Raw genomic sequence first — 53,356 nt, 5'->3', positions numbered from 1 at the left:
CCTGACCAGGGAACACAAACACCGAACGGCCGGGCGTTTCGGCGTCCTTCCCCCACACCACACCGGGGAGTTTGGCGCCCTCGGCCACCGCCTCCAGGCGCTCGAGGAGTTCATCACGGCCGGTTCCGGTCACCACGGCGCGCTGCTCGAACGCGTACCTGGTCGTGGCCAGCGAGAGCGCCACATCGGCGGCGCCCAGCTCCGTACGCTCGGCCACGAACTCCCGCAGCCGCGCGGCCTGCTGCCGAAGCGCGGCGTCGGTCTTGCCCGACACCACCCACGCCACCGGGCCCGCGATACCCGCGACAGCACCGTCAGCGGGCTCCCCGGCCTCAGCCTCGGCCGCCTCGGCCTCCGGGGCCTGCTCCAGGATCACATGCGCGTTCGTCCCGCTCACCCCGAAAGAGGACACACCGGCCCTGCGCGGCTCGCCTGTCTCCGGCCACGGCCTGGCCTCGGTCAGCAGCTCGACCTCGCCCTCGGACCAGTCCACATGGCTCGACGGGGCGTCCACGTGCAGCGTCTTCGGCAGCACGCCCTGCCGCATCGCCATGACCATCTTGATGACGCCCGCGACACCGGCGGCGGCCTGGGTGTGACCGAGGTTGGACTTGAGCGAGCCCAGCCACAGCGGCCGCCCCTCCGGCCGTTCCTTGCCGTAGGTGGCCAGCAGCGCCTGCGCCTCGATCGGGTCACCCAGCGTGGTGCCGGTACCGTGCGCCTCGATCGCGTCGATCTGGCTGGAGGTCAACTCGGAGTTCTCCAGCGCCTGTCGGATGACACGGCGCTGTGACGGGCCGTTGGGGGCCGTCAGACCGTTGCTCGCGCCGTCCTGGTTCACGGCGGAGCCGCGTACCACCGCAAGGATCTGGTGCCCGTTGCGGCGCGCGTCGGACAGCCGCTCCACCAGCAGCACACCGATGCCCTCGGACCAGGTGGTGCCGTCGGCTCCGTCGGCGAACGCCTTGCAGCGGCCGTCGACGGCCAGTCCGCGCTGGCGGCTGAAGGTGACGAAGCCCTTGGGGCTCACCATGACCGTCGCACCGCCGACCAGCGCCATGGAGCACTCGCCCTGACGCAGCGCCTGCGCGGCCAGGTGCAGGGCGACCAGCGCCGAGGAGCAGGCGGTGTCCACGGTCAGCGCGGGGCCTTCGAAGCCGAAGGTGTAGGAGACCCGGCCCGAGGCGATGCTGGTGGTGGCGCCGTTGTGGAGGTACGGCTCGATCTCGTCGGGGATCTGCGCGGCCTCGGACGCGTAGGTGGTGTGCATGGCACCGGTGAAGACGCCCGTCTGGCTGCCGCGCAGCGACGCGGGGTCGATACCCGCCCGCTCCATGACCTCCCACGACGTCTCCAGCAGCAGCCGCTGCTGCGGGTCCATGGCCAGGGCCTCACGCGGCGAGATCCCGAAGAAGCCGGAGTCGAATTGGTCCGCGTCGTGGAGGAAGCCGCCTTCGCGAACGTAACTGGTACCCGGATGTTCCGGATCCGGATTGTAGATCCCCTCCACGTCCCAGCCGCGGTTTGTCGGGAAGGGGGAGATGGCGTCCGCTCCATCGGCGACCAGGCGCCACAGCGCCTCGGGTGAATTCACTCCACCCGGAAATCGGCAGGCCATACCGATGATGGCAATGGGTTCGGTGGCAGAGCTGATCAGCTGGCGGTTCTGACGCCTGAGCCGCTCGATTTCCTTGAACGACTTGCGCAGCGCTTCAACGGCCTTGTTCTGGTTGGATGCATCAGGCATCAGAAACTCCACACTTAACGCGTCGTTCGCTGGAAGAGCGCAACGGCTCTGAAAGTCATGAGAACACGCATTGCCAGACGGACACCGGCCACACTAGCTCCAGTCCCGTAAGGGAAACCCTAGAAACCCACCCGGGCATGGTTGACAACCCCGGACAGTGTTCCGAGGGATTTGGTTTCAGTAGCGTTTCACCGGCCGTGTGATCCTCGCCACGGTCGCGTTCTCCGCCGCGATTTGTGCCCCCCGGAATATCGTGCGCTGTTTTCACGCCCCAGGTTCTTCTTCGAGGCGGATCGCACCGGTTGGGCAACGGGATACGACCTCGCGCAGAACGTCCAGCCGTCCGGTGTCGGGCTGTGCCTCAAGAAGAACGACGGAGCCGTCGTCGTCGCTCTGGTCGAACAGGTCAGGCGCGATCAGCGCGCACTGGCCCGCCGCACAGCACACCTCACGGTCGGCGGTGATCCTCATCGGGTCTCAGTCCTACCTCGTTGTCCGGGATGGCCCGCATATCCATGTCGTGCGGGCCCTGTTGCGTGACGGTGACGGACGGTGGGTAAACCCCCACCGTCCGTCGCATTCACCGCTTGTCACATCTCGGTCATTCGTCCCAGGTGACGGGGAGCGCCCCGGGGCCGTAGTGGACGAAGTCGTCGCGCATCCGGATCTCCTCGCTCGGCACTGCCAGCCGCAGGGTGGGGAACCTGTCGAACAGCGCCTCGTAGCCGACGCGCAGGATCGTGCGGGCGAGGTGCTGGCCGAGACACTGGTGGACACCGTGGCCGAGCCCCAGGTGTCCGTGGTCCGTACGGCCGATGTCCAGCTGATCGGGGTGCTCGTAGCGCTCGGGGTCGCGGTTGACGGCGGGGAGGGCGACGGTGACCACCTCGCCCTTCTTGATGGTCTGGCCGGCGAACTCCACGTCTTCGAGGGCCCACCGGCTGGCCCCGAGGTGGGAGATGGTGAGGAAGCGGAGCAGCTCCTCGACGGCGGCCCCCATGAGCTCCGGATCCTCCTGGAGCCTGGCCAGCTGATCGGGGTGCTCGAGCAGGGTGTAGACGCCCATGGCGAGCATGTTGCCCGTGGTGTCGAAGGCCCCGGTGATCAACGTGGCGGTGATGCCCATGAGTTCTTGCTCGGTGAGCTGCCCGCCGCGGATCAGGTCTCCGAGGATGTCGTCCCGGGGGTCGTCCATCCGGGTGGGGACGAAGCGGGCCAGGAACCCGCTCATCCCGGACACGGCGGCCAGCGCCTCGGGGACGGTGGAGGAGAGCCGACCGAGTGTCTCCACATGGCGCTGCAGGCTCTTGCGCTCCGATTCGGGGACGCCGATCATCTCGCACATCACCCGGGAGGGAACGGACTCGGTGAAGACCTCCACCAGATCGGCGCCCGGTCCGGCCTTTTCCAGATCGTCGAGTTGTTCATGCACGATTCGCTCGATCATGGGGGCGAGTTGACGCGTGCGCCGCACCGTGAAAAAGCCGGTGACCAGCTTGCGATACTTGCTGTGAACCGGGTCGTCCGTTTTCGCGAAGGCGCCCGGATCGGCCGGGCCGTCATACGCCAGCTCCGTGGGGACGGGAGAGATTATCCCTTCCTGGCGCGCGCTGAAGCTCTTATGGGTGAGCAGTTCCTTCGCCTCGGCATGGCGGGTGATGAGCCACCCGGGCGTGCCGCCCGGATAACTCATCCGCGTTATCCGGTCCTGCTCGCGCAGGGGGGTGTAGCCATCCGGAGGATCGAAGGGGCAGCTCCGCTTGGTGGGCAATGACACAGGGGGGTGCGGGGCGTCGGCCAAGACTCCTCCATCGATTCACAATCCATGCAGCGAGGTCGTCGGCGGCTACACCGGCTGGCTCGAAACTCGATGCTAGCTTCGCCGTCGGCCCGAAAGCGCATCAAAAGGCCCCCGCAGGCAAGTTCTGCAAATTTCCTTAGTCAAAGGGGGGAGCAGTTGACCCCGTGTGCGCGGGTGCACTCACCGCGCCGGCCGCGACGTCTGAACGCGTGGCGGCTCCAACGCTCCCCTACCCCGGGTAAGCCGTCTTCAATCACACCTGTTGTGAGCGGGTCTCACCGAACGCCAGCTGCGGCGACCACGCTCCGTAGAGTCGTCCTTCAGCGGGTACTCCACAGGACTTGGGGCATTAGACGGCGGGGACCACCGGCGACAGATGGGCGTCGCGCCGCACCAGTGTGGCGTAGCGTCCGTCCTTGGCCAACAGCTCTTCGTGGGTGCCCCGCTCGGCGATCCGGCCGCCGTCGAGGACGACGATCTGGTCGGCGTCGCGCACGGTGGAGAGTCGGTGGGCGATGGTGATCGTGGTGCGGCCGGCCGAGAGGGAGTCGATGGCCTCCTGGACGGCCTGCTCGGTACGGGTGTCCAGGGCGCTGGTGGCCTCGTCGAGGATGAGAACGGGTGGGTCGCGCAGAATTGTGCGGGCTATGGCCAGGCGCTGCTTCTCCCCGCCGGAGAAGCGATAGCCGCGCTCTCCCACGAGGGTGTCATAGCCGTCCGGGAGGGAGGCGATGTGATCGTGGATCTGGGCGGCCTCGGCCGCGGCCACAAGCTCCCCATCGGTCGCGTCGGGCTTGGCGAAGCGCAGATTCTCGGCGACGGAGGCGTGGAAGAGGTAGGTCTCCTGGGAGACGACGCCGACGGCCCGGGCGAGGGAGTCGAAGTCGAGGTCGCGCACATCCACACCGTCGATCAGCACCCGACCGCCGGTCACATCGTAGAGCCGGGGCACCAGATAGCTGAGGGTCGTCTTGCCGGAGCCGGTCGATCCGACGACCGCCAGGCTGCCGCCTGCGGGAACGGTCAGATCGACGCCGCGCAGGGTGCCCTTCGATGCGCCCTTTGACAGGGCGGCCTTCGCGGGGCCGGGCGGCGCGCTGTCGTAGTCGAAGTCGACGGCGTCGAAGCGGACTTCGCCGTGCACCTTCTCCAGGCGCACCGGGGCGGCGGGCTCGGTGATGTCGATCGGCAGGTCGAGGTATTCGAAGATGCGGGCGAAGAGGGCGAGGGAGGTCTGCACCTGCACACCGGTGGACAGCAGGCTCACCGTGGGCCGGAGCAACCCTTGCTGGAGGGAGACGAAGGCGACGAGCGTGCCGATGGAGACGGCGGGGCCACCGGCCTGGAGGGCGATGCCCGCGGCCCAGTAGATCAGCGCGGGCATGGCGGCCATGACGATGCCGATGGTGGACATCCGCCAGCGGCCCGCCATGCTGGCGCGGACTTCCAGGCCCACCAGATGCTCGGACTCCTGGGCGAACTGCTGGGTGAGCGACTCGGACCGGCCCATGCTGCGGCCGAGCAGGATGCCGCTCACCGACAGGGATTCGGTGACCATCGCGGACATGGCCGCCATCTGCTTCTGTCGCTGCGAGGTGATCCTCTTGCGCTCGGCGCCGACGCGACGGCTGATCCAGACGAACACGGGCAGCAGGAGCAGGGAGACGACGGTCAGCCGCCAGTCGAGCGCGAGCATCGCGACGACGGTGGCGACCACACTGGTGAGGTTGGAGACCAGGGAGGTCGCGGTGGAGGTGACGGTGGCCTGCATACCGCCGATGTCGTTGGCGATACGGGACTGCACCTCGCCGGTGCGGGTGCGGGTGAAGAAGGCGAGCGGCATGCGCTGCAGCCGGTCGTAGACGGCGGTGCGCAGATCGTGCATGACGCGCTGGCCGACGGTGGTGGAGATCAGGGTCTGCAGAACGCCGAAGACGCTGTTGACGACGGCCGCGGCGATCATGCCGAGGGCGAGCAGGGTGAGCAGTCCGGTGCGGCCGTCGGGGATGGCGGTGTCGAGGATCTCGCGGAGGAGGAACGGCGAGGCGACCGAGACCAGCGCGGAGGCGGCGACCAGCAGGCCGACCACGGCGAGGCGGCCGCGATAGGGATGGAAGAGCCGGAGGATGCGGCGCACCTGGGCGGGCTGCTCGGACTCCTGGGCGGACGGTGTCCATGACGGTGGCGTGTCGGGGCGCATGGGCTCCTTCTGGAGACAGGGAGGCCGGCGCGGAGGATGACGGCGTGGTCGGGCCGTGGCCGCGTCGGCGCGGACTTTGAGAGCATAGCTCATTGTTACCTATACTCACAATGAACCCGGTCCTGATAGACTGCGATCATGCCCACGCCCGAGACATCCGGCCTCCTCGCGGAGCAGCTGCTGCGCCTGACCCGCAGACTGCAGCGCGCCCAGAAGCGCCATATGGAGCCGCTGGGTATCACACCCGCCCAGTCCCGGCTGCTGCGCACCGTCGCCCATGACGACCAGCCGCCGCGGATGGCGGACCTGGCCCAGCGCCTGGAGGTGGTCCCGCGCGCCGTGACGACGCTGGTGGACGCCCTGGAGGCGCATGGCTCCGTGCGCCGCGTACCGGATCCGACCAACCGTCGGGTGGTGCGCGTCGAGCTCACCGACACCGGGCGCGCCACGCTGCGCGCGCTGCGCGAGGCGCGCCGGGCCGCCGCGGAGGACATCCTGGCGCCGCTCAGCGATCAGCAGCGCGAGGCGCTGGGCGAGCTGCTGGACACCCTGTCCGGCACCCCGGGCCACCGCTGCTGAGGGCTCAGGCGGCCAGATGCGCCCTGTCGCCCATGACCACCACCGGGTGCAGCTTGGGGTCGAGGTGCTTCAGCAGGTACTCCATGCCGGACTTGGCAAGGCTGACACAGGCCGAGGTGCCGCTGCCGTGGTCCATGTGCAGCCAGATGCTGCCGCCCTTGCTCTGCCCTTCGGGCCGGGTCTGGTCCAGCGGCGAGGCGCCCTTGACGCGGTTGTAGTCAATGGCGATGACGTAGTTGAAGTCCGTCCAGTGGGACTTGGGCCAGTAGTGGGGCGCCGCGAAGGAGCCGGATGATGTGTACGGCAGCCGGGCGCCGGGGTCGGGCAGCACACCACCAGCGTCGCTGAGCGTGAAGACCCCGACCGGGCTGCGCTTGTCGCCCTCGTGATGGCTCGTCGTCCAGCCGCGCTTGCCGTTGTGCGCGGTCCAACTGCGCGTCCGCTCCCATGCCTTGCCCTGCTTGGTGTAGAGGACCACGGTCGCGTCGCCGGAGTTCACCCCTTTGCCGTAGACCGCCACGACCTGGCGGGACTGGTCAGGAATCCGGGACTGGAGCTTGTCCCCCACATCCGGGATGCGGGTGGGATCCGGCGTGGGCGCCCCGCTGCGCAGCGCTTGCTTGCCCTGGTTCGCGCCCTTGTCACCGCCGCTGTCACCGCCGTCGTCGCCGCAGGCCGTGAGGAGGACGAGAGCCGCGGCGGCCGCGGCCGCCGCACGCATGGACATCATGCCGGAAGTTCGCATGTCCCCATGGTCCCACCCCCATAGGACAGTGCGACATGCGGGATTGGCGTGTTTCGGCCGGTCCCGGGAAAACCAGTTGAATTCCGCACCGTGAGAACGTCAGCCTTGCACGTCTCCTGCCCTCCCCTCCCTCCGCCGCCCGCCGACCTTGGGACGTCATGCACATTCGCGATCTTCCGTACCCCGATCCCGGCCGACCCGACGTGCGGTCAGGTCCGAGGTTCCTCTTCTGGCTGGGCAGGAATCAGCTGGGCGGGCAGGTGAAGGCGGCGCTCTGGGGCCTGGTGCACATGGCCGCGCTGGTGTCCTTCCCGCTCGCCATCGGCTTCGGTGTGCAGGCGGTGGTGGACCGCTCCGGCTCCCGGCTGGCGATGGCCGGGGCGCTGATGGTGGGGCTCACCGTGCTCACCGCGCTGGGGGACGCCATGCTGCACCGCGCGGCGGTCACCAACTGGATCACGGCGGCGGCCCGGGTACAGCAGCTGCTGGCCCGCAAGGCGGTGGAGCTGGGGTCCGCGCTCACCCGGAAGGTGGCGGCCGGTGAGGTCGTCGCCGTCTCCACGGGCGATGTCGAGAAGATCGGCTGGTTTGTGGAGGCCCTGTCCCGCTTCACCGCGGCCGCGATCACCACCGTCGCGCTCTGTGTGGCACTGGTGCTCTACCAGCCGACGCTGGGAGTGGTGGTGGCCGTCGGGGTGCCCGCGCTGGCGCTGGCCGTGCTGCCGCTGCTGCCGCGCGCGGCGCGCCGGGCCGACGAGCAGCGGGAGAAGGCGGGCCGGGCCACCGAGCTGGCCTCGGACACCGTGGCCGGGCTGCGGGTGCTGCGCGGCATCGGCGGCGAGGAGCTGTTCCTGGGCCGCTACCGGAACGCCTCCCAGGAGGTGCGGGCCGCGGCGGTGCGCAGCGCGCGGATGTGGGCGCTGATCGCGGCCGTGCAGGTGGCACTGCCGGGGCTGCTGCTGATCGGTGTGGTCTGGTACGGGGTGTCGCTGGCCCGCGAGGGGCGGATCGAGGTGGGCGAGCTGGTCACCGTCTACAGCGCGGTCACCTTTCTACTCTTCCCGCTGCGGCACTTCGAGGAGATCGCCATGGCCTACTCCTTCTCCCGGCCCTCCGCGCGGCGCGCGGCCCGGGTGCTGGCGCTGCGGCGCTCCTCCGCGGACGGCGAGGGCGCGGACACAACAGACACCGCAGACACCGCGGACACTGGAGATACCGCGGCCACCGCAGCGTCCGTGGACGGGGGCGGGCGCGCGGAAGCGCGGCGGGCCACTAGACCGCTCGGCGGGGATCTGTACGACCCGGTGACCGGGACGCTGGCGCCGAGCGGGGTGCTGACCGCGGTGGTGTGCGGCGACCCGGACGCGGCCGGGCGGCTGGCGGACCGGCTCGGCGGACATCCCGCGCACGGCGGCCCGGGCGACGGGGACCACGGTGGGGCGCCGTCGGTGCTGCTGGGCGGCGTCGCCCTGGACGAGGTGGCGCTGGCCTCGGCGCGCACGGCGGTGCTGGTGCAGGACAAGGACCCGGTGCTGCTGTCGGGCACGCTCGCCGAGCTCCTGGACGTGCCGAGGTCAGGGGAGGTCCCGGCGGAGAAGGCGCTCGAGGCGGCCCAGTGCGGCGATGTGCTGGAGGCGCTGGCGCAGGCGTCGGCGGCGGCCGACGAGGGCGATGCCGACCCCATGCGCACCCGGATCACCGAGCGCGGTCGCTCGCTGTCGGGTGGCCAGCGGCAGCGGCTGGCACTGGCCCGCTCGCTGGTGACCGATCCGGAGGTGCTGGTGCTGGATGAGCCGACCTCCGCGGTGGACTCGCACACCGAGGCCCGGATCGCCGACGGGGTGCGGCGGCTGCGGACGGGCCGGACCACCGTCGTGTTCACCTCCAGCCCGCTGGTCCTGGACCGGGCGGACCGGGTGGTGTTCGTGGCCGACGGCGGGGCGGCGGCAGTGGGCACCCACCGTGAGCTGCTGGGCACGGCCCCCGCGTATCGCGCGGTCGTCACCCGCGAGACGGACGGCGAGGCCGCCGTGCGGAGGCCCGGTCCTCCCGCCGGCGCGACCGGCCACGTCCTGGAGGACATCGCGCGGAACGACATCGCGCCGGAAGGCATCGGGCGGGAAGAGCTCGGGCGGATCGAGGAACAGATCGAGGAGTCGGCATGATCGGCGTGGCACCGCCCGCCTATGACCCGGCCGCACCGGAGTCGGCGACGACACTGCCGGTCGGCACGCCCACCACCGTGCGGGCCTATGTGCGTGAGCTGCTGCGGCGGCACCGGGGCGCGTTCACCGTGCTGATGGTCGTGAACGCGACCGCGGTGCTCGCCTCCATGGTCGGCCCGCAGCTGCTGGGTGGCGTGGTCGAGGATCTCTCCCAGGGCGAGAAGGACCTCCATCTCGGGCGCACGGTGGCGCTGTTCGCGGTGGCCCTGGTGGTGCAGACCGTGTTCGTCCGGCTGGTGCGGCTGCGCGGGGCGGTACTGGGCGAGCAGATGCTGGCGGATCTGCGGGAGGACTTCCTCGTACGGTCGGTGGGTCTGCCCCCGGGGGTGCTGGAGCGGGCCGGGACCGGGGACCTGTTGTCCAGGATCACCACCGATGTCGACCGGCTGGCGGAGGCGATGCGGGAGGCCGTGCCCCAGCTCGCCATCGGTGTGCTGTGGACCGGACTGCTGCTCGGCGCGCTGACCCTGACCGCTCCCCCACTGGGCCTCGCGGTGCTGGTGGCGCTTCCGGTGCTGGTGATCGGCTGTCGGTGGTACTTCCGCCGCGCGCCGAGCGCCTACCGCTCGGAGGCGGCGGGATACGCGGCGGTGTCCGCGTGCCTCACCGAGAGCGTGGACGCCGGGCGGACCATCGAGGCCCACCGGCTGGGCGACCGGCGGATCGCCCAGTCCGAGCTGCGCATCCGGCGGTGGACGGCGTGGGAGCGCTACACCCTCTGGCTGCGCTCGGTGCTCTTCCCGGTGATCAATGTAAGCTACACGCTGATCACCGGTTCGGTGCTGATGATCGGCGGCCTGTGTGTGATGCGGGGCTGGATGTCGATCGGCGAGCTGACCACCGGGGCGCTGCTGTCGCAGATGCTGGTCGAGCCGATCGGACTGATCCTGCGCTGGTACGACGAGCTGCAGGTCGCCCAGGTGTCGCTGGCCCGGCTGGTGGGGGTGCGCGAGATCGGGGAGGGCCCCGCCGACGAGGGCGTGGTTCCCGGTGGCCGGGAGGTGCGGGCGGACGAGGTGCGGTTCGGCTACCACGAGGGCAGCGATGTGCTGCACGAGGTGTCCATGAAGGTGGCGCCGGGGACACGGCTGGCGCTGGTGGGCCCGTCCGGGGCGGGGAAGTCCACCCTGGGGCGGCTGCTGGCCGGGATCTACTCCCCGCGCACCGGCCGGGTGACCCTGGGCGGTGCGGAGCTGTCGCGGATGCCGGCCGAGCGGGCCCGGGAGCATGTGGCCCTGGTCAACCAGGAGCACCATGTCTTCGTGGGCTCGCTGCGGGACAATCTGCTGCTGGCCCGCGCCGGCGCCGGGGACGCCGAGCTGTGGGCGGCACTGGGCGCGGTCGACGCCGACGGCTGGGCCCGCGCGCTGGACGGGGGCCTGGACACCGAGGTCGGTTCGGGCGGTCTCGCGCTCACCCCCGCACAGGCGCAGCAGATCGCGCTGGCCCGGCTGGTACTGGCCGATCCCCATACGCTGGTGCTGGACGAGGCCACGTCGCTGCTGGACCCGCGGGCGGCGCGCCATCTGGAGCGGTCGCTGGGCCGGGTGCTGGAGGGCAGGACCGTGGTCGCGATCGCCCACCGGCTGCACACGGCGCATGACGCGGATGTGATCGCCGTGGTGGAGAGCGGCCGGATCACCGAGCTGGGCAGCCATGATGAACTCGTCGCGGCGGACGGGGCGTACGCCGCGCTGTGGCGGTCCTGGCATCAGTAGCGGGAGGGGTGGCCACGCCCGGGCATGGCCACCCCGGTCCCGTCCGGGGGTCAGATCACGCCGAGGGCGGCCAGTCCGCCCATGCCGCCGAGCAGCATGAAGACCGGCATCAGCACCTTCAATTCGACCCAGCTGCCGGCCCGGAACCGCATGCCCTTCGGCGGACCGACCGGGTACCAGCGCTTGCGGCCGATCGGTATGGGCCACAGGATCGGGCAGCCGGAGACGGTGAGCGCGTCCCCGATGTCGTGGATCAGGGCGCCGAGCACGATCGGCAGGCCCAGCCAGAGGTACTCCTGGCCCGGTGCGCTGAAGAGCCAGTCCGAGCCGTTCCCGGGCTTGTCCAGCACATCGGCGAGGATCCAGGCGCTGGCCGCCCCGAGCAGCCACACCAGGACATCGCTGGAGACCCGCGCCGCCCGCCACAGCAGCCCCTCGACGGCCAGCACCATATGGACGAAGAGGATGCCCAGCACCGCCCAGCGACCGCCGATCATCGCGAGCGCCGAGGATCCGGCGCCGATCAGCACCGCCCATACCCAGGTGTGGGTCAGGGTGCGGTGGCCGCCGGAGCGGCGCGGGTCGCCCGCCTTCCTGGTCGACTTGTAGACGGAGTACGAGATCTTGTCGATCACCTCGCACAGCGTCCGTGAGATGGGCCCGAAGGCGCGCGATATGGTCGCCGCCTTGTGGTCGAGGTCGGGGGCGAGCGCCGCTCCCGCGCAGATCAGCGCGCCAGCGACCAGCACCGGCCAGGGCATCGCGTGGCCGGCCGCCGCGGCCGCCGCCCCCACCCCCAGCCAGGCCGCCGCCCCGGACAGCGAATGCGCCGGTCCCATCATGGTCGTACCCCGCCCCTGTTCTTTCCCGCTTCTGAGCGGGAGTTGACTGCTTCGGCCCGGCACAGCCTAGCGGCGGACGATCTTCTCGCGTACAGCCGGTTCCCGTCCCGGCGGGGAAACCAGGCAGTATGGGTGCGTGACTCTTATCGATCAGCTGCCGAGCGACGCCGACCCCGACGCACTTTTCGAGGCGTTCTCCACCTGGGTCGAGGAGCGGGGAATCTCGCTGTACCCCGCCCAGGAGGAAGCGCTGATCGAGGTGGTGTCCGGGGCGAATGTGATCCTCTCCACCCCCACCGGCTCGGGCAAGAGCCTGGTGGCGGCGGGCGCCCACTTCGCCGCGCTCGCCCGGGACGAGGTCACCTTCTACACCGCGCCGATCAAGGCCCTGGTCTCGGAGAAGTTCTTCGAGCTGTGCAAGCTCTTCGGCACCGAGAACGTCGGAATGCTCACCGGCGACGCGTCGGTCAACGCGGACGCGCCGGTCATCTGCTGTACGGCCGAGGTGCTGGCGTCCATCGCCCTGCGGGACGGCAAGGACGCCGATATCGGCCAGGTGGTGATGGACGAGTTCCACTTCTACGCGGAGCCCGACCGGGGCTGGGCGTGGCAGATCCCGCTGCTGGAGCTGGAGCGGGCGCAGTTCATCCTGATGTCGGCGACGCTCGGTGATGTGAGCCGGTTCGAGGACGATCTGTCCCGGCGCACCGGGCGGCCCACCGCGGTCGTGCGGTCCGCGACCCGGCCGGTGCCGCTGAGCTACGAGTACCGGACGACGCCGCTGACCGAGACGCTGACCGAGCTGCTGGAGACCCAGCAGGCGCCCGTCTACATCGTGCACTTCACCCAGGCGGCGGCGGTCGAGCGGGCCCAGGCGCTGATGAGCATCAATATGTGCTCGCGCGCCGAGAAGGACGAGATCGCCTCGCTGATCGGCAATTTCAGGTTCACCACCAAGTTCGGCCGCAACCTGTCCCGTTACGTCCGGCACGGGATCGGGGTGCACCATGCGGGCATGCTGCCCAAGTACCGGCGGCTGGTGGAGAAGCTGGCGCAGGCCGGGCTGCTCAAGGTCATCTGTGGTACGGACACCCTGGGCGTGGGGGTCAATGTGCCGATCCGGACCGTCCTGTTCACCGCGCTGACCAAGTACGACGGCCAGCGGGTGCGGACGCTGCGGGCCCGGGAGTTCCACCAGATCGCGGGCCGGGCCGGGCGGGCCGGTTTCGACACCGCGGGCTTTGTGGTGGCCCAGGCGCCCGAGCACGTCATCGAGAACGAGAAGGCGCTCGCGAAGGCCGGGGACGATCCCAAGAAGCGCCGCAAGGTGGTCCGCAAGAAGGCGCCGGAGGGCTTCGTCAACTGGGGCCAGAACACCTTCGAAAAGCTCATCGCCTCCGAGCCCGAGCCGCTCACCTCCCGGTTCCGGGTCACCCACGCGATGCTGCTGTCGGTCATCGCCCGTCCCGGCAACGCCTTCGAGGGGATGCGCCACCTGCTGGAGGACAACCATGAGCCGCGCAAGAACCAGCTGCGGCACATCCGCCGGGCGATCGCGATCTACCGCTCGCTGCTGGACGGCGGGGTGGTCGAGCAGGTGAAGCCCGGGGACGGCGAGGACGAGGGTGCCCCGATCGTCCGGCTGACGGTGGATCTGCAGCAGGACTTCGCGCTCAACCAGCCGCTGTCCACCTTCGCGCTGGCCGCCTTCGAGCTGCTGGACCCCGAATCGCCCTCCTACGCCCTGGACATGGTCTCGGTCGTGGAGTCGACGCTGGACGACCCCCGGCAGATCCTGGCGGCACAGCAGAACAAGGCGCGCGGCGAGGCGGTGGCCGCGATGAAGGCGGACGGCGTCGAGTACGAGGAGCGCATGGAACGGCTCCAGGACATCTCCTACCCCAAGCCGCTGGAGGAGCTGCTGTTCCATGCGTACGGGCTCTACCGCAAGAGCCATCCATGGGTCGGCGACCATCCGCTCTCGCCCAAGTCGGTGATCCGCGACATGTACGAGCGGGCGATGACCTTCACCGAGTTCACCGCGTTCTACGACCTGGCGCGGACCGAGGGCATTGTGCTGCGCTACCTGGCCAGCGCCTTCAAGGCCCTGGACCACACCGTGCCGGACGATCTGAAGTCCGATGACTTCCAGGACATCATCGCCTGGCTCGGCGAGATGGTGCGGCAGGTCGACTCCAGCCTCCTGGACGAGTGGGAGCAGCTGGCCAATCCTGAGGAGGAGTCGGCGGAGGAGGCCCAGGAGCGCGCCGACCAGGTCAGGCCGGTGACCGCCAACGCCCGCGCCTTCCGCGTGCTGGTGCGCAACGCCATGTTCCGCCGGGTGGAGCTGGCCGCGCTGGACAAGGTCGCCGAGCTCGGGGAGATGGACGCCGACTCCGGCTGGGACGAGGACGCCTGGGCCGAGGCGCTGGACGGGTACTGGGAGGAGTACGAGGAGCTCGGCACCGGAGCGCAGGCCCGCGGGCCGAAGCTGCTGCGGATCGAGGAGGAGCCCGAGCACGGCCTGTGGCGGGTGCGGCAGACCTTCGACGACCCGAACGGCGACCACGACTGGGGCATCTCGGCGGAGGTCGACCTCGCCGCCTCCGATGAGGAGGGCCGGGCGGTGGTCCGGGTCACCGACGTGGGCCAACTGTAGCCACCTGGACACGGCCCACGCCGGGGAGCGGCCCGGCCCCCTCAGCGAAGGAGCACCAGCGATGACCAATCCCGCCGAGCGCCTGGTCGACCTGCTCGACCTGGAGCGGATCGAGCTGGACATCTTCCGTGGCCGCAGCCCCGATGAGTCGCTGCAGCGGGTGTTCGGCGGGCAGGTGGCGGGCCAGGCGCTGGTGGCCGCCGGGCGGACCACCGACGGGCAGCGTCCGGTGCACTCGCTGCACGCGTACTTCCTGCGGCCGGGGCGGCCGGGGGTGCCCATCGTGTACCAGGTGGAGCGGGTCCGGGACGGGCGCTCCTTCACCACCCGCCGGGTCGTCGCCATCCAGCAGGGTCGCACGATCTTCAATTTGACGGCCTCCTTCCATTCTTCCGAGCCGGGCATCGAACAGCAGCTGCCGATGCCGGATGTGCCGGGGCCGGAGGGTCTGCCGACCCTCGCCGATGAGGTCCGCGCCCATCTGGGCACGCTCCCCGAGGCGTTCGCCCGTATGGAGCGCCGACAGCCCTTCGACATCCGCTATGTGGAGCGGCTGCGCTGGACGGACGAGGAGCTCAAGGGCGCGGAACCGCGCAGCGCCGTGTGGATGCGCGCGGTGGGGCCGCTCGGGGACGACCCGCTGGTGCACACCTGTGCGCTCACCTATGCGAGCGACATGATGCTGCTGGACGCGGTGCGGGTGCCGGTGGAGCCGCTGTGGGGCCCACGGGGCTTTGATATGGCCTCGCTGGATCACGCCATGTGGTTCCACCGGCCGTTCCGCACCGATGAGTGGTTTCTCTACGAGCAGGAGTCGCCCGTGGCCACGGGCGGCCGGGGGCTGGCGCGCGGCCAGATCTACGACCGCGCGGGTCGGCTGCTGGTGTCCGTGGTGCAAGAGGGGCTTTTTCGTCCGCTGCCGCCCGCCGAGGGCGCCGCGGACGGCGGCTGAGCCCCGCCGTGGTGTCCCCCACCGGGACGTGCCGCAGGTGACTCACCGCCTGCCGATCAGCTTCTGCCACAGGCTCCGCGGGCGGCCCGGAACCGGAGGGCGGTCATCGAGCGCCGACTCCGGCCCGGCGTCCGGGCGCGGCGCGGGCCGGGCCCGACGGGCGTCGTCCAACGACGAGGCGAGGGCGGCCCGATAGCGCCGGATCTCCCGTGGGTCGTCCGCCGTGACCAGCGCGTCGATGACATCTCGGATCGCGCCCGCCTCGGGACGCATCCGGACGAGTGCGGGACGGAGCTCCCGCAGATGGGCCCGCTCATACGGATCGGCCACGGCCGAGGCCAGCTCGACGGAGCCGAGCACCGAGGCCGGCACCGCGGCCCGCTCCCAGGGGTCCTCCGTCTGGGCGAGCAGCTGGCCGATCCTTCGGCCGCGCCATGTGGCGGCCCGCCAGTCCTCCCCCGCGGCCAAGGCGGCGCTCAGCCCCGGCGGGGTGCGACCGCTCAGCAACTCCGGCTGCCTGACGGCGAGCTCGGTCAGGTCCGAGGCCAGATAGAGCCATACGACGGCCCGATAGCGATTGACATAGAACCGGACGGGAGCGAAGAAACCCCCGCGCGCGAGGCGGGTCAGCCGCCCCTGCGTGATACCCAGCAACTCCGCGCCCTCCGCGGTGCCCACCTCACGGAGACGGGCGATGAGCGCTTCCGGGAAGCCCTCGGCGGCGGTCACCCGCCTCAGCTCCTCGCACGCCACCCGCCGACCGAGACCGGTGGTGACGGTGCGCACTTCCCCCAGCTGAACCGCCAGCTCGAACTCCCGCGTATTGAGCCCCAGCGCCCGGGCCGCCGCGCCGAACGCGACGCTCTCGCCCGCTCCTCCCGGCGATCCGACCGGCCCCGCCGACCCGCCGTGGTCTCCCGGCCCGCTCGCCCATCCCGGTGCGCTCGGCTCGCCGAGCCATTCCGGGCTCCACGGCTCCTGGCTCTTCCGCAGCTCCTGATCCACCCGCACTGCCATCGCGACGTCCTCCCCCGCACTGCCTCAATCACTGACAGTGACGACGATAGCCGCGAAGCAAGAAGCTCGGTCAGGCCTGTGGATAACTTCCGCGCGGCATCAGCTGGGTGCGCCGCTCTCCTGTCTGGCCTCGACTCCCAGATGCTCCCCCACCCGGTTGACCAGCAGCGCCATCTCGTACGCGGCCTGTCCCACATCCGCGTCCGGCCCGGTGAGCACGCACAGACAGCTGCCGTCCCCCGCCGCCGTGACGAAGAGGACGCCCTCGTCGAACTCGACCATCGTCTGCCGCACCCGGCCGGTCCGGAAGTGGTGCCCGGACCCCTTGGCGAGGCTGTGCAGCCCGGAGGCCACCGCGGCCAGGTGCTCGGCGTCCTTGCGCACCAGCGTGGAGCTCGCCCCCGTCACCAGCCCGTCGTTGGACAGCACCAGCGCGTGCCGTATCTCCGCGATCCGCTCGGTCAGGTCGTCCAGTAACCAGTCGAGCCCCTTGCCCACTGCCATATCCGACTCCTCCCCGATTCCCCTTCAGCTGCGTGCCAGCCTTTCTCACTGCCGCCGTCTGGGCAACCCGCCCCGCTCGGCACCCCACGCTTGTGCGCTGATTGACGCAGGATGGGGACATGGCACAGAACATGACCAAGGATCAGTGGCAGAAGTTCGTCTCGGAGGGCACCCGTACGGCGAAGCTGGCGACCGTGCGGGCCGACGGAAGTCCGCACCTCGCCCCCGTGTGGTTCCTGCTCGACGGTGACGACCTCGTCTTCAACACAGGTCAGGAGACGGTCAAGGGACGCAACTTGGCCCGGGACGACCGGCTCACCATCTGTGTGGACGACGACAGACCGCCGTTCGCGTTCGTCACCCTGCGGGGGCGCGCCGAGCTCATCGACGACCTGGGGCAGGTCCGCGACTGGGCCACCCGGATCGCCGCCCGTTACATGGGCGAGGGCAGGGCCGAGGAGTACGGCGCCCGCAACGGCGTGCCGGGCGAGCTGCTGGTCAGGGCGCGCATCGACAAGGTGCTCGCGCTCTCCGGGGTCGCCGAGTAGCGAGATCCGACCGAAATCCACCCCTTCATGACGCACCCCCGCCCATCCGACGTTTACGGGCGCATGAGGACCTTTATCGCGCCGTCCTCCTTGTGCTGGAACATCTCATAGGCGCGGGGTGCCTCCTCCAGCGGCACGCGATGGGTGGCGAACCCGTCGACGCCCAGCGGGTCGTCGTCGGTCAGCAGGGGGAAGATGTCGTCGGCCCAGCGCCGCACGTTCGCCTGGCCCATCCGCAGCTCGAGCTGCTTGTCGAACATGGTCATCAGCGGCAGCGGATCGGCCATTCCACCGTAGATCCCGCTGAGGGAGATCGTTCCGCCGCGCCGCACCAGCGCGATGGCCAGCCGCAGCGCCGCCAGCCGGTCGACCCCGGCCTTCTCCGTGAGCTTGGCGGCCCAGTCCCGTGGCAGCAGGCCCGTGGCCCGCTGGGCGGTCCGGCCCAGCGGGCTGCCGTGGGCCTCCGTCCCGACCGCGTCGATGACCGCGTCCGGTCCGCGGCCGCCGGTGGTCGAGAGGATGGCCTCGACCAGTTCCTCCTGGCCGGAGTAGTCATTGAGGTCATGGACCTCGACGCCGTCGGCGCGCGCCCGGCGCAGCCGTTCGGGGACGAGGTCCACGCCGATCACCCGGTCGGCCAGCCCCTGGACCTTCGCCACCCGGCAGGCCATGATCCCGATGGGGCCCAGCCCCAGGACGGCGAGCGTGCCGCCGCGCGGCACCTCCGCGTACTCGACCGCCTGCCATGCCGTGGGCAGTACGTCGGACAGATAGACGTAGCGGTCGTCGTGGACCCCTTCGGGCACCTTGATCGGGCCGTACTGGGCCTGCGGCACCCTCAGGTACTCCGCCTGGCCGCCGGCCACCGCGCCGTAGAGCTTGGTGTAGCCGAAGAGCTCCGCCCCCGTGCCGTGCTCGGCGACCTGAGTGGTCTCGCACTGCGTCGGCAGACCGGTGCGGCACATCCAGCAGTGTCCGCAGGCGATCTGGAACGGGACCACCACGCGGTCGCCGGGCTTGATCTGCGTCACCTCCGGGCCGGTCTCCTCCACGATGCCCATGGGTTCGTGGCCGAGGATGTCGCCGGGGGTCATGAAGGGGGTGAGCACTTCGTACAGATGCAGATCGGAACCGCACAGCCCCGTGGTGGTGATCCGGATGATCGCGTCCGTCGGCTCCTTGATGATGGGGTCGGGCACCGTCTCGACCCGCACATCATGTCGGCCCTGCCAGGTCACCGCTCGCATCACCGCATCCCTTCGCCGTAGTCGTCGGCACGATTCCTCGAGGGCCGTTGCGAGTACCCCGGCGCATCCGGCCGAACCGCCGGCGGGACCATGGGCCGCGCCGCCGGTCCACCAGGTCCACGAGCCGGGTGGTCTCCTCGGCGAGCACGCCGGGCTCGGCGCCCGCGGTGCCCAGCACGGCCAGGCACGCGCCGTCGGCCAGCGCCGCGACGAAGAGGGTGCCCGCCGCCATCTCGATCATCGTCCGCCGGGACGGGCCGCCGCGCCCCCGGCGCCCGGCGTTCGCGGCGATGCCGTGGAATCCGGAGGCGACGGCGGCCAGGTGCTCGGCCTCATGGCGGGAGAGCCCAGCGGACGCGCTGACGGTCGCCCCGTCCCGGGAGAGCACCACGGCATGGCGTACGCCTCCGGCCCCGGTCACCAGATCGTCCAGGATCCGGTCGAGATCGACCATGGAGCGGGCGGCGGTGCTGCGCGGCTTGGTCATGGGCGGTCTCCCTCGGTCGGGATGCGCCGCGCCGGGCGGCGCTCCAGGTGTCCCCCTGAGCCAGGGACGCTAGACCCGGCGGGGGCGCGCGTTGAGGGCGCATTACGGAACCTGTTGAAAATTGACAGAGTCAGATGCCAGACCGATCGATGAACGTCCGAATCTGCACTCGAAGCGGGCGTAGGCTGCTTGCTCAGCGCAGTGCTTCACCGCCGTAGCCGCGGCGCTTCACCGTCGTAGCCGTAGTGCTTCACCGCCGTAGCCGCGGCCCTTCGCGCTGTCGCAGCCGTGGCGCTTCGCCGCCGTACCCCAGGTGCCCCGAGGAGTTCCCGTGCCCCATGAGCAGTCCCATGGAAACAGTGCGGCCGCCGTACGGGAGTTCTTCACCCCCCGGGCGGCCGAGTGGGATCGCCGCTTCCCGGACGACGGCCCCGCCTACGCCGCCGCCGTCGCGGACCTCGGGCTCCGCCCCGGGGACGCGGTGCTCGACGCGGGGTGCGGAACGGGGCGTGCGCTGTCCGCGCTGCGCGCCGCGGTCGGCCCCCAGGGGACCGTCCTCGGAATGGATCTCACGCCCGCCATGCTGGACGCCGCCCTGCGCGAGGGCCGGGACGGCTCCGCCGGCCTCGCCCTCGCCGATGTGGCACGGCTGCCGCTGCGCGACGGCCGCCTCGACGCGGTGTTCGCCGCCGGGCTGATCTCCCATCTCTCCGACCCCCGCGAGAACCTGCGCGAACTGGCCCGGGTGGTGCGCCCCGGCGGGCGGCTCGCGCTGTTCCATCCGGTGGGGCGGGCCGCGCTCGCCGCCCGCCACGGCCGTGCGCTCACCCCCGACGATCTGCGGGCGGAGCCCCGGCTGCGGCCGTTGCTGGCGGACGCCGGCTGGCGCCTGGACTCGTACACCGACGAGGACACCCGCTTCCTGGCGCTCTCCGTGCGCGACGTCGGCTGAGGGACCGGAAGGGCGGGTCCGAGCGGAACGCTCAGGGCTGGCCCGCTACCGCCGCCGCGAAGCCGGGGGCGTTGTCGAACATCACGTTGTGCCCCGCTCCGGGCACGGTGCGGACCGTCACCCCGGCCGCCGTCAGCTCCTCGCGCCCGCCGAGCTCCTCGCCGTGCCCGCCGACCAGGAAGGTGCGGGGGATCCCCAGGCCGAGGAGCATCCTCCGCATGGTCGGCCGGGTGCCGCGGACCAGCGCGCACGCGCTGCGGTGCAGGGCGGTCGGGTCGGTGAGCCGCACCGTCGCCCGCCACACCGGCCCGATCCGCCGCAGGGTCTCCTCGAATCCGCCGCCGCGTACGAACGCGTCCTCCGTGTACGCCGCGATCCTGCTGCTGCCCGCCGTCAGCGGCGGATCGGGATCCAGATTGGCCTCGGTGAGCACCAGCCGGGACACCAGTTCCGGGCGGCGCACCGCCAGCACGATGGCGACCGATCCGCCCATGCTGTGCCCAATGAGCTCGGCACCCCGCACCTTGGCGGCGTCGAGGGCCACGGCCAGCGCGGCGGCGTGGTCCTCCAGCGTGTAGCCGAAGTCCGCGGGGCGGTCGCTGATCCCGTGGCCTGGCAGGTCCACGAAGAGCGACCGGCGGTCCGCGAGGGCCGGGACGGCGGCTATATGGGCGTGATAGACGGCCGATGTCGCGCCGAGCCCATGGACATACGCCCGCGGTGGGCCGCCGTCCCCGGCCCCGGCCGTGCCGGTCCATCGGATGTGGGCCCCCTCGGGGCCGAACGGTGCGTGCTCCATGGCCTTCCTCCCGCCGTTCCCGCCTTAAGGATCGCGTCGGACCCGACGATACATCGACAACGATGTATTGCACTTACGAGGTACCGCGGCCATGCGGCACAATGCGGCCATGCTCGAACTCGCCATCCTGGGCTTCCTCCATGACGCCCCGCTGCACGGCTATGAGTTGCGCAAACGCATCGCCGCGCTGACCGGCCATGTGAAACCCGTGGCCGAGTCCACCCTCTACCCGGCGATCAAGCGGCTGGAGAAGGCCGGGCTGCTGGCCCGCCGGACCCAGCCGGGCGCGGGGGCCGCGCCCCGGCACATGCTCACGCTGACCGCCGAGGGGCAGGCGGAGCTGCGCCGCCGTCTGGCGCATCCGGCGGACGCCGACATCACCGACGAGAACCGCTGGTTCACCGTGCTGGCGTTCCTGCGCCACCTCGAAGAACCGTCGGCCCAGGCGGAGGTGCTGGAGCGCCGGATGGCCTTTCTGCGGCAGCCGTCGAGCTTCTTCTACGAGGGCGACCGCCCGTTGCGCGCCGAAGAGGTCGACGATCCCTTCCGGCGCGGCATTCTCACCGTCGCCCGGGCCACCAGCCAGGCCGAACTGTCCTGGCTGCGGCGCACACTCGACACGCTCCGGGCGGCGACCGACGGCTGAGAGCCGACCGCCTTCCGATGTCTCGACTCCGTGGCTACTGGGTGGTTAAGGTGCGCGACGACGGATCGCCCATCGGATCCGCATGCGCAAGAGGAGGCTGTCGTGCCCGCCACGGAGGAGTCACGCGACGAGGCGCTGTATGTGCTGACCGCGGTGCTGCTGACACCCGCTCAATTCCCGAGCGTGCTCGGCGACGACTATCCCGAGGCATGTGCCGCGCTCGGGCTGGAGCCGTACGAGAGCGGCTACGGACTGGTGCTGGGACAGGACGCGGACGGCGCCCGCTGGACGGTGGTCACCGACGATGTGGCGCTCGTGGCCATCGCCATCGCGACCTGGGACTGCGGTATGGAATACGCCCTGGCCATCGAGGACCGTACGGTGGTCGCCTCGCTTCCCGGCTGGCCGCTCGCGGTGGCCGTGGCCGCCCCGGGCGTACCGGCTCCCCATGATCCCGCGTCCGACCCCGGGCTGGGGGAGGCCGTCTCCCGGGCACCGCTGTCGCCGCCGGACTCCGAGCGGTGGGGCCCGGCCCAGCGGCGGCTCGGCGCCGATGAGATCGCGCTCCAGTGGGCGATCTGGCGTGAACAGGTCGACAGTGATGTGACGTTCGTGTCCCCGGGCGAGAAGCCGCACGGGGGTGTGCGGCGGGTGCTCGAAGAGGCGCGCGGCTATCTGGACTCACCCCCGCCGCTGGGGCGGATCCGCTCGGCGTTCGCCTCCGGCGACGCGCGGACGCTCCGGGCCGACGGGCCGGGCTGGAGCATGGTGGCCCGGACCGACGACATCGCGTTCGTGCTGCTGGACGACGCACCGGGCGAGGTGCTGCCGGTCGGCCGCGGCCCCGAGCTGCCCGGGCTGCTGACGGCCCTGGACAAGCTCGCCGTACGGCCGCACTGAGCCCCCGAGGCCCCGCCTTCTCCCGCACGGCGTCAGCGAGAGGCGTCCCCAGGTGCCGGTCAACGAGGCCATAGGGGCCGGTCGGGCACGCCGACGCGCGGGCCCCGTCGGCGCCCCCGTACGGTCCCAGCGGCCGTTTCCGTCCGGACCCGGATGTCACTCCGGGCCTGAGCGGGCCCCGAGGGGCATGGCCGCCGGCCAGGCGGCCGGGTCCGGAACGGGGTCGCGGGCGGTCCGCGATCGGTACTGCGCGGTCACTCCCGGGTGCGCTCCGCCCGTGACCCCTGGCCCGGCTGGTCGCCTCGCCCGGCCGGGCTCGACGACCGGCCGCTTCAGCGGCCCAGCTGCTTACGGGTGGCCCTGCTCAGCCTGCGGCGCTGGGAGGGATCCAGCAGCAGATAGGCCGCCGCCGGCACTCCCACGATCACCAGCAGCGCAGCCCAGAAGGGCAACACCCAGAGCAGGATCACACCCGCCACCACACCACCGGTGGCGACCTTCGCACGTGTGGACATCTCGCCCGCCTCCTTCACGGCCCATAGCCGCACTCACTCCACACAACGGACACCGGCGGCGCCCGGTTCCTCACCGCGCCGCGATCCTGTACCCTCGGGCGGCCCGGGCTTGACTAGTCAAATTTGAGGAACGCACAGCACTGTGACACCACCCTCCGCGGCCACACCCTCCGACATCGCCGAACTCTCCCGCTGCACCGCGGTCTTCCTTCCCGGTGACCCGGCACGCACCGGCCGGGTCGCCTTCTGGCGGCCGGACGGCGCACCTCCCTCCGGCCCCGTCACCGGCTCCGCCGAGGAGCTGACGGTCGTCGTGCCGGTGGACGGCACCGATGGCGGTCCCACCGGCCCCGACCCCATCGTCCCCACCGGCCTCGATGTAGAGACGCGTACCGTAAGGGCGCTTGTGCTGCCCCTGGCCGAGGCGCTGCCGGTGCTCACCCGGGCCCGGGCGCGGGCCGTGCAGGCCGGTCCCGGGGAGTGTGACACCGCCACGGCCTTCTGGGGCGCCGCCGCCGTCCTCGCCCTCCAGCTCGCGGCCCGCGGAAGGCTGCTGCCCGGGCTGAGCTCCACCGACCACGACGCCTGGCGGGTCGGTCCGCTCACCCCCGACGATCTGACGCGGGTGCGTGAGCTGGCCGCCGCCATGCCGCCTACGGCCCACGCGACGCCGCTGCCCGTCTCCGGCCCGGTGCTGCTGCCCGAGCCCGAGCGGCATCTGCGGGCGTTCCTGGACGCGGTGGCGGACGGGCTGCCGCGTTCGCCCGCGGCGGCGTCGGCCGCGGGCGGCCCCGCCTACGCCGCCCCGGCACCACGGCGGCTGCCCGAACAGCGCGCCTGGGCCGCCGATGTGGCTGCCGGGCACGACGCGGGGGTGCGGCTCTCGATCCGTATCGAGCTGCTGTACGGCGTCGGTGGGAACGGTAAGGCGGACGCGCCGCGCTTCCGTGCCGTACTCCAGCTGCACAGCCTCGCCGATCCGGCGCTGGTCGCGGACGCCGCCGACGTCTGGGCTGGGACGTCGCCCATCACCTCGGCCCTCGGTCCGCGCGCCCGTATGGACGCCCTGCTGACCCTGCGGCGCGCGGCCCGCGCCTGGGCGCCGCTCGCCCCGCTGCTGTCCGCCGCCGTGCCCGACGCCCTCGACCTCGCCGACGAGGAGGTCACCGAACTGCTCGGCCCGGCAGCCGGGGCGCTGGACGCCGCCGGGGTCCAGGTGCACTGGCCCAGGGAGCTGGCCCGCGGGCTCACCGCCCGTGCCGTCATCGGCCCGGACGGCGACGACGAGGCCCAGGAAGACGCCGGGCCCCGGCTCCCCGGCTTCCTCTCCGCGGACGCGCTGCTGCGCTTCAGCTGGCGGTTCGCCGTGGGTGACCAGGAGCTCACCCGTGCCGAGCTCGACCGGCTCGCCGAGGCCAGTCGGCCGGTGGTGCGGCTGCGCGACCAGTGGGTCCTCCTCGACCCCGAGGCGGTGCGCCGGGTACGGGACCGGCAGGACCGCAAGCTCACCCCCGCCGACGCCCTCGGCGCCGTCCTTACCGGTCGCACGGAGGCCGACGGCACCGATGTGGAGGTGCGGCCCACCGGCTGGCTGGAGGCCCTGCGGGACCACCTCGCCGACCCCGAGGGGACCGCGGGCACCCAGCGGGCGCCGGTGTCCCAGCCCGCCGCGCTGGCCGCCACACTCCGCGACTACCAGCTGCGCGGCCTGGACTGGCTGGTCCGGATGACCTCGATCGGCCTCGGCGGCTGTCTCGCCGACGACATGGGCCTCGGCAAGACCATCACCGTGATCGCCCTCCATCTCCACCGTATGGACATCTCTGAAGCCTCCGGGCCCACTCTGGTGGTCTGCCCCACCTCGCTGATGGGCAACTGGCAGCGCGAGATCGAGCGGTTCGCGCCGGGCACCCCGGTGCGCCGCTACCACGGCTCCGCGCGCAGTCTGGACGACCTTGACGACGGCGAGTTCGTCCTCACCACCTATGGCACGATGCGGCTGGACGCCCAGCGGCTGGCCGGGGCCGGGCCGTGGGGCATGGTGGTCGCGGACGAGGCGCAGCACGTGAAGAACCCGTTCTCGGCGACGGCGCGACAGCTGCGCACCATCGGCGCGAAGGCCCGCGTGGCGCTCTCCGGAACCCCCATCGAGAACAACCTCTCCGAGCTCTGGGCGATCCTCGACTGGACCACGCCCGGGGTGCTGGGCACCCATGGGGCGTTCCGCAGGCGCTACGCCCAGCCCGTGGAGAGCGGAAGCGACCCCGAGGCCGCCGCGCGGCTGGCGAAACTGGTCCGCCCCTTCCTGCTCAGGCGCCGCAAGTCCGACCCCGGTATCGCCCCGGAGCTGCCGCCCAAGACGGAGACGGACCGGGCCGTCGCGCTCACCAAGGAGCAGGCCGGGCTGTACGAAGCGGTGGTGCGCGAGATCCTGGCCGAGATCTCCGGCACCGACGGCCTCGTCCGGCGCGGACTCATCGTGAAGCTCCTCACGGGGCTGAAGCAGATCTGCAATCACCCGGCGCAGTACCTGAAGGAGGACCGGCCGGTGGTCCCCGGACGCTCCGGCAAGCTGGAGCTGCTTGACGAGCTGCTGGACACGATCCTGGCCGAGGGCGGGAGCGTCCTGGTCTTCACCCAGTACGTCCAGATGGCGCGCATCCTCGAGGGCCATCTGGCCGCGCGCGGGGTGCCGGCCCAGCTGCTGCACGGCGGTACGCCGGTGGCGCGGCGCGAGGAGATGGTGCGGAGCTTCCAGGACGGCGAGGTCCCGGTGTTCCTGCTGTCGCTGAAGGCGGCGGGCACCGGGCTCAACCTCACCCGGGCCGGGCATGTCGTGCACTACGACCGCTGGTGGAACCCGGCCGTCGAGGCACAGGCCACCGACCGCGCGTACCGCATCGGCCAGACCCAGCCGGTGCAGGTCCACCGCATCGTCGCGGAGGGCACCGTGGAGGACCGCATCGCCGCGATGCTGGCGCGCAAGCGGGAGCTGGCGGACGCCGTGCTCGGCTCCGGCGAGGGCGCACTGACCGAACTGACCGACGCCGAGCTGGCGGAGCTCGTGGAGCTGAGGGGGACCGAACGATGAGCCGTACCGAGTCCGAGCGCACCTTCGCCGCACTGCCGCCCGCCCGTGGCCGCGGCTTCGCCCGCACCTGGTGGGGACAGGCGTGGCTGAAGGCCCTGGAGGACACGGCGCTGGACGGCGAGCAGCTGAAGCGGGGCCGCAAGCAGGCGCGCGAGGGTGCGGTGGGCGCGGTGTGCGTACGCCCCGGGCGGGTCACCGCCGTGGTGCGGGACCGCGACCGCACGCCTTACCGGTCCGATGTACTGCTGCGGGAGTTCACCGACACGGAGTGGGACCGGCTGCTGGAGGTGGTCGTGGACCGCTCCGGCCATATCGCCGCCCTGCTGGACCGTGACATGCCCCCGCAGCTGGCCGAGGACGCGGCCGTCGTGGGTGTCGAACTGCTGCCGGGGATAGGCGACCTGGAGCCGGAGTGCGGCTGCGAGGCGTGGGACCACTGCCCGCACACGGCGGCGCTGTGCTACCAGCTCGCCCGGCTGCTGGACGAGGATCCGTATGTGCTGCTCCTGATGCGCGGACGCGGGGAGCGGGAGCTGTTGGACGAGCTCCAGGTGCGCAGCGCGGCGCGGGCCGCCCGGGACCTTCCGCGGGCAGCGGAGGAGGCCGCTCCCCCGGCTCCGGAGGGCGTACCGGCCCGGGAGGCGTTCGGCGCGCCCGGGCCGCTCCCGCTGCCCGGACCGCCGCCCGCGGTCGCCGCGCCCGGCCGTCCACCGTCGCTGGCGGGCGGTACCGACCCGGCCGGGGGGCTGGACGTGGCCGCGCTGGAGTTCCTGGCGGCGGACGCGGCCGTACGGGCCCAGCGGCTGCTGGCCGACGCGCTCGCACCCGGTCACGCCACCGCCCCGGTCCCGGCCCCGCTGACGGTGTGGCAGGACACGGTGCGGCTGACCGCCGCAGGTCCCCCGGCCCCGGTCGCCGCCCGGCTCGCGACGGGCTGCGGGCGCGACCGCACCGATCTGGCGCGGGCCGCACGCGCCTGGGAGCACGGCGGGGCCGCGGCGCTCACCGTGCTGGAGGAGGAGTGGACGCCGGACGCGGAAGCCCTCGCGCGGGCCCGCGCCCAGCTGGCCGCCGCCTGGGAGGGGGACGAGCTGGCCCCCCGGCTGCGCGCCACGGCGAACCGCTGGACCGTGGTGGGCGCCGATCTCCAGGTGCGCTACGGCCACGACGGACGCTGGTGGCCGTACCGCAGGGAACGCGGCCGCTGGTGGCCCGCGGGCCCGGCCGGACCCGACCCGGCGGCGGCGCTGGCGCTGGCGGGCTCCGAGGGCTGACGCGCGCACGGGCGGTGGCGGGCCCGGGGTCCCGAGCGGGTCGGCGGCGGGGGTCCCGAGCCGGTGAGGGCCCCGGCCGCCGGTCCAGTCGAGGGCGGGACCGGCGGCCGGATCCGGTCAGCCGCGCGAGGGCAGCCGGACCCGAGCGACCGAGCAGGGCCAGCCGGGCCCGGTCAGCCGGACGCGGCCGACCGGCACCGTCAGCCGCGCGCGGTCAACCGGACGGGGTCAGCCGCGCGCGGCCAGCAGATGGTCCATGGCCAGCTGGTCGAGGCGTTCGAAGGCCATACCGCGCCCGGCGGCGGCCTCGACGTCGAAGTCCTCGAAGGCGGTGCGGTCCGCGAGCAGCGCCGCCGGGGTCTCGCCCTCGTCGAGGGTCGGCTGGCCCAGCTGGTCCAGGCGCGAGGCGCGCAGCGCCTCCTGGACCTCGGGGTCGGCGCGGAAGGAGGCCGCGCGCTCCTTAAGGATGAGGTAATTGCGCATGCAGCCCGCCGCCGAGGCCCAGACGCCCGAGATGTCCTCGGTGCGCGGGGGCTTGAAGTCGAAGTGGCGCGGGCCCTCGTAGCCACCGGTCTCCAACAGGTCGACCAGCCAGAAGGCGGCCCGCAGATCGCCCGCGCCGAACCGCAGGTCCTGGTCGTACTTGATGCCGCTCTGGCCGTTGAGGTCGATGTGGAAGAGCTTGCCCGCCCACAGCGCCTGGGCGATGCCGTGCGGGAAGTTCAGCCCGGCCATCTGCTCGTGGCCGACCTCCGGATTGACCCCGTACAGCTCGGGCCGCTCCAGCCGCTCGATGAAGGCAAGGGCGTGGCCGACGGTCGGCAGCAGGATGTCGCCGCGCGGCTCGTTGGGCTTGGGCTCGATGGCGAAGCGCAGATCGTAGCCCTGCTCGGTGACATACGCGCCGAGCAGGTCGAACGCCTCCTTCATCCGGTCGAGCGCGGCGCGCACGTCCTTGGCGCCGCCGGACTCGGCGCCCTCGCGACCGCCCCAGGCCACATAGGTCCTGGCACCCAGCTCGACGGCGAGGTCGATGTTGCGCATGGTCTTGCGCAGCGCGTAGCGGCGCACATCGCGGTCGTTGGCGGTGAAGCCGCCGTCCTTGAAGACCGGATGGGTGAAGAGGTTGGTGGTGGCCATGGGCACGCGCATACCGGTGGCGTCCAGGGCCTGGCGGAAGCGCTTGATATGCGATTCGCGCTCGGTCTCGGAGGCCCCGAAGGGGATGAGGTCGTCGTCGTGGAAGGTGACGCCGTACGCGCCGAGCTCGGCGAGCCGGGTCACGGACTCCACGGGGTCGAGCGCCGGGCGGGTGGCGTCCCCGAACGGATCCCGGCCCTGCCAGCCGACCGTCCACAGTCCGAAGGTGAACCTGTCCTCGGGGGTGGGGTTGTAGCTCATCGCGGCTCCCTCGCCTATTTCGTCATGGCGCTTTACAAATTAGTATGCGCGAGCATTCCGGGGAAGCCCCGTACAACCCGCACACCGCACGCCCCATGAACGCAAGGGAGAGCGCGAGATGGCAGCAGCAGCCGTGCCCGTGCCGCAAGGACCGCTCGTCGTCGGCGTGGACAGCTCCACGCAGTCGACCAAGGCGCTCGTCGTCGACTCCGCGACCGGTGCGGTCGTGGCCCGAGGGCAGGCCCCGCACACCGTGGGCGGCGGCAGCGACGGCACCGGTAAGGAGTCCGTCCCCGAGCAGTGGTGGAAGGCGCTCACCGAGGCGCTGCGCCAGTGCGGGACCCCGGCCCGGGAGGCGGCCGCGGTCTCGGTGGGCGGCCAGCAGCACGGCCTGGTCACGCTGGACGCCTCCGGCCGTTCGGTGCGTCCCGCCCTGCTGTGGAACGACGTGCGCTCCGCGCCGCAGCGCGACCGGCTCATCGAGGAGTTGGGCGGACCCAAGGCGTGGGCGGAGCGGGTCGGCAGTGTGCCCGCGCCCGCCTTCACCGTCACCAAGTGGGCCTGGCTCGTGGAGAACGAACCGGAGGCGGCCCGCGCCACCGCGGCCGTCCGGCTCCCCCACGACTACCTCACTGAGCGGCTGACCGGCTACGGCACCACCGACCGGGGCGACGCCTCGGGCACCGGCTGGTGGGCCTCGGGCACCGAGTCCTACGACGAGGAGATCCTGGACCGGGTCGGGCTCTCCCCCGAGCTGCTGCCGCGCGTGCTGCGCCACGGCGAGGCCGCCGGGACGGTACGGGAGCTGCCCGATCTGCCGCTGCCCACCGGCGCCCTGGTGGCCACCGGCACGGGCGACAACATGGCGGCCGCCCTGGGGCTCGGTCTGCGCCCGGGGCAGCCGGTGCTGAGCCTGGGCACCTCCGGCACCGTCTACGCGGTCTCGGCCCACCGGCCCACCGACCCCACCGGGGTGGTCGCGGGGTTCGCCGACACGCGTGACGCCTGGCTGCCGCTGGCGTGCACGCTCAACTGCACGCTCGCGGTCGACCGGATCGCGGCGTTGCTGGGCCGCGACCGGGAGGCGGTGGAACCGGGCGGCTCGGCCGTACTGCTGCCGTTCCTCGACGGCGAGCGCACCCCCCATCTGCCGCACGCCTCGGGGCTGCTGCACGGTCTGCGCCATGACACCACGCCCGGGCAGGTGCTCCAGGCCGCCTACGACGGGGCCGTCTTCGCCCTGCTCACCGCGCTGGACCAGGTGCTGGACGCGGACACGGCGCCCGACGCCCCGCTGCTGCTCATCGGCGGCGGCGCCAAGGGCGCCGCATGGCGGGAGACGGTCCGGCGGCTGAGCGGACGCCCGGTGCGGGTGCCCCGGGCCGAGGAGCTGGTCGCCCTCGGGGCCGCGGCACAGGCCGCGGGGCTGCTGCTGGGCGAGGACCCGGCGGCGGTGGCACGGCGCTGGTCGACCGCCGAGGGGCCGTCCTATGGGCCGGTGCCCCGCGACGAGGCGGCGCTTGAACGGCTCTCCCAGGTGCTGGCGAACGCGGACGGACTGCTGCGCCAGGCGTGAGCGCGCCGCACCAGGCACAAGCGCACCACGCCACGCGTGAACGCCGTACGGACGCCACGCCGCGCGTGAACGCCGTACGGCGGCGGCCGGGACGCCCCGGTCCGGCCGGGAAGCCCCGGTGTCGTACCGGCCCGGCACAATGACCGGATCGGCCGAGAGGAGACGGTTCAGGTGGCAGCGCCACTGCCCAACACCCAGCAGGCGATGCGCCGGCGCAATCTCTCCCTCGTGCTGCACGCCGTGGCCGCCCACGGCCCGCTGTCCCGTGCCGCGGTGGCGGCGCGGGTGGGGCTGACCCGGGCCGCCGTCTCCACGCTCGTCGACGAGCTGATCCGGGACGGGCTGCTGGTCGAGCTGGGCCCCTCCCGGCCCGGCACCGTCGGCCGCCCCGGCAGCGCCCTGCAGCTCAACGAGCGCGGTCCGGCCGGTCTTGGCGCGGAGATCGGCGTGGACCACCTCGCGGTGTGCGCGGTGGACCTCGCCGGGCGGATACGGGCCCGTACGGAGCTCGCGTCGGCGAACCGCGACCGCCCACCGGCCCCGGTGCTCACCCAGCTCGCCGGTCTGGTCCGGCAGGTCGCGGCGGAGGCGGAGCTGAGCGGGCTGCGGCCGGTGGGGCTCACGGTGGCGGTGCCCGGTCTGGTGGCGCGGGACTCATCGCTGGTCGTCCGCGCCCCCAACCTGGGCTGGGAGGGCGTGGACACCGGCCCCGAGCTGCGCGCGGCGCTGCCCGGTCTGCCGGTGACCGTGGACAACGAGGCGAATCTGGGCGCGCTCGCCGAGCTGTGGCGGGGCGGCCATGACCCGGCGCCCCGGGACTTCGTCCATGTCTCGGCCGAGATCGGCATCGGCGCCGCGGTGGTGCTCGATGGTCAACTGCTGCGCGGCACCCATGGTTTCGCGGGCGAGCTGGGCCATGTGCCGGTGCGCCCCGAGGGGCCCGAGTGCGCCTGCGGGGGGCGCGGCTGTCTGGAGCAGTACGCGGGCGAGGAGGCGGTGCTGCGGGCGAGCGGCCTGTCCCCGGAGGAGGCCGCGGCCCGGCACCCGGGCCCTGGTGGCCGTATCGCCGTGCTGGCCGTGCGGGCGGCCAGCGGCGACCAGCGGGCGCGGCGTGCGCTGCGCGGCGCGGGCTCGGCGCTCGGGATCGCCCTCGCGGGCGCGGTGAACCTCCTGGATCCGGAGAAGGTGGTGCTCGGCGGGGCGCTGACGCCGCTGGCGCCCTGGCTGCTGCCCGCCCTGGAGCGGGAGTTGGGCAGGCGGCTCACCGACCCGGCCCGGCCCGGCAGCGGAGCGGTGACGGTCTCCCGGCTGGGCCCGGACGGTCCACTGCTGGGCGCGGCCAGCTCGGTGGTGCAGGCGGTCCTCGACGACCCGGCGGGGTTCAGGGACCCCGACGGGGCCGGTGAGCCGGCCGGGATCAGAGGAAGCGATGCATGATGTGCAGCCCCACATATCCCTTCGTGGGGTGGGCGAACGCCTCGGGGACGGTGCCGATGACCTCGAAGCCGAGTGACCGCCACAGCGCGACCGCCCCGGTGTTGCTCTCCACCACGGCGTTGAACTGCATCGCCTGGTAGCCCTCGGCGCGCGCCCAGTCCAGGACGTGCTCGCCCAGGGCGCGGCCCACACCGCGTCCGCCGTGCTCGGGGGCCACCATGAAGCTGGCCCCCGCGACATGCGCGCCGGGCCCCATCTGGTTGGGGTTCATCTTGGCCGAGCCGAGGACCGTGCCCTCGGGGTCGGTGGCGACGGCGGTACGGCTCGGGGGCCTCAGCATCCAGATCTCGCGGGCCCGGTCCTCGTCCAGGTCGCGGGGGTAGGTGTAGGTCTCCCCCGCGGCGACGATGCGGCGCAGGAAGGCCCAGATGGCGGGCCAGTCCTCGGCGGTGGCGGTCCTGATGAGCATGAGGGCCAGCATGGCCGTGCGGGCGGCGGCGCGCGAGCGGTTTTCTCCCCGGCCGCCGCCCCGAGAGGCGTCAGCGGCGGCCAGAGACACCGCGCCACACGGCGTCAGCGAGGGCCGGGGACGCCGCGGGAACGCCACCCCACAAGACGTCAGCGGGCCGCGCGCAGGAACGCCTCCAGGCCCGCCAGGTCGTCGGTGTTGAGGTAGTCCACGCCGGCGGCAAGAAGCTCGCGCCACAGGGCGTCGCGCTCCGGACCCGCCACGTCCGGAGTGGCCCAGAAGCGCACGGTCTGCCGGGCGCCGTGCGCGGAGGCGACGAGGCGGCGCAGCGTCTCGCGCTCGGCCGCCGGTATCGGGCCGGTCCCCGTCCAGCTGAAGGTCGTGGTCCAGTCGGCGCTGATCAGCGGGATGAAGGAGGCGGGCACGCCCGAGCCCAGGTCCTCCAGCCGTCCGTCGTAGAAGGCGTGGCGCACCTTCTCGGCCTCCATAGGGGCCCGTGCGCCGCGGTCGCCGGAGATGACGGCGGTCACCGCGCCGCGGCGCACCCGGCCGCCGACCCCGCCGTGGGCGGCGCTGAACAGATGGCCGTAACGGCGCAGCCGCTTGGCCAGCTCCAAATAGGTGGGCTCCCCGGCGGTCTTGATGTCGACCAGCAGCTGCAGCGACAGGTCGTAACCGCGGTAGACCCGGCCGCCGTTGGCCCTCACCCGCCGGGCCAGCGGGTCGAGGTAGAGCGACTCCAGGGTGCGGGTGGGGTCGAGGTCCGTGGCGTCGTGCGCGACCAGCAGCTGGCCGTCGACCAGCCAGATGTCGGCCTCGACGCTGCCGAAGCCGTGGGAGAGCGCGTCGAGGAGCGGGCGCGGGTGTTCGTAGTCGTTGTGGGCGTGGGCTCTGGCCAGCGGCCGCTTGCCCTTGGCGCGGTCCCTCGAGCCGTCTTCGGAGTTGTCGTTCGCGTTGTCCTTCGCGACGGCGGTGTCGCTCAGCGAGGCGGATGTGTCCGCGAAGGCGGGCGCTGCCGCGCCGCCCGCCAGCGCGGCTCCGAGGGTGACGACAAAGGCACGGCGTGTACGGCGGTCCATGGGGCCTCCCGGCTCTCGTCCCGGCGGGGTGCCGGATACGCAGGATCGACGCCAGTGAGTATCAGGCGGGCGTACGCCCAAAGGGCAGTACCGTGCGAAGAGTTCCACGGGTGGTCCCCGGCCATTTCCTCGCCGTTCCCACGGTGCCTGGGCGGTGGCGGCGGTGTTCGTGGGGGGCGCGCAGCGGATGCGCGCGCCGGGTGGGCGGGCGGGGAGGGCCGTGCCATCGGCCCCGCGACGCATTCGGAATGTTTACCCGTCGGCGACCGCCGCCATAACCCTCACCCGGGCACTCTTTTGAGTGAATGCAAAAGCCCAAAGTCCGCTGCTAGCTTGGCAGTTGCATGAGCGGAATTTCCCTTCAAGGTCCGTACAGGGATGGGTGAGCATTCACGATGACGACGTCCGTTGAACCGGGTTCCGGTACCGACATTTCGCAGCCGCAGTTGAGCCTCGGCACGGCGGCCGCGCGGAATCTGGCGACGACGACCAAATCCGTTCCGCAAATGCAGGGCCTCACCTCGCGGTGGCTGCTGCGGATGCTGCCGTGGGTGCAGGTTCCGGGTGGTTCCTACCGGGTGAACCGCCGGGCGTCCCATACGCTCGGGGACGGCCGGGTGGAGTTCACCACCACCGGATCGCAGGTGCGGGTCATCCCGGTAGAGCTGCGCGAGCTGCCGCTGCTGCGGCGGTTCGAGGACACCGCGGTGCTCGTGGCCCTGGCGGACCGCTTCGTCCAGCGGGAGTTCGCACCCGGCGATGTGCTGGTGGAGGCCGGGCGCCCGGCCGATGAGCTCCTCCTGATCGCCCACGGCAAGGTCGACGAATTGACCGAGGGCGCGTTCGACGAGCCCTCGGTGGTCGGCTCGGCCGCCGGTGGCGACCACATCGGGGAGCCGGAGCTGACCGCCGCCGAGGCAGGCACCTGGGGCATCACCGTGAGGGCCGTGACGTCCTGCACGGTGCTGGCCCTGCCCCGGCAGGAGTTCGAGGAGCAGTTGGACCGCTCACCCGAGCTGCGCGCGCATGTGGAGGCGGTGCGCTCGGCACCCGAGACCGAGCGGAACGAGCACGGGGAGGCGGCTATCGCGCTGACCTCGGGACACTCGGGCGAGCCGGTCCTGCCGGGCACCTTCGCGGAGTACGAGCTGGCGCCGCGGGAGTACGAGCTGAGCGTGGCCCAGACCGTGCTGCGCGTCCACACCCGCGTCGCCGACCTCTACAACGACCCCATGAACCAGGTCGAGCAGCAACTCCGCCTCACCATCGAGGCCCTGCGCGAGCGCCAGGAACACGAGCTCATCAACAACCCCGAGATCGGCCTCCTGCACAACGCCGACCTGTCCCAGCGCATCCACACCCGAGGCGGCCCGCCCACCCCCGACGACCTCGACGCGCTGCTGGCCACCGTCTGGAAGGACCCGGGGCTGATCCTGGCGCATCCGCGCGCCATCGCGGCGATCGGGCGGCAGTTCAACAGCCGTGGCATCTCCCCGCAGCCCACGGAGGTGAACGGGCATGCGCTGCCGGCCTGGCGGGGCGTGCCCATCCTGCCGTGCAACAAGATCCCGGTCTCCGGGAGCGGGGTGAGCTCGATTCTCGTTCTGCGCACCGGGGAGGAGAATCAGGGGGTCATCGGACTGCACCGCACCGGAATTCCGGACGAATACCAGCCGAGTCTCTCGGTGCGGTTCATGGGAATCAGCGAGCAGGCCATCATCTCGTATCTCGTCAGCGCCTACTATTCCGCGGCCGTGCTCGTCCCGGACGCGCTCGGAATTCTGGAGAACGTGGAAGTCGGGCTCTGAATCCGCCCGACGGACCCTGACGTCCGCTCGGGCCCATGGCCTTCGCATACCTTCCCGAAGATCTACCGAAATGGGTGATGAGCACTTATGACCACCTCCGTGGAGTCCGGTGAGCAGCCGCTGAGTCTGGGCACGGCCGCCGCACGGAATCTGGCGACCACCACCAAGTCCGTTCCGCAGATGCAGGCCATCTCCTCCCGGTGGCTGCTGCGCGTCCTCCCCTGGGTCCAGGTGTCGGCCGGTACGTACCGGGTGAACCGCCGGCTGACCTATACGGTCGGGGACGGACGGGTGGAGTTCATCACCACCGGATCACAGGTGCGGGTCATCCCGCCGGAGCTGGGCGAGCTGCCGACGCTGCGCGGCTTCGGGGACGGCTCAGTGCTGGAGTCGCTGGCCGACGGCTGTGTCCAGCGCGAGTACGCGCCGGGGGATGTGCTGGTGGAGGCGGGCCGCCCGGCCGACCAGGTGTTCCTGATCGCCCATGGCAAGGTCCGCCAGATCGCCCCCGGCGCGTATGACGAGGGCAGCACGCTGGCGGTGCTGGCCGACGGGGAGTACTTCGGCGACGCGGTCCTGACCGGTCCGGAGCACATCTGGGAGTTCACCGCCCGGGCCGTCACCCGGACCACGGTGCTCACCCTCCCCCGCCGTGTCGTCCAGGAGGCCGCCGACCGCTCCGCGTCACTGCGCGACCATCTCCAGGGGGTCGTCGAGCGGACCGCGCCCGCTCAGAACCGGCGCGGTGAGGCCGATATCGCCATCGCGTCCGGCCACTCGGGCGAACCGGCCCTGCCGGGCACCTTCGTGGACTACGAGCTGGCGCCGCGGGAGTACGAACTGAGCGTGGCCCAGACCGTGCTGCGCGTCCACACCCGCGTCGCCGACCTCTACAACGACCCCATGAACCAGGTCGAGCAGCAACTCCGCCTCACCATCGAGGCCCTGCGCGAGCGCCAGGAACACGAGCTCATCAACAACCCCGAGATCGGCCTCCTGCACAACGCCGACCTCTCCCAGCGCATCCACACCCGAGGCGGCCCGCCCACCCCCGATGACCTCGACGAGCTGCTGGCCCGTCGCCGCAAGACCCAGTATCTGCTGGCGCATCCGCGCACCATCGCCGCCTTCGGGCGGGAGTGCAGCAGCCGTGGTCTGTATCCGCAGGGCGTCGAGGTGGCCGGGGTCGCGGTGCGGTCATGGCGTGGGGTTCCGCTGCTGCCCTGCAACAAGATCCCGGTCAGTGAGTCCGGCACCAGCTCGATTCTGGCGATGCGCACCGGGGAGGAGAGCCAGGGGGTCATCGGGCTGCACCAGACCGGCATCCCGGATGAGTACGAGCCCAGTCTGAACGTCCGGTTCATGGGCATCAGCGAGCAGGCCGTGGCGTCCTATCTGGTGTCCGCCTACTACTCGGCGGCGATTCTGGTGCCCGATGCGGTCGGTGTGCTGGAGGACGTCGAGATCGGCCGCTGAGCCCGGCGGCCGTCAGAGACCGGTCACCGCGGGCGTGGATCAGGGACGGACGCTGCTGACCACGTCCGCGGTGGCTGCCAGCCCCTCGGAGATGGTGGGCGCCACGCTGCTGCTCGCCAGATAGAAGCCCAGCGTCACACAGACCAGCGCATGGGAGATACGCAGTCCGCCACTGCGGAGAAACACCACCGTGAGGATCAGAAGCAGCAGGACCACGGAGATGGAAATGGCCATGGGGAGCCTCCTCGGCCACTACGGAGCATCGGAATCCGGCCGTCAGTGTGGCCCAGAATCGCCCCTGGACCGCCGTCAGCTGGTGCTCCATACGGGTGCCGATCTGCTGTTCGGTTACTCCTCGGGGGGCGCCCCTCCGTGCCGGGCGGGCGTGGCGAACCCGTTCAGGCGTCGGCGCGGATCAGCTCGGCGGCCATCTCTCCGATCATGACGCAGGAAGCGTTGGTGTTGGCCGAGACGATCGACGGCATGATCGACCCATCGGCGACCCGCAGCCCCTCGACGCCCCGGACGCGCAGCCGGGGGTCCACCACCGATTGCGCGTCCCCGCCCATCCGGCAGGTGCCGACGTGGTGGAAGTAGGTGCCGGTGTTCTCGCGGACGAAGTCGGCCAGTCCGTCCCGGCCGCTCACCCCGGGGCCGGGCAGCAGCTCGCGCGGCTGCCATTCCTCGAACGCGTCGGTGGCCACCAGCGACCGGGCCAGTTCGACTCCCTGGATCAGGGTGGCGAGGTCCCTTCCGTCGCTGAGGTAGCCGGGGTCGATCAGCGGCCGGTCCTCGGGGTCCGCTCCGGAGAGCCGGACCGTGCCCCGGCTGTGGGGCTGCATCGCGGCGGCCGTCAGGGTGAAGCTGTTCGGCGGGAACGGCAGCAGCCTCGGGTGGAACGGGATGTGAAAGAGGAACACCTCGAGGTCGGGGCGGGGCAGCGCGGGGTCGGTCCTGGTGAACAGGGCCGCCTCGGCGGTGGTCAGCGGGGGCGGCGGCAGCGGGGTGCCCGCCTCGTGGACCAGCCCGACCAGGGGGTGGTCCTGCAGATTGGCCCCCACCTCGGGGGAGTCCACCAGCACCGGGACGCCCACATCGCGCAGATGGCCGGCCGGGCCGATTCCGGAGAGCATCAGCAGCTTGGGCGAGTCCACCGAGCCCGCGCACACGATGACCTCACGCGCCGCCCGCACCCGCCGTGCCACACCACTGGAGCCCGCGTATTCCACGCCGACGCAGCGGGTGCCCTCGAAGAGCAGCCGATGTGCACGGGCCTCGGTGCGCACGGTGAGGTGGGGGCGGTCCATGGCCGGATCGAGATAGGCGACCGCCGTGCTCTGGCGGCGCCCCTCGTGGATGGTCCACTCATGGCGTCCGGCGCCGTCGCTCTCCTCGCCGTTGAAGTCGTCGTTGTAGGGATGGCCGAGTTCCTTGGCGGCGTCGAGGAAGGCGGTGCTCAGCGGGTTGGGCGTCTCGGCCCGGCTGAGCCGCAGCGGCCCGCCGGTACCGCGGAAGCGTGGGTCACGGCCCTCGGTGTGTTCCAGGGCGCGGAAGGTCTCCAGCACCGAGGCGGCGTCCCAGCCGGTGCAGCCGTCGGCCGCCCAGGCGTCGAAGGTGCCGAGGTGGCCGCGGACATAGGTCATCACGTTGATGCTGCTGGAGCCGCCGAGCGCCTTGCCGCGCGCGGCGGCCTGCTCATGCCCGGCCAGGCCGGGCTGCGGGACGGTGGTGTAGCCCCAGTCGTGCTCACCGCCGATGAGGGTGAACCACGCGGTGGGGTCGTGGATCTGCGCGGCCGCGTCGTCCTTCCCGGCCTCCAGCAGCAGCACCCGTACGTCCCGGGCTTCCGTCAGCCGGGCCGCCACCACGGCACCCGCCGAGCCCGCCCCCACCACGATGTAGTCGAAGTCGCTCATCATGTGCCCCCGTTCCGGACTCACCCGACGTGCCGCACAGCTGTTCGGCACTGTAGTGGCGTGATCGCGGAACGGGGGCGGGTTCGCCGGATCCGGCGGATCAGCGGATGGGTCACCGCCGGTCAGCCGGTGGAGCCGCCGCCGGTCAAACCGGTCACCGCCGGTCAGCCGGTGGAGCCGCCTTCCGGTCAGCCGGTGGGAACCGGCAGATCCACCAGTCCGGCGAGCGCCTGCCGGTGGCGGCCGGGGGTGCCCAGCGCGATCTCGTCGCTCTTGGCCCGCTTGAGATACAGATGCGCCGGGTGCTCCCAGGTCATGCCGATGCCACCGTGCAACTGAACGCACTCCTCGGCCGCGTGCACCGCCACCCCGGCGCAGTGCGCCTGGGCCACGGCCACCGCGACCGGTGTGTCCGGGCTGCCCGTGGCGAGTGCGTCGGCGGCGTACCGGGCGGTGGCGCGCGCCGAGACCAGCTCCAGCCAGAGCGCGGCCATGCGGTGCTTGAGCGCCTGGAACGAGCCGATGGGGCGCCCGAACTGATGGCGCTCCTTGGTGTGGCGGACGGTCTCGGTCAGACACCATTCGGCCACCCCCAGCTGTTCGGAGGCGAGCAGCCCGGCCCCGGTCAGCAGCGCCCCTCCGATGGCCGCCCCGGCCCGGTCGGCCCCGGCCAGCCGGCGGGCCGGGGCACCGGTGAGGGTCACCGTGGCGAGCGGGCGGGTGAGGTCGAGCGAGGTGAGGGGTTCGACGGTGACGGTGGTCTCGGCGGTCTCCACGGCGTACAGCCCGTGGCCGTCCGCGCCGGCGGCGGGGACGAGCAGCACATCGGCGCCCGCCGCGCCCGCGACACCGGAGACCTGACCGCTGAGCGTGGTGTCGCCGTCGGCCCGTACGGTCGCGGCGGGCGTGCCGGACCCGCCGCCGGGCGCCACGGCGACGGTGGACAGCGGCACCGCGAGGGCGCCGACCGTACGGCCTTCGCCGACCGCGCGGAGCAGCCGGGCCACGGCCTCCTGGTCGGTGTCGCAGCCGAGCAGGGCGCCGGCGGCGAGTACGGCGCTGGTGAGGTAGGGCACGGGGGCGACGGCGCGGCCGAGCTCCTCCATCACCACCGCCGCCTCCCGGGCGGTGGCGCCCTGGCCGCCGAGCTTGTCCGGCACCAGCAGCCCCGCGGTGCCCATCTCGGCACCCAGCGCGCGCCACAGCGCCGCGTCGTAGGCCCGGCCGCTCTCGGCCTCGGAGAGCACCGTGGCGGGCGGGCAACGGTCGGTGAGCAACGACCGTACGGCCGCGCGCAGATCGTCCTCCGCCTCGGAGTAGAGCAGGTCGGCGGCGCTCATCGGGGCAGGTCCTTCCACGGGAGGTCCTTGTCGGTCCGCGGCTCGGGCGGCAGGCCCAGGACGCGTTCGGCGATGATGTTGAGCAGCACCTCCGAGGTGCCGCCCTCGATGGAGTTGCCCTTGGCGCGCAGATAGCGGTAGCCGGCCTCGCGCCCGGTGAAGTCCACCAGTTCGGGGCGGCGCAGCGTCCAGTCGTCGTAGAGCAGCCCCTCCTCCCCCAGCAATTCCACCTCCAGCGCGCTGATGTGCTGGTTGAGGCGGGCGAAGGCGAGCTTCATGGCCGAGCCCTCGGGGCCGGGCTGGCCGACCGCGAGCTGCTGGCGCAGCCGCTCCCCCGCGAGCCGGGCCGCCTCGGACTCCACCCACAGCCGCAGCAGCCGCTGGTGGAGGTCGTGGGTGCGCAGCTCGGGGCGGTCCCGCCAGGTGTCCGCGACGAGGCCGATCATGCCGCCCTCGCGGGGGACCCGGCCGCCGCCGATGGCGACCCGCTCGTTCATCAGGGTGGTCTGGGCGACGCGCCAGCCCTCGCCGGGCTCGCCCAGCCGCCGGCTGTCGGGGATCCGCACACCGGTGAGGAAGACCTCGTTGAACTCCGCCTCGCCGGTGATCTGGCGCAGTGGCCGCACCTCGACCCCGGGGTCGGTCATATCGCAGATGAAGTAGCTGATGCCGCGATGTTTGGGCTGGTCGGGGTCGGTGCGGGCGATGAGGATGGCCCAGCGGGCGAGATGGGCGCTTGAGGTCCAGACCTTCTGTCCGTCGACCACCCAGTCCTCGCCGTCGCGCACCGCCCGGGTGGCCAGCGCCGCGAGGTCGGATCCGGCGCCGGGCTCGCTGAACAGCTGGCACCACACCTCCTCGCCGGTCCACAGCGGGCGCAGCAGCCGCTCCCGCTGCTCGTCGGTGCCGAAGCCGAGGATGGTGGGGGCGGCCATGCCGAGGCCGATGCCGATGCGGCGGGGGTCGTTGTCGGGCGCCCCCGCGGCCGCCAGCTCGGCGTCAACGACGGCCTGAAGGGAGCGCGGGGCGTCCAACCCGCCGAGTCCGGCCGGGTAGTGCACCCAGGCGAGCCCGGCGTCGAAGCGGGCGCGCAGAAAGTCCAGGCGGTCGGTGGTGGCGGGCGGATGGGCGTCCAGGAGTTCGCGGACGCGGCGGCGCAGCTCGTCGGCGTCCACGGCGGGGCGGTGCCCGGTGGTGCTCATCGGGCCCCTCCGGGGGTCTGCCCGGGGACGACGACCACACGGCCGGTGGTCACGCCGTCGGCGACGCGCTGGACGGCGCCGGCCGCGTCCTGCAGCGATACGCGCTCGCTGACCAGCGGTTTGACGGTGCCCTGTGCGGCGAGCTTGGTCAGCTCCTCGTGGCAGGCGCGGATCGCGGCCGGGTCGTGGGTGTTGTACAGGCCCCAGTGGAGGCCGAGGATGGCGTAGTTCTTGACCAGGGCGTGGTTGAGGGCGGCCTGGGGGACGACGCCGCTGGCGAAGCCGACGACCACGATGCGGCCCTCGAAGGCGATGCACTTGACGGACTTGACGAAGGCGTCGCCGCCGACCGGGTCGTAGACGACGTCCGCGCCGCGTCCGCCGGTGGCCTCCTTGACGGCCGCCACGATGTCGTCGGCGCGCCGGTCGAGGACGAGGTCGCAGCCGAGCTCGCGGGCGACCCGGGCCTTGTCCGCGCCGCCGACGACGCCGATCACGGTGGCCCCGGCCGCCTTGCCGAGCTGGACGGCCGCGCTGCCGACCCCGCCCGCGGCGGCGTGCACCAGAAGCGTCTCGCCGGACTGGATGCGGGCCCTGCGGTGCAGGCCGAACCAGCCGGTCTGGTAGCCGATGTGCAGCGCCGCGGCCTCGGCGTCGTCCAGGGCGTCGGGCGCGGGCAGCGCGGCCGACGCCTCCACGGGCACCAGTTCGGCGAAGCCGCCCGCGGGGAGCGTGGGGGTGGCCAGGACGCGGGAGCCGACCTCGCCCTCGGCGCCCTCGCCGACGGCGACGACCTCCCCGCACACCTCGACGCCGGGGGTGAACGGCAGGGGCGGCCGCACCTGGTACTGGCCACGGCACAGCAGGGCGTCGGGGAAGTTGACGTTGACGGCCCCGACCCGCAGCAGCAGCTGTCCCGGTCCCGCCGGAGGGTCCGGCACCTCGTCGAGGCGCATGACCTCACCGGGCTCGCCATTGTCGTGCACTCGCCATGCCTGCATCCGGTGGCCTCCACAAACGGATCGTCGGAACGCGGTACCGCGCCGGGTCGCACATACTAACCAGTCGGTAGGAAGAGCGGAACCGCCGCCACCGTCAGCCATCCTGACCTGCCCGCCCGGCGGCCGATGAACTCCTGTGCAACTCTGGAGGCACCCTTGAGCCCGGCGCGTCGGCGGTAAAGAGTGGACGGCGACATATCGGCTCGTTTCCCGGCGAGCCGATGCCGGAACGGGACGGGAGATGACGACTGTGCCCGACGACAAGGCGATCAGCGAGGCCGAGATGGAGGCCAGGCTGCACGGCATCTGTTTCAAGACCGGGCCGCCGCGCCGCATCGGAGTCGAACTCGAATGGCTCATGTACGACCCGCACGACCCCGCACGACCCATCGAGGCGGCCCGGCTCGAAGCCGCGGTCACCGCCCTGCGCGGACTGCCGCTGCGGTCCGCCATCACCTTCGAACCCGGCGGTCAGGTGGAGCTCAGCTCCCTCCCGGCCGACTCCCTCACCGCGTGTGTGGAGTCCGCGGCCGCCGATCTGGTTCTCGTACGTTCCCTGCTCACCGGCCTCGGCCTCGGTCTCGCCGGTCACGGACATGACCCCTGGCGCCCACCGAGACGCTTCCTCACCACGCCCCGGTACGACTGCATGGAGACCTACTTCGACCGCCGGGGTCCGGCCGGGCGCTCCATGATGTGCAACACCGCCTCGGTGCAGGTCTGCGTGGACGCCGGGCACGAGGAACCCGGACCGCTCGGCATGGCACGGCGCTGGCGGCTCGCCCATCTGCTGGGCGCGGTGCTCACCGCCGCGTTCGCCAACTCGCCGCTGCGCCAGGGCCGCCCCACGGGCTACCGCTCCACCCGGCAGGCGCTGTGGACGGCGATGGAGCCCGCCCGCACCCACGCCCCGGCCGACGGCCGGGATCCGCGCACGGCCTGGGCCCACTACGTGCTGGACGCGCCCGTGATGGCCATCCGGGACGAGAAGACGCCGTGGGCGGTGCCGTCCGGGGTGCCCTTCCGCCAGTGGGCCCGGACGGGGCTGCCCCGGCCACCCACCCATGACGACCTCGACTTCCACATCTCCACGCTCTTTCCCCCCGTCCGCCCGCGCGGCCATCTGGAACTGCGCATGATCGACGCGCAGAGCGGCGAGGACGGATGGATCGTCCCGCTCGCCGTCACGGTGGCGCTGTTCGACGATCCCGCGGCCGCCGAAACGGTCTACCGGGTGGTGAAACCGCTCGCCGAGACGGCGGGCGCCCGCCCCGCACCGGGCAATCCGCTGTGGCGCGCCGCGGCCCGCCACGGTCTGGCCGACCCCGAGCTGCGCACCGCCGCCGTCAGCTGCTTCAGCACGGCGCTGGACGCACTGCCGCGCATCGGCGCCTCCCCCGCCATCACCGCCGCCGTCGCCGACTTCAACGACCGCTATGTGCTCCGCGGCCGATGTCCGGCCGACGATCTGCTCGCTCCCTTCACCGGTAAGGAGGGACGGTCATGACCGCCCCCGATTCCGAGCTCACCATCGACCCCGAGGCGCTGCGGCTGCGCGCCGAGAAGGCGCTGCGCACCGCGCGCGACCGCACCCACACCCTCACCACCTGCGTGGACGAGCACGACCTCACCGCCCAGCACTCCCCGCTGATGTCCCCGCTGGTGTGGGACCTGGCGCACATCGGCAACCAGGAGGAGCAGTGGCTGCTGCGCGCGGTCGGCGGAGGTGACGCCCTGCGCCCCGAGATCGACTCGATCTACGACGCCTTCGCGCATCCCCGCGCCGAGCGCCCCACCCTGCCGCTGCTGGCGCCCGCCGAGGCCCGCGGCTATGTCCACGAGGTGCGCGGCCGGGTGCTGGACATCCTGGAGCGGATCGAGCTGCGCGGCGCCCCGCTGGTCGACGCGGGCTTCGCCTTCGGCATGATCGCCCAGCATGAGCAGCAGCACGACGAGACGATGCTCATCACCCACCAGCTGCGCCGTGGACCCGCCGCGCTCACCGCCCCGCCGCCGCCCGCCCCGGAGGACGGCGCGGCCCTGCCGGATGAGGTGCTGATACCGGGCGGCCCGTTCACCATGGGCACCTCGTCCGAGCCCTGGGCCCTGGACAACGAGCGGCCCGCGCACCACCGGCTGGTCCCGGCCTTCCACATCGACACCGCTCCGGTGACCAACGGCGCGTACGAGCGGTTCATCGCGGACGGCGGCTACACCGAGCCGCGCTGGTGGAGCGCCGACGGCTGGGCGTACATCCAGGAACACGGCATCGCCGCCCCGCTGTTCTGGCGCCGCGAGGGCGGACAGTGGCTGCGCCGGCGGTTCGGGGTGACGGAGCCGGTGCCGCCGGAGGAGCCGGTGGTGCATGTGAGCTGGTACGAGGCGGACGCCTACGCCCGCTGGGCGGGGCGGCGGCTGCCGGCCGAGGAGGAGTGGGAGAAGGCCGCCCGCCATGACCCGGAGAGCCGCCGGTCCCGGCGCTACCCGTGGGGCGACGACGACCCCACGCCGGAGCACGCCAACCTTGGCCAGCGCCATCTGCGGCCCGCTGCGGCCGGAAGCTATCCGCGGGGCGCATCGCCGCTGGGGGTGCGGCAGCTGATCGGCGATGTGTGGGAGTGGACCTCCAGCGACTTCCTGCCCTATCCGGGGTTCCGCGCCTTTCCGTACCGCGAGTACTCGGAGGTGTTCTTCGGCCCGGCGCACAAGGTGCTGCGCGGCGGCTCCTTCGCGGTGGCCGAGGTCGCCTGCCGGGGCACGTTCCGCAACTGGGACCTGCCGGTGCGCCGCCAGATCTTCTCCGGCTTCCGCACCGCGCGGGACGCGTCCTGATGTGCCGGCACCTGGCGTACCTCGGCCCGTCGGTCCCCATCGGCGAGGTGGTCACGGCGCCCCCGGACAGTCTGTTCCGGCAGTCGTGGGCGCCACGGCGGCAGGCGCACGGCACGGTCAACGCCGACGGGTTCGGCGTCGGCTGGTACGCGCCGGGCGACCCGGTGCCCGCGCGCTACCGGCGCTCCGGGCCCATCTGGGGCGACCTGTCGTTCGCCGACCTGGCCCGCGTGGTGCGCACGGGGGCGCTGATGGCCGCCGTGAGGGATGCCACCGAGGCGAGCGCGGACGGCGAGGCGGGGGCCTCGCCGTTCGCCTCCGGGACCTGGCTGTTCAGTCACAACGGAGCGCTGCGCGACTGGCCGCACGCGGTCGCGGACCTCGCCGCCGCCCTGCCACCCGCGGATCTGCTCGGCCTGGAGGCCCGGTGCGACTCGGCGTTCGTCTGGGCGCTGGTGCTGCACCGGCTGCGGCTGGGCCAGGCGCCGCCGGAGGCGTTGGCCGAGGCCGTCGAGCGACTGGCCGACGCCGCCCCCGGCTCACGGCTCAATCTGCTGCTCATGGACGGCGAGACCATCGCCGCCACCGCCTGGGGCGACACGCTGTGGTACCTGACAGATCCGGACCGGGGCGTGGCCGTGGCCTCCGAGCCGTACGACCAGGACCCCGGCTGGACCGAGGTCCCCGACCGCACCCTGCTCACCGCCACCCGTACCGATGTACTGCTCACCGCACTCAAGGAGGCTTCCCGTTGAGCCCCTTCACCGTCACCCGCACCCTGCCCGCCGATGCCACCACGGCCGCGCTGCGCGCCGATGTGGCCGAGGGGCTGACCAGCACCCCGAAACAGCTTCCGCCCAAGTGGTTCTACGACGCCCGGGGCAGCGCGCTCTTCGAAGAGATCACCCGGCTGCCCGAGTACTACCCGACCCGTGCCGAGCGGGAGATCCTCGTTGCCCGCGCGGCGGAGATCGCCGACGCCACCGGGGCCCGCACCCTTGTCGAACTGGGCTCCGGCTCCTCCGAGAAGACCCACCACCTGATCCGGGCACTGCCGGATCTGCGCGTCTACGTTCCCGTCGACGTGAGCGAGAGCGCGCTGGAACTGGCCGGGGAGGCCCTGCTGGCCGAGCATCCACGGCTGATGGTGCACGCGCTGGTGGCCGACTTCATGGACGGGCTCGCGCTGCCCGATGACACCCCGGGGCCGAGGCTGCTGGCGTTCCTCGGGGGCACGATCGGCAATCTGCTGCCCGCTGAGCGTGCGGCCTTCTTCGCCTCGGTGAGCGAACTGCTCGCACCCGGCGACGCGCTGCTGCTCGGCACCGACCTGGTCAAGAACGAGGCCACCCTCGTCTCCGCCTACGACGACGACCAGGGGGTCACCGCGGCGTTCAACAAGAACGTGCTGACGGTGCTCAACCGCGAACTGGGCGCCGACTTCGACCCCTCCGACTTCGACCACGTGGCGGTGTGGAACGCCGAGGAGGAATGGGTCGAGATGCGGCTCAGGGCCCGTAAGGAGCTCACCGCGAAGATCCCCGCCATGGATCTCGCGGTGCACTTCACGGCCGGGGAGGAGGTCCGCACCGAGGTGTCCGCCAAGTTCCGGGAGGGGAAGGTGCGGGCCGAACTGGCCGCCGCGGGAATGGAGTCGCGGCGCTGGTGGACCGACGCGGAGGGCCGCTTCGCGGTGTCGCTCGCAGTGCGCCGGTGACTCCTCGCCAGATCGTGGCACGCCGCCGCCCGCGACCGTCGGTCGCGGGCGGCGGCTCGCTCCGGGCCGTACGGCGCGCCCGGAAGCCGGGGCGGGCCGGTCACCCTGTGTCCCACCCGAACCACCGACCGGATTACTGTGATGCACATCACATACACGGAAGAGGGTCGCAGCACAGCGCGCTATGGCCCGCTTTCTAGGTGAACTCCCTCTTGTTGTGCCCAAATCGGCCCCCTTATCTTTGGCCCGCCCGGCAGCTCGCCGCACCCGGCAGCACGAGAAGGAGCCGTCCATGCCCTTACGGGGACGCCACCGCCGCTACAAGCCCAACCGCATCTCCCGTGCCTCGCTGAGCGTCACGGCGGGCGGCGCCGGAATCGCCCTTCCCCTCGTCGGCGCCGCGGGCGCGTCCGCGGCCTCGGGCGAAACCTGGGACAAGGTGGCGCAGTGCGAGTCCACCGACAACTGGGACATCAACTCCGGCAACGGCTTCTACGGCGGGCTGCAGTTCACGCAGAGCACATGGGAGGCGTACGGCGGCACGGCCCATGCGGCGCGGGCCGATCTGGCCACCAAGGACCAGCAGATCGCGATCGCGGAGAAGGTGCTCGACGGCCAGGGTCCCGGCGCCTGGCCGGTGTGTTCCGGCAAGGCCGGTCTGACGCGGGACGACGCGGCGCCGCAGAGCGCCCAGAAGCCCGTACAGAACGCCCAGAAGTCCGTCGGGACGGCCGCCGCCCCGGCCGAGCGGACCCATCGGCCCGAGAAGGCCCAGCAGGCGGGGGCGAGCAAGCCCACGCCCACCAGCCTCCCCGGGCACGCCCCCACGAAGTCCGGCCGCTATGTGGTCGTCAGCGGCGACTCGCTGTCCCGCATCGCCGACACCCACGACGTCAACGGCGGCTGGAAGAGGCTCTACGAGACCAACCGCGAGACGATCGGCGGCGATCCCGATCTGATCTACCCCGGCCAGAAGCTCTCCCTCAAGGGCGGTAAGGCCACCGCCAAACCCAAGGCGGAACCCGAGCCCCACCACAAGGCCAAGGCCGAACCCGAGCACAAGGCCAAGGCGAAGCCGAAGCCCGCGCCGCACCCGAAGCCCGAGAAGCACACCAGCAGGGAGCGGGCCAGCAAGCCCGTCGTCTCCTCGGGCTTCACCGCCCCGGTCCGAGGCGTCAGCCCGAGCACCGCCTACCGGGCGGCCGGATCCAGCTGGTCGAGCGGCTATCACACGGGCGTGGACTTTCCCGTGTCCATCGGCACCTCGGTGAAGGCCGTGGGCTCGGGCCATGTGGTCTCGGCGGGCTGGGGCGGCGCGTACGGCTACCAGGTGGTCATCCGGCATCCGGACGGCAAGTACAGCCAGTACGGGCATCTCTCGCAGCTGTCGGTGCGGGCCGGGCAGAACGTCAACGGCGGCCAGCAGATCGGCCGTTCGGGCTCCACGGGCAATGCCACCGGACCGCATCTCCACTTCGAGATCCGCACCGGCCCCGGCTACGGCTCGGACATCAATCCGCTCGCCTATCTGCGGTCACACGGCGTCGGTCTCTGAGGACATCAGCCTCTCACCCGTCGCCCGGGTGAGAGCCGGGCCAGCCGGGCGAATCGCGGCTCTCTGGTGAGCGCGGTGGCGACGATGTGCCCGGAGACACCGCCCAGTCCCGCTCCCGGGTGGGTGGACGCGCCGATGTGCCAGAGCCCGTCGACATCGGTCGCGTGCCGTCCCGTGGCGGGCAGGGGGCGCCAGAGGAAGCTCTGGTCGAGTTCGAGGGAACCGCCGTACGGATCGCCGTCGACCGCGTTGGGGTTCCGGCGGGCCAGGTCCGGTGGCGCGATGACATCGACGGCGAGCACCTTGCCCGGCAGATCGGGTGCGTGCCGGGCGATCCGGTCCAGCACCCGGTCGGCGTAGCCCCGGGCCAGCTCCGGGGTCCAGCCCCGGGTGGTGTCCAGTTCACCGGCCGCGTCGCCGCGCGGGGTGGACGGCACCTCCTGCAGCTGCAGCCACAGCGCGGCGGCCCCGGGCGGCACCCGGCCGGGGTCCAGGACGTACTGCTGCCCGACCACCACGGTGGGCCGCCGGGGCAGCAGACCCGCCTCGGCCTCGGCGCAGGCGATACCGGTGCTGTCAGAACCGTCGGTCAGATGGACCAGCGGGAGCGTGTTCAGCCGTGCGTCGCGCCAGCCGAGCGGCCCGGACAGCGCGACATGGATCTGCATCGCGGCGCGGCCGTAGCGGAACCGCCGTGCCTCGCCGCGCAGTTGGGGGCGGACCGAGCCCTCCGGCAGGAGGGTGCCGTAGAGGGCGGTGGGGGTCACCGAGGCGAGGACCGCGCGGCGGGCGCGGAAGACCCGGCCGCCGGCGGCCACTCCCACGGCGCGGCCCCGCTCGACGAGGACGCGGTCGACCCGGGTGCCGGTCTCCACCCGTACGCCCGTCGTCGTCAGCAGCGACCTGAAGGCGACGAGGAACCGGCCCGCGCCACCGGCCACCACCGGCACTCCGGCGCCGTGCAGGGTGGCGGCGAGCAGCGGCACCAGGAATCCGCCCGACGCGTGGTCCGGCGACAGCCCCGCGTGCAGCAGCCACGGGGCGAAGAGATGGTCCACCTCGTGGCCGCGGAACTCCGCGCGCAGGTAACCGCGGCCGCTGGTGGCCACCGAGCGCAGCCACCGCTCCGCCCCCTGCCGACCGCCGCCGCGCAGCAGGGCGATCGCGTGGCGGAGTACGGCCGGTGAGCGGAGCTCGCCGGCCAGCAGGCCGCCGATCGCCTCCATGCTGGCGCCCAGCCGGCCGAGCGCGGCCAGATACGCGCCCCGGTCGGCCTCGTGCGCGAAGCCCTCGACGGTGCGTTCCGGATCGCGGTGCGCGAGCGTGACCCTGCCGTCGTCGGCCACGCTGGCGATGACCCACTCATCGGTGTTGCGGTACTCCAGCCCATGGCGCCGCAAGGGCTCCCCCAGACGCGCGAACGCCGGGCCGGAGACGAACAGCGGATGCCAGGAGGAGTAGGTGTCATGGAGGTAGCCCGGCAGGGTGCGCTCCTCGGTGGCGATGAACCCGCCGATGTCCGGTTCGCGCTCCACCAGGACGACGGTCCATCCGGCCAGGGCCAGCTCCGCGGCGGCGACCAGGCCGTTGACACCGGACCCGACGACGACGGCGTCTGCCTCGGCCATCCGGTGCCCCTTCTGCCCTCGCGCGACTCCTGCCCTCGTGCGATGCGGTGCTTTTATCGGCTTCAGGCACGCTACGCGAAGGATGTGGAGAAGGCGCGGAGCGGTTCCCCCGCATGTCCGAGGCGGGTGCCAGACTCGCCAGCATGCAGACCCGCCCCGCCAGCGCCTCGCTCGACCTGGCTCATGACGACCCCCGGCTGCGCTACCGGGGCGCGGTGTCCCTGCAGCGGGGCGATGGGTGGACCGCCCCGTGGCGGCTGCCGCGCGAGGAGGCGGCGCTGTATCTCCCCGAGGGCGGTCTTGGCCGGGCCGCGATGCCGTCCGGGGTGCGCGTGACGCTGCGCACGGACAGCTCCTCGCTGGTCTGCCGCTATCAGGCCGACCCCGCGCCCGCGCTGAACGGGCCCGGGGAGCGGGCCCGTCTCGATGTGGTGTGCGACGGGCGGCGGGCCGAGACCGTGCGGCTGGAAACCCACGGCGGTGACGCCGAGTTCCGGTGCGAGCGGCTGCCGGGGCGGATGGCGGCGGTCGAGCTGTGGCTGCCCGTCTACCACCAGTTCCGGCTGCGCGGACTGTCCGTGGCGGCGGGCGCGGCCGTGGCGGGCGACGAGCCCGGGCCGGGGCCGCGCTGGGTCCACTGCGGCAGCTCCATCTCGCAGGGGCGCGGCGCCGCGTCCCCCAGCCGGACCTGGACCGCCCTGGTGGCCCGGCGGCACGGCTGGGATCTCACCTCGCTGGCCCTGGGCAGGTCCAGCTGTCTGGAGCCCATGACGGCGCGGTTGATGCGGGACCTGCCGGCCGATCTCCTCACCCTCTGCGTCGGGGTCAATGTCCAGGCGCTCGGCAGCCACCACCGCGACGCGCTGGTCTCGGCGCTCGTCGGTTTCGTCCGCACCGTGCGCGAGGGCCACCCCACGACCCCGTTCGCCGTGATGTCCACGATCACCGCGCCCGAGCGGGAGGAGGTGCCGGGCCCTTCGGGGATGACGATGCGTGAGTGTCGGGCGCACATACGCCGGGCGGTGACCCTGCTGCGCGACCACGGCGACGCGCGGCCGCACTACCTCCACGGCCCCGATGCGTTCGGCCCCGTCCATGCGCGGCTGATGCTGGAGGCCGAGGGCGGGGACCGGCTGCATCCCGCGGCGGACGGCCATCCGGTGCTCGCCTCCCGCTTCAGCGCCCTGCTGCGGCAGGCGGGCTGTGTGCCCGAACCGAGGGCCGCGGCGGAGTAGCGCTGCGGCCGGGCAGGACCAGTTGGCGCTCCCCGTCGGCGGTGGTCGACGTGATCCCGTCCGCCGTCACCGCCACCGCGCCGATCCCCGCCCACAGCGCCACGGTCCTCACCCGCACTCCCACGAACCTGCTCCCTGCCTCGTTCCGTGCCGTTCGCGGATCATCGTGCCGTCGGGCGGCACCGGGGTTCCATCCCGTTGCCGCCCGTCCCGTACGGGGGATATCCCCCACCCCTCAGGATCGGAGGCCTCTCAAGGCGTGCCGTACACCGGTTGCGGCGGTTCGGCCGCGGCGAGGAGCTTCCGCGCCGCCTCGCCCGCCTGTGCCGGTGTCCAGCGGGCGCCCTTGTCTGCGGTGGGGCCCGGCCGCCAGCCCTCCATGACGGTGATCCGCCCGGCCTCCGCCTCGAAGACCCGGCCGGTGACCCCGGCGCAGGCGGCCGAGCCGAGCCAGACGACGAGCGGTGAGACATTCTCGGGGGCCATCGCGTCGAAGGCCGCGGGGTCGTCCGGCGCGGCCATGGCACCGGCGAACGTGGCCTCCGTCATCCGGGTGCGGGCCGCCGGGGCGATGGCGTTGACCTGGACTCCGTAGCGGCCGAGTTCGGCGGCGGCCACCGAGGTCAGGCCGAGGATCCCGGCCTTGGCCGCGGAGTAGTTGCCCTGTCCGACACTGCCCAGCAGCCCGGCCCCGGAGCTGGTGTTGACCACCCGGGCGACCGGGCTGCAGCCCGCCTTCGCCTCGGCGCGCCAGTGGGCGGCGGCGTGCCGCAGCGGCAGGAAGTGGCCCTTGAGGTGGACGCGGATCACCGCGTCCCACTCGTCCTCGCCGAGGTTGACGAGCATGCGGTCGCGCAGGAACCCGGCGTTGTTGACGAGGGTGTCGAGCTGGCCGTAGGTGTCGAGGGCGGTGGCCACCAGGGAGGCGGCGCCGTCGGTGGTGGTGATGTCGCCGCCGTGGGCCACCGCCTCCCCGCCCGCGGCCCAGATCTCGTCGACGACCCGCTGGGCCGGTAGCGCCGACGCCCCGGCGCCGTCCGCGGCCACGCCGAGGTCGTTGACGACGACCTTCGCGCCCTCGGCGGCGAAGGCGAGTGCGTGCGCCCGCCCGAGGCCGCGGCCGGCTCCGGTGACGACGGCGACGCGCCCGTCGCACAGTCCGCTCATCTCAGTCCTCCCGTGGTGCCGTCCGGCCGGTGCCGGCGGCCGGCTGGTTGACGTTGGCGGCGTCGAGGAACGCCGGGCGCTCCCCGCCCCCGTGGATGGCGATGCTGGCGCCGCTGATGTACCGGGCCAGTCCGGAGGCGAGGAACACACAGGCGTCACCGGCCTCTACGGGCTCGGCCATCCGCCCGAGCGGCACGGTCCGGCCGACGGCGGCGATGCCGTCCTCGTCCCCGTAGTGCAGATGCGACAGTTCGGTGCGGACCATGCCGAGCACGAGCGTGTTGACCCGGATCGCGGGGGCCCACTCCACGGCCAGGGTGCGGGAGAGGTTCTCCAGCCCCGCCTTGGCGGCGCCATAGGGTCCGGTGCCGGGGGACGGGCGGGTGCCGCTGACGCTGCCGATCATCACGATCGAGCCCCCGCCCTCCTGATGGCGCATCAGCTCGTAGGCGCTCAGGGAGACGGTCATGGGAGCGGTCAGATTGAGCTCCACGACGCGGGCGGCGCGGCGCTGCCCGGCCTCGGCGATCAGTCCGTAGGGGCTTCCTCCCGCGTTGTTGACCAGCAGGTCGAGCCGCCGGTGGGAGCGGCGCAGCCGGGCGAAGAACGCGGCGACCGCGTCCACGTCCCGGATGTCGAGCGATTCGAAGTGCGCCCTGCGACCGTCCGCCTCGATGGGTCTGTCGGGCGCGCGGCGCGCACAGATCACCACCTCGGCTCCTGCGGTGAGCAGGGCCCGGGTGATCCCCGCTCCCACGCCCCGCGTGCCGCCGGTGACGACGGCGACGCGCCCGGCGAGATCGATGGTGACGGCCACAAGACACCTCCCGCTGCGCGATGAGCGCTGCTACCTTTCACCTAACAAATGTTTGGTGGAAAGGTAGCGGATCTGCTCATGGGTGTCTCCACCTCCGCCCCGGCCGCGGGCGTGTCCCTGGTCGCCATGGACTTCCCACCCGTCAACGCCCTGCCCGTACAGGGCTGGTACGAGCTGGCCGCGGCGCTGCGCACCGCGGGCGCCGACCCGTCGGTGCGCTGTGTGGTGCTGGCCGCGGAGGGCCGGGGCTTC

At 72.4% G+C, this 53,356-nt stretch carries 44 protein-coding genes and 1 pseudogene (1 of these 45 running past the window's edge); 22 read left to right on the top strand and 23 right to left on the bottom strand.

The genetic code is table 11. The features are described 5' to 3' along the window. From VT50_RS18175 to VT50_RS18160, 4 genes are all read right to left on the bottom strand, one after another. A partial coding sequence (locus VT50_RS18175; RefSeq protein WP_143645236.1) for a type I polyketide synthase occupies positions 1 to 1,747 on the bottom strand: 1,747 nt, incomplete at its 3' end. Between the two features lie 264 nt (positions 1,748 to 2,011). Beyond that, positions 2,012 to 2,218 carry a ferredoxin gene (locus VT50_RS18170; RefSeq protein WP_046089522.1) on the bottom strand — a complete coding sequence of 69 codons (207 nt, stop codon included), beginning with the start codon at positions 2,216 to 2,218 and terminating at the stop codon, positions 2,012 to 2,014. Between the two features lie 130 nt (positions 2,219 to 2,348). Next, on the bottom strand, positions 2,349 to 3,440 hold the full coding sequence (locus VT50_RS18165; protein WP_053048774.1) for a cytochrome P450: 1,092 nt from the start codon (positions 3,438 to 3,440) through the stop codon (positions 2,349 to 2,351). A 457-nt stretch (positions 3,441 to 3,897) separates the two neighbouring features. Further along, the gene (locus VT50_RS18160; RefSeq protein ID WP_046089524.1) at positions 3,898 to 5,748 is read right to left on the bottom strand and encodes an ABC transporter ATP-binding protein; all 1,851 of its coding nucleotides are present in this window, start codon (positions 5,746 to 5,748) and stop codon (positions 3,898 to 3,900) included. A 138-nt stretch (positions 5,749 to 5,886) separates the two neighbouring features. Between VT50_RS18160 and VT50_RS18155 the strand changes: the two genes are divergently transcribed. Next, a complete protein-coding gene (locus VT50_RS18155; protein ID WP_046089525.1) occupies positions 5,887 to 6,327 on the top strand; it encodes a MarR family winged helix-turn-helix transcriptional regulator in 441 nt (146 codons plus the stop codon). Between the two features lie 4 nt (positions 6,328 to 6,331). On the opposite strand, the gene VT50_RS18150 is transcribed toward VT50_RS18155, so the two are convergent. Further along, positions 6,332 to 7,072: a lipoprotein gene (locus VT50_RS18150; RefSeq protein WP_046089526.1), complete on the bottom strand. Its 741-nt coding sequence runs from the start codon at positions 7,070 to 7,072 to the stop codon at positions 6,332 to 6,334. 158 nt (positions 7,073 to 7,230) lie between these two features. On the opposite strand from VT50_RS18150, the gene VT50_RS18145 reads away from it, so the two are divergent. Then, positions 7,231 to 9,237: an ABC transporter transmembrane domain-containing protein gene (locus VT50_RS18145; protein ID WP_046089527.1), complete on the top strand. Its 2,007-nt coding sequence runs from the start codon at positions 7,231 to 7,233 to the stop codon at positions 9,235 to 9,237. Further along, positions 9,234 to 11,015, top strand: coding sequence for an ABC transporter ATP-binding protein (locus VT50_RS18140; protein ID WP_046089528.1), 1,782 nt, complete (start codon positions 9,234 to 9,236; stop codon positions 11,013 to 11,015). Before VT50_RS18145 ends, VT50_RS18140 begins: the two co-directional genes overlap by 4 nt. A 50-nt stretch (positions 11,016 to 11,065) precedes the next feature. Here the strand turns inward: VT50_RS18140 and VT50_RS18135 are convergent, their stop codons facing one another. Continuing rightward, on the bottom strand, positions 11,066 to 11,857 hold the full coding sequence (locus VT50_RS18135; RefSeq protein ID WP_046089529.1) for a metal-dependent hydrolase: 792 nt from the start codon (positions 11,855 to 11,857) through the stop codon (positions 11,066 to 11,068). Positions 11,858 to 11,993: 136 nt separating this feature from the next. On the opposite strand from VT50_RS18135, the gene VT50_RS18130 reads away from it, so the two are divergent. After that, positions 11,994 to 14,516 carry a DEAD/DEAH box helicase gene (locus VT50_RS18130; RefSeq protein WP_046089530.1) on the top strand — a complete coding sequence of 841 codons (2,523 nt, stop codon included), beginning with the start codon at positions 11,994 to 11,996 and terminating at the stop codon, positions 14,514 to 14,516. 61 nt (positions 14,517 to 14,577) lie between these two features. Then, positions 14,578 to 15,468, top strand: a complete 891-nt coding sequence (locus VT50_RS18125; protein WP_046089531.1) for an acyl-CoA thioesterase — start codon at positions 14,578 to 14,580, stop codon at positions 15,466 to 15,468. A gap of 42 nt (positions 15,469 to 15,510) precedes the next feature. Here VT50_RS18125 and VT50_RS18120 read toward each other — a convergent pair whose 3' ends face one another. Together VT50_RS18120 and VT50_RS18115 are read right to left on the bottom strand one after the other, a co-directional pair. Beyond that, positions 15,511 to 16,485, bottom strand: coding sequence for a DUF6397 family protein (locus VT50_RS18120; RefSeq protein ID WP_046089532.1), 975 nt, complete (start codon positions 16,483 to 16,485; stop codon positions 15,511 to 15,513). 99 nt (positions 16,486 to 16,584) lie between these two features. Then, positions 16,585 to 16,989 (bottom strand): roadblock/LC7 domain-containing protein, encoded by a 405-nt coding sequence (locus tag VT50_RS18115; protein ID WP_046089533.1) that lies wholly within the window; start codon positions 16,987 to 16,989, stop codon positions 16,585 to 16,587. Between the two features lie 119 nt (positions 16,990 to 17,108). On the opposite strand from VT50_RS18115, the gene VT50_RS18110 reads away from it, so the two are divergent. Next, positions 17,109 to 17,537, top strand: a complete 429-nt coding sequence (locus VT50_RS18110; protein WP_046089534.1) for a PPOX class F420-dependent oxidoreductase — start codon at positions 17,109 to 17,111, stop codon at positions 17,535 to 17,537. A gap of 53 nt (positions 17,538 to 17,590) precedes the next feature. Here VT50_RS18110 and VT50_RS18105 read toward each other — a convergent pair whose 3' ends face one another. Beyond that, the gene (locus tag VT50_RS18105; protein ID WP_046089535.1) at positions 17,591 to 18,784 is read right to left on the bottom strand and encodes a zinc-dependent alcohol dehydrogenase; all 1,194 of its coding nucleotides are present in this window, start codon (positions 18,782 to 18,784) and stop codon (positions 17,591 to 17,593) included. Beyond that, a complete protein-coding gene (locus VT50_RS18100) occupies positions 18,753 to 19,271 on the bottom strand; it encodes a roadblock/LC7 domain-containing protein (RefSeq protein ID WP_046089536.1) in 519 nt (172 codons plus the stop codon). Before VT50_RS18100 ends, VT50_RS18105 begins: the two co-directional genes overlap by 32 nt. Positions 19,272 to 19,602: 331 nt before the next feature. Between VT50_RS18100 and VT50_RS18095 the strand changes: the two genes are divergently transcribed. Continuing rightward, positions 19,603 to 20,223: a class I SAM-dependent methyltransferase gene (locus VT50_RS18095; RefSeq protein WP_046089537.1), complete on the top strand. Its 621-nt coding sequence runs from the start codon at positions 19,603 to 19,605 to the stop codon at positions 20,221 to 20,223. A gap of 31 nt (positions 20,224 to 20,254) precedes the next feature. Here the strand turns inward: VT50_RS18095 and VT50_RS18090 are convergent, their stop codons facing one another. Next, entirely contained in the window at positions 20,255 to 21,022 is a 768-nt protein-coding gene (locus VT50_RS18090; protein ID WP_046089538.1) for an alpha/beta fold hydrolase, read from the bottom strand. Between the two features lie 91 nt (positions 21,023 to 21,113). Between VT50_RS18090 and VT50_RS41385 the strand changes: the two are divergent. Both VT50_RS41385 and VT50_RS18080 read left to right on the top strand, forming a co-directional pair. Beyond that, positions 21,114 to 21,356, top strand: a pseudogene (locus VT50_RS41385) (PadR family transcriptional regulator); the annotation flags it as partial. Between the two features lie 414 nt (positions 21,357 to 21,770). After that, positions 21,771 to 22,568 (top strand): hypothetical protein, encoded by a 798-nt coding sequence (locus VT50_RS18080; RefSeq protein ID WP_046089539.1) that lies wholly within the window; start codon positions 21,771 to 21,773, stop codon positions 22,566 to 22,568. Positions 22,569 to 22,900: 332 nt separating this feature from the next. Here VT50_RS18080 and VT50_RS18075 read toward each other — a convergent pair whose 3' ends face one another. Beyond that, positions 22,901 to 23,083 (bottom strand): hypothetical protein, encoded by a 183-nt coding sequence (locus VT50_RS18075; protein ID WP_046089548.1) that lies wholly within the window; start codon positions 23,081 to 23,083, stop codon positions 22,901 to 22,903. Between the two features lie 142 nt (positions 23,084 to 23,225). On the opposite strand from VT50_RS18075, the gene VT50_RS18070 reads away from it, so the two are divergent. Both VT50_RS18070 and VT50_RS18065 read left to right on the top strand, forming a co-directional pair. Beyond that, the gene (locus VT50_RS18070; RefSeq protein ID WP_046089540.1) at positions 23,226 to 26,174 is read left to right on the top strand and encodes a DEAD/DEAH box helicase; all 2,949 of its coding nucleotides are present in this window, start codon (positions 23,226 to 23,228) and stop codon (positions 26,172 to 26,174) included. Further along, positions 26,171 to 27,448 (top strand): SWIM zinc finger family protein, encoded by a 1,278-nt coding sequence (locus tag VT50_RS18065; RefSeq protein WP_046089541.1) that lies wholly within the window; start codon positions 26,171 to 26,173, stop codon positions 27,446 to 27,448. The genes VT50_RS18070 and VT50_RS18065 overlap by 4 nt, the downstream gene beginning before the upstream one ends. A 228-nt stretch (positions 27,449 to 27,676) precedes the next feature. Here VT50_RS18065 and xylA read toward each other — a convergent pair whose 3' ends face one another. Then, positions 27,677 to 28,849, bottom strand: a complete 1,173-nt coding sequence (xylA, locus tag VT50_RS18060; RefSeq protein ID WP_046089542.1) for a xylose isomerase — start codon at positions 28,847 to 28,849, stop codon at positions 27,677 to 27,679. Between the two features lie 118 nt (positions 28,850 to 28,967). Between xylA and xylB the strand changes: the two genes are divergently transcribed. Both xylB and VT50_RS18050 read left to right on the top strand, forming a co-directional pair. Then, on the top strand, positions 28,968 to 30,425 hold the full coding sequence (xylB, locus tag VT50_RS18055) for a xylulokinase (RefSeq protein ID WP_046089543.1): 1,458 nt from the start codon (positions 28,968 to 28,970) through the stop codon (positions 30,423 to 30,425). A 171-nt stretch (positions 30,426 to 30,596) separates the two neighbouring features. Beyond that, positions 30,597 to 31,862 carry an ROK family transcriptional regulator gene (locus tag VT50_RS18050; RefSeq protein WP_046089544.1) on the top strand — a complete coding sequence of 422 codons (1,266 nt, stop codon included), beginning with the start codon at positions 30,597 to 30,599 and terminating at the stop codon, positions 31,860 to 31,862. Here VT50_RS18050 and VT50_RS18045 read toward each other — a convergent pair. Continuing rightward, entirely contained in the window at positions 31,843 to 32,331 is a 489-nt protein-coding gene (locus tag VT50_RS18045) for a GNAT family N-acetyltransferase (protein WP_240529201.1), read from the bottom strand. The genes VT50_RS18050 and VT50_RS18045 overlap by 20 nt on opposite strands. A 149-nt stretch (positions 32,332 to 32,480) precedes the next feature. Then, the gene (locus VT50_RS18040) at positions 32,481 to 33,410 is read right to left on the bottom strand and encodes a phosphatidylinositol-specific phospholipase C/glycerophosphodiester phosphodiesterase family protein (RefSeq protein ID WP_046089546.1); all 930 of its coding nucleotides are present in this window, start codon (positions 33,408 to 33,410) and stop codon (positions 32,481 to 32,483) included. 395 nt (positions 33,411 to 33,805) lie between these two features. On the opposite strand from VT50_RS18040, the gene VT50_RS18035 reads away from it, so the two are divergent. Next, positions 33,806 to 35,218, top strand: coding sequence for a family 2B encapsulin nanocompartment shell protein (locus VT50_RS18035; RefSeq protein ID WP_079343848.1), 1,413 nt, complete (start codon positions 33,806 to 33,808; stop codon positions 35,216 to 35,218). Positions 35,219 to 35,305: 87 nt separating this feature from the next. Beyond that, on the top strand, positions 35,306 to 36,694 hold the full coding sequence (locus tag VT50_RS18030; protein WP_046090973.1) for a family 2B encapsulin nanocompartment shell protein: 1,389 nt from the start codon (positions 35,306 to 35,308) through the stop codon (positions 36,692 to 36,694). Between the two features lie 39 nt (positions 36,695 to 36,733). Here VT50_RS18030 and VT50_RS18025 read toward each other — a convergent pair whose 3' ends face one another. The 5 genes from VT50_RS18025 to VT50_RS18005 form a co-directional block, all read right to left on the bottom strand. Next, positions 36,734 to 36,928, bottom strand: a complete 195-nt coding sequence (locus tag VT50_RS18025; RefSeq protein WP_020866016.1) for a hypothetical protein — start codon at positions 36,926 to 36,928, stop codon at positions 36,734 to 36,736. Positions 36,929 to 37,092: 164 nt separating this feature from the next. Beyond that, a complete protein-coding gene (locus VT50_RS18020) occupies positions 37,093 to 38,610 on the bottom strand; it encodes a GMC family oxidoreductase (RefSeq protein WP_240529200.1) in 1,518 nt (505 codons plus the stop codon). 188 nt (positions 38,611 to 38,798) lie between these two features. After that, on the bottom strand, positions 38,799 to 39,950 hold the full coding sequence (locus VT50_RS18015; RefSeq protein WP_046090971.1) for an acyl-CoA dehydrogenase family protein: 1,152 nt from the start codon (positions 39,948 to 39,950) through the stop codon (positions 38,799 to 38,801). After that, positions 39,947 to 41,152, bottom strand: coding sequence for an acyl-CoA dehydrogenase family protein (locus VT50_RS18010; RefSeq protein ID WP_046090970.1), 1,206 nt, complete (start codon positions 41,150 to 41,152; stop codon positions 39,947 to 39,949). Before VT50_RS18010 ends, VT50_RS18015 begins: the two co-directional genes overlap by 4 nt. After that, the gene (locus tag VT50_RS18005) at positions 41,149 to 42,153 is read right to left on the bottom strand and encodes an NADPH:quinone oxidoreductase family protein (protein ID WP_075200593.1); all 1,005 of its coding nucleotides are present in this window, start codon (positions 42,151 to 42,153) and stop codon (positions 41,149 to 41,151) included. The genes VT50_RS18010 and VT50_RS18005 overlap by 4 nt, the downstream gene beginning before the upstream one ends. A 241-nt stretch (positions 42,154 to 42,394) precedes the next feature. On the opposite strand from VT50_RS18005, the gene egtA reads away from it, so the two are divergent. From egtA to VT50_RS17980, 5 genes are all read left to right on the top strand, one after another. Further along, positions 42,395 to 43,660: an ergothioneine biosynthesis glutamate--cysteine ligase EgtA gene (egtA, locus tag VT50_RS18000; RefSeq protein ID WP_046090968.1), complete on the top strand. Its 1,266-nt coding sequence runs from the start codon at positions 42,395 to 42,397 to the stop codon at positions 43,658 to 43,660. Continuing rightward, on the top strand, positions 43,657 to 44,985 hold the full coding sequence (gene egtB, locus VT50_RS17995; protein ID WP_046090967.1) for an ergothioneine biosynthesis protein EgtB: 1,329 nt from the start codon (positions 43,657 to 43,659) through the stop codon (positions 44,983 to 44,985). Before egtA ends, egtB begins: the two co-directional genes overlap by 4 nt. After that, positions 44,985 to 45,740: an ergothioneine biosynthesis protein EgtC gene (egtC, locus tag VT50_RS17990; protein WP_046090966.1), complete on the top strand. Its 756-nt coding sequence runs from the start codon at positions 44,985 to 44,987 to the stop codon at positions 45,738 to 45,740. The genes egtB and egtC overlap by 1 nt, the downstream gene beginning before the upstream one ends. Then, on the top strand, positions 45,737 to 46,702 hold the full coding sequence (egtD, locus tag VT50_RS17985) for an L-histidine N(alpha)-methyltransferase (protein ID WP_046090965.1): 966 nt from the start codon (positions 45,737 to 45,739) through the stop codon (positions 46,700 to 46,702). The genes egtC and egtD overlap by 4 nt, the downstream gene beginning before the upstream one ends. A 292-nt stretch (positions 46,703 to 46,994) precedes the next feature. Further along, complete coding sequence (locus VT50_RS17980) at positions 46,995 to 48,257, top strand: transglycosylase family protein (RefSeq protein WP_046090964.1); 1,263 nt, start codon at positions 46,995 to 46,997, stop codon at positions 48,255 to 48,257. A 5-nt stretch (positions 48,258 to 48,262) separates the two neighbouring features. On the opposite strand, the gene VT50_RS17975 is transcribed toward VT50_RS17980, so the two are convergent. Continuing rightward, a complete protein-coding gene (locus tag VT50_RS17975; RefSeq protein ID WP_046090963.1) occupies positions 48,263 to 49,885 on the bottom strand; it encodes a phytoene desaturase family protein in 1,623 nt (540 codons plus the stop codon). A 143-nt stretch (positions 49,886 to 50,028) separates the two neighbouring features. On the opposite strand from VT50_RS17975, the gene VT50_RS17970 reads away from it, so the two are divergent. After that, the gene (locus VT50_RS17970) at positions 50,029 to 51,120 is read left to right on the top strand and encodes a GDSL-type esterase/lipase family protein (protein WP_046084830.1); all 1,092 of its coding nucleotides are present in this window, start codon (positions 50,029 to 50,031) and stop codon (positions 51,118 to 51,120) included. A 252-nt stretch (positions 51,121 to 51,372) separates the two neighbouring features. Here the strand turns inward: VT50_RS17970 and VT50_RS17965 are convergent, their stop codons facing one another. After that, positions 51,373 to 52,287, bottom strand: a complete 915-nt coding sequence (locus tag VT50_RS17965; protein WP_046084831.1) for an SDR family oxidoreductase — start codon at positions 52,285 to 52,287, stop codon at positions 51,373 to 51,375. Between the two features lies 1 nt (position 52,288). Beyond that, the gene (locus VT50_RS17960) at positions 52,289 to 53,104 is read right to left on the bottom strand and encodes an SDR family oxidoreductase (protein WP_046084832.1); all 816 of its coding nucleotides are present in this window, start codon (positions 53,102 to 53,104) and stop codon (positions 52,289 to 52,291) included. Between the two features lie 78 nt (positions 53,105 to 53,182). Between VT50_RS17960 and VT50_RS17955 the strand changes: the two genes are divergently transcribed. After that, positions 53,183 to 53,356, top strand: partial view of an enoyl-CoA hydratase family protein gene (locus VT50_RS17955; RefSeq protein ID WP_046084833.1) — the 5' end (the start) only. The gene runs 582 nt beyond the window's last position; only the first 174 of its 756 coding nucleotides appear in the window; it begins with the start codon at positions 53,183 to 53,185; its stop codon lies off the right edge, out of view.

The organism is Streptomyces antioxidans, from assembly GCF_000968685.2.
Lineage (GTDB): Bacteria > Actinomycetota > Actinomycetes > Streptomycetales > Streptomycetaceae > Streptomyces > Streptomyces antioxidans.
Note: the sequence above shows the minus strand (reverse complement) of the source record. Positions and strands in the feature narration are given on the sequence as shown.

Excerpts from the sequence above, each read along its gene's own strand:
- VT50_RS18005 (WP_075200593.1), bottom strand. The coding sequence starts at position 42,153 with ATGCAGGCATGGCGAGTGCACGACAATGGCGAGCCCGGTGAGGTCATG.
- VT50_RS18135 (WP_046089529.1), bottom strand. The coding sequence starts at position 11,857 with ATGATGGGACCGGCGCATTCGCTGTCCGGGGCGGCGGCCTGGCTGGGG.
- VT50_RS18015 (WP_046090971.1), bottom strand. The coding sequence starts at position 39,950 with ATGAGCGCCGCCGACCTGCTCTACTCCGAGGCGGAGGACGATCTGCGC.
- VT50_RS18170 (WP_046089522.1), bottom strand. The coding sequence starts at position 2,218 with ATGAGGATCACCGCCGACCGTGAGGTGTGCTGTGCGGCGGGCCAGTGC.
- VT50_RS18090 (WP_046089538.1), bottom strand. The coding sequence starts at position 21,022 with ATGGAGCACGCACCGTTCGGCCCCGAGGGGGCCCACATCCGATGGACC.
- VT50_RS18155 (WP_046089525.1), top strand. The coding sequence starts at position 5,887 with ATGCCCACGCCCGAGACATCCGGCCTCCTCGCGGAGCAGCTGCTGCGC.
- VT50_RS18140 (WP_046089528.1), top strand. The coding sequence starts at position 9,234 with ATGATCGGCGTGGCACCGCCCGCCTATGACCCGGCCGCACCGGAGTCG.
- xylB (WP_046089543.1), top strand. The coding sequence starts at position 28,968 with ATGGCAGCAGCAGCCGTGCCCGTGCCGCAAGGACCGCTCGTCGTCGGC.
- egtC (WP_046090966.1), top strand. The coding sequence starts at position 44,985 with ATGTGCCGGCACCTGGCGTACCTCGGCCCGTCGGTCCCCATCGGCGAG.
- VT50_RS18075 (WP_046089548.1), bottom strand. The coding sequence starts at position 23,083 with ATGTCCACACGTGCGAAGGTCGCCACCGGTGGTGTGGTGGCGGGTGTG.
- VT50_RS18065 (WP_046089541.1), top strand. The coding sequence starts at position 26,171 with ATGAGCCGTACCGAGTCCGAGCGCACCTTCGCCGCACTGCCGCCCGCC.
- VT50_RS18145 (WP_046089527.1), top strand. The coding sequence starts at position 7,231 with ATGCACATTCGCGATCTTCCGTACCCCGATCCCGGCCGACCCGACGTG.
- VT50_RS17980 (WP_046090964.1), top strand. The coding sequence starts at position 46,995 with ATGCCCTTACGGGGACGCCACCGCCGCTACAAGCCCAACCGCATCTCC.
- VT50_RS18035 (WP_079343848.1), top strand. The coding sequence starts at position 33,806 with ATGACGACGTCCGTTGAACCGGGTTCCGGTACCGACATTTCGCAGCCG.
- VT50_RS18110 (WP_046089534.1), top strand. The coding sequence starts at position 17,109 with ATGGCACAGAACATGACCAAGGATCAGTGGCAGAAGTTCGTCTCGGAG.
- VT50_RS18150 (WP_046089526.1), bottom strand. The coding sequence starts at position 7,072 with ATGCGAACTTCCGGCATGATGTCCATGCGTGCGGCGGCCGCGGCCGCC.
- VT50_RS18160 (WP_046089524.1), bottom strand. The coding sequence starts at position 5,748 with ATGCGCCCCGACACGCCACCGTCATGGACACCGTCCGCCCAGGAGTCC.
- VT50_RS18030 (WP_046090973.1), top strand. The coding sequence starts at position 35,306 with ATGACCACCTCCGTGGAGTCCGGTGAGCAGCCGCTGAGTCTGGGCACG.
- VT50_RS18020 (WP_240529200.1), bottom strand. The coding sequence starts at position 38,610 with ATGAGCGACTTCGACTACATCGTGGTGGGGGCGGGCTCGGCGGGTGCC.
- VT50_RS18165 (WP_053048774.1), bottom strand. The coding sequence starts at position 3,440 with ATGAGTTATCCGGGCGGCACGCCCGGGTGGCTCATCACCCGCCATGCC.
- VT50_RS18100 (WP_046089536.1), bottom strand. The coding sequence starts at position 19,271 with ATGACCAAGCCGCGCAGCACCGCCGCCCGCTCCATGGTCGATCTCGAC.
- VT50_RS18025 (WP_020866016.1), bottom strand. The coding sequence starts at position 36,928 with ATGGCCATTTCCATCTCCGTGGTCCTGCTGCTTCTGATCCTCACGGTG.
- VT50_RS18045 (WP_240529201.1), bottom strand. The coding sequence starts at position 32,331 with ATGCTCATCAGGACCGCCACCGCCGAGGACTGGCCCGCCATCTGGGCC.
- VT50_RS17975 (WP_046090963.1), bottom strand. The coding sequence starts at position 49,885 with ATGGCCGAGGCAGACGCCGTCGTCGTCGGGTCCGGTGTCAACGGCCTG.
- egtB (WP_046090967.1), top strand. The coding sequence starts at position 43,657 with ATGACCGCCCCCGATTCCGAGCTCACCATCGACCCCGAGGCGCTGCGG.
- xylA (WP_046089542.1), bottom strand. The coding sequence starts at position 28,849 with ATGAGCTACAACCCCACCCCCGAGGACAGGTTCACCTTCGGACTGTGG.
- VT50_RS18125 (WP_046089531.1), top strand. The coding sequence starts at position 14,578 with ATGACCAATCCCGCCGAGCGCCTGGTCGACCTGCTCGACCTGGAGCGG.
- VT50_RS17965 (WP_046084831.1), bottom strand. The coding sequence starts at position 52,287 with ATGAGCGGACTGTGCGACGGGCGCGTCGCCGTCGTCACCGGAGCCGGC.
- egtA (WP_046090968.1), top strand. The coding sequence starts at position 42,395 with ATGACGACTGTGCCCGACGACAAGGCGATCAGCGAGGCCGAGATGGAG.
- VT50_RS18010 (WP_046090970.1), bottom strand. The coding sequence starts at position 41,152 with ATGAGCACCACCGGGCACCGCCCCGCCGTGGACGCCGACGAGCTGCGC.
- VT50_RS18120 (WP_046089532.1), bottom strand. The coding sequence starts at position 16,485 with ATGGCAGTGCGGGTGGATCAGGAGCTGCGGAAGAGCCAGGAGCCGTGG.
- VT50_RS18115 (WP_046089533.1), bottom strand. The coding sequence starts at position 16,989 with ATGGCAGTGGGCAAGGGGCTCGACTGGTTACTGGACGACCTGACCGAG.
- VT50_RS18040 (WP_046089546.1), bottom strand. The coding sequence starts at position 33,410 with ATGGACCGCCGTACACGCCGTGCCTTTGTCGTCACCCTCGGAGCCGCG.
- VT50_RS18105 (WP_046089535.1), bottom strand. The coding sequence starts at position 18,784 with ATGCGAGCGGTGACCTGGCAGGGCCGACATGATGTGCGGGTCGAGACG.
- VT50_RS17970 (WP_046084830.1), top strand. The coding sequence starts at position 50,029 with ATGCAGACCCGCCCCGCCAGCGCCTCGCTCGACCTGGCTCATGACGAC.